Origin of the sequence: Stenotrophomonas sp. GD04024, assembly GCF_029837545.1 — a bacterium.
Classification (GTDB): domain Bacteria; phylum Pseudomonadota; class Gammaproteobacteria; order Xanthomonadales; family Xanthomonadaceae; genus Stenotrophomonas; species Stenotrophomonas forensis.
Genome location: NZ_JAOEDV010000037.1, coordinates 1 through 41,415 on the forward strand (window position 1 = coordinate 1; position 41,415 = coordinate 41,415).

The following is a 41,415-nucleotide window of genomic DNA, read 5'->3' on the forward strand; positions in this document are numbered from 1 at the left end:
GGTAGATCCACGCCATGCGTGGATGTTTTGTATCGGAAAACGGATCCGACCCCAACCCACAGCGCGCGGCTGTTGCTGTTGCTTTTGATCTTCTTCTTTCTCTTCCTGCGGTGGCGGCCCTAGGAAACTGTCAGAGGCCGGGCGGGTGGGCTGGGCGGGGGTGTCAGCCGCATGGATGCGGCTGCCAAGCCTCCAGGGACGGATTCACGGCGTCCCCCGACCAGCCCACCCACCCGGCCAAGCCCCGTATCACTGCCATCACCGCAGAGGGGGCTGCGCCCGGTGGCCGGGAAACCTCAATACCCCGCCGCCTGCCCATCCTTGCGGCTCTCCGACGCACCGTAGTAAACGCCGGTTTCGGGATCACGCATGATCGCCTGGTACCCGCCATACGGGCCGTCGGCGAATACAATGCGATGCCCCTTGCGCATCAGCGCACGCACCGTCTCGTACGGGAATCCGGTTTCCAGATTCACTTCGCCGCCATCGGTCATCGCCGTGGCCTGCCCGGTCGGTTCGGTCGAGCCCTCGTGCTGGATGCGCGGTGCATCACCGGCTTCCTGCAGGTTCATGCCGAAGTCCACCAGGTTCATCACGATCTGCGCGTGGCCCTGCGGCTGCATCGCCCCGCCCATGACGCCGAAACTGGCGTACGGCTTGCCACCCTTGGTGATGAAGGCCGGGATGATGGTCTGGAACGGCCGCTTGCCCGGCGCGTAGCCGTTGGGATGGTTCTTCTGCAGCACGAACATCTCGCCGCGATCCTGCAGGATGAAGCCCAGCCCCGGCGGCGCCATGCCGCTGCCCATGCCGCGGTAGTTGGACTGGATCAGCGACACCATCATGCCGTCGGCGTCGGCCACGGTCATGTAGATGGTGTCGCCCTCTTCCAGCTGCTTCGGTGTGCCGGGCTGCACTTCCTTCAGCGCCTTGTCCATCGAGATCAGCGCGCGGCGCTGCGCGGCGTATTCCTTGGAGATCAGCTTCTGCACCGGCGCCGGCTGGAACGCCATGTCGGCGTAGAAGCGCGCACGGTCGGCGAAGGCCAGCTTCTTCGCTTCCACGAACAGGTGCACGTGTTCCGGCGAGCCGAACGGAATCTTCGAGAAATCGTAGCCTTCCAGCACGTTGAGGATCTGCAGGGCGGCGATGCCCTGGCTGTTCGGCGGCAGTTCCCACACGTCGTAGCCGCGGTAGTTGCTGCTGACCGGCTCGACCCACTCACCGTGGTGGTCGGCCATGTCCTGGTAGCTCAGGTAACCACCATTGGCCTTGAAGTAATCGCCGATGGTGCGGGCGATATCACCCTTGTAGAAGGCGTCGCGCCCGCCATCGGCGATCTTCTGCAGGGTGCTGGCCAGGTTCGGGTTCTTCCACATCTCGCCCTTGCGCGGGGCGTGGCCGTTGATCGTGAACTGCTCCTTGAAGCCCGGGTACTGCGACAGCTTGGGCACCGAGCGATCCCAGTAGTAGGCGATCACTTCGGCCACCGGATGGCCCTCGCGGGCGTAGCGGATGGCCGGGGCCAGGTTGTCGGCCATCGGCGTGCGGCCGAAGCGCTCGTGCAGCGCGAACCAGCCGTCCACCGCGCCCGGTACCGACACCGGCAGCGGGCCGGTGGCCGGGATGTCCTTCAGGCCACGGCGCTGGAACTCGGCCAGGGTCAGCGACTTCGGCGAGCGGCCCGAACCGTTGTAGCCATACAGCTTCTGCGTCTTCGGGTCCCAGACGATGGCGAACAGGTCGCCGCCGATGCCGTTGCCCGTGGGCTCCATCAGGCCGAGTGCAGCGTTGGCGGCGATTGCCGCGTCCACCGCCGAACCGCCCTTCTTCATCACGTCCAGCGCGATCTGGGTGGCCAGCGGCTGCGAGGTCGCCGCCATGGCGTGGGGCGCGATCACTTCCGAGCGGGTGGCGAAGGTGTGGCCGGTGATGCGGTCGGCGGCAGAGGACAGTGCGGGCACGGCGGCCAGCACGGCGGCAGCCAGCAGGGAACGGGCAAGACGTCGGGACACGGTCAGGTTCCGATGGAAGGGTGGTCCCCGATCTTCGCCGCTGCGGCCTTCACGCGGTATCGGGCAGAGGTCATGGGCGAAGGCCGTTGGCGGGTTCGGACCAAGGTCCGCACCCAGCAAGGCGAATACAACCCGGAATCCGCGCAAAAACTGCCCTGAAAAGAGTGAATTCGGGTTCACCGAAACACTTTCAGCGGCAACCATCCTTGTGCCACAAGCGATTGCGCTGGATGCAGCGGAAACCGAAAAAAATTCTGTCGCGAGGGTTGACATCGCCAAAACGGCTGTGTTTCTCTCGATCACATGTTGCATCACAACACGCCACCGCGAACCCACATCGAAGCCGCCGACACCGGCGCCGCATCGCTGCGTTCGATTCTTGTGCTCGTACTTATTACCCAACCAACAGGTGCGGGACGAGCCAGCGTGTAAGCAACAAACACACCGGAACTCATCAAAAACCCGCACCCGCCCCGGTGCGGGTTTTTTCATTTCAGGACCTGGTTTCAGACGCAACCACCATGAACAACGCCACCTTCAAAACCAGGACCCACACCACCACGACGCCTCGTGGTGGCTGTGCCTGTGCGATGCGCGGCACCTCCTCCACCGCTTTCCCCTGACCGGCCGGCACGTCACCTCGACGACCGGCCGTTCTTTTTTCTTCCCACCGCAAGGAACCTCCCCCATGAGCACCAACGACCTGCCCCAGACCAAGATCGCCGTCATCGGCTACGGCAGCCAGGGCCGCGCCCACGCACTGAACCTGCGCGAATCCGGCTTCGACGTGGTGGTAGGCCTGCGTCCGGGCGGCCCGACCGAGGTCAAGGCGCAGGCCGACGGCTTCACCGTGAAAGCACCGGCCGAAGCGGTGAAGGACGCCGACCTGGTCGCCGTGCTGACCCCGGACATGGTGCAGAAGAAGCTCTACGACGACGTGCTGGCGCCGAACATGAAGCAGGGCGCGGTGCTGTTGTTCGCGCACGGCCTGAACGTGCACTTCGACATGATCAAGCCGCGCGAGGACCTAGACGTGGTGCTGGTCGCGCCGAAGGGCCCGGGCGCGCTGGTGCGCCGCGAGTATGAAATCGGCCGCGGCGTGCCGTGCATCTGGGCGGTCTACCAGGACAAGAGCGGCAAGGCCGCCGACTACGCCCTGGCCTATGCCGGTGGCCTGGGCGGCGCCCGCGCCAACCTGATCCAGACCACCTTCAAGGAAGAAACCGAGACCGATCTGTTCGGTGAACAGGCGGTGCTGTGCGGCGGCGCCTCGGCACTGGTGCAGGCCGGTTTCGAGACCCTGGTCGAAGCCGGCTACCAGCCGGAGATCGCCTACTACGAAGTGCTGCACGAACTGAAGCTGATCGTCGACCTGTTCTACGAAGGCGGCATCTCGCGCATGCTGGAATTCATTTCCGAGACTGCGCAGTACGGCGACTACGTCAGCGGCCCGCGCGTGATCGACGCCGGTACCAAGGCGCGCATGAAGGAAGTGCTGAAGGACATCCAGGACGGCACCTTCACCAAGAACTGGGTGGCCGAGTACGAAGCGGGCCTGCCGAACTACAACAAGTTCAAGCAGGCCGACCTGGAGCACCCGATCGAAAAGGTGGGCAAGGAACTGCGCGCCAAGATGGTCTGGTTGCAAGGACAGGCCGCGTAACCACGCGGCCCTCCCCCACCCGCTTTGCAAGGTTCCCCCATGAACTCTTCGACACACCGCAGCGCGCCGCCCAATGGCGCGCGCTGGCTGACCCAGGCGCTGGAAGCCGAAGGCGTCCGCACGCTGTTCGGCTATCCCGGCGGCACCATCATGCCGTTCTACGACGCGCTGGTGGATTCGTCGCTGAAGCACATCCTGGTGCGCCATGAGCAGGGCGCCGCACTGGCCGCCAACGGCTTCGCCCGCGCCAGCGGCCAGGTCGGCGTCTGCGTGGCCACTTCCGGGCCGGGCGCCTCGAACCTGGTCACCGGCATCGCCGATGCGATGCTGGATTCGGTGCCGATGGTCTGCATCACCGGCCAGGTCGCCACGCCGCTGCTGGGTACCGACGCCTTCCAGGAGCTGGATGTGTTCGGCCTGACCCTGCCGATCGTCAAGCACAGCTGGCTGGTGCGCAGTGTTGACGACCTGCCGCGCGTGGTCGCCGATGCGTTCCGTATCGCCCGCGAGGGCCGGCCCGGCCCGGTGCTGATCGACCTGCCCAAGGACGCGCAGCTGGCCGATGCCAGCCATCTGCCGGCGCACGTGCCGAGCAGCGTCGAGCCGCCGCCGGCCCCGGCCGAGGTCGCCATCGCCGAAGCCATTGCCGCGCTGGCAGCGGCCGAGAAGCCGGTGGTCTACGCCGGCGGCGGCATCGCGCTCGGCGATGCGGTGCAGGACCTGCGTGACTTCGTCGAGGCGAGCGCCATCCCCACCGTGATGACGCTGCGGGGTCTGGGCGCTCTGCCGGCCAGCCATCCGCAGTCGCTGGGCATGCTGGGCATGCACGGCACCCGCGCGGCCAACATGGCGGTGCAGGAAAGCGACCTGCTGCTGGTGCTGGGGGCACGTTTCGATGACCGTGCCACCGGCAAGCTGGCCGAGTTCGCGCCGTTCGCCCGTGTCGTCCACATCGATGCCGACGCCTACGAGATCTCCAAGCTGCGCAGTGCCGACGTCGCCGTGCCCGGCAATGTCGGCCATGCCATCCGCGCCCTGCGTGCGGCCTTCCCCTCCCCCAAGGCCCACCAGGACGCATGGCGCAAGCGCTGTGCGCAGCATCGTGATCGATTCGCCGCGCGCTACGACGCACCGGGCCAGCACATCTACGCCCCGGCCCTGCTGAAGCGCCTGAGCGAGCTGGCACCGGCCGATGCGGTGATCGCCTGCGACGTCGGCCAGCACCAGATGTGGGTGGCGCAGCACTGCCGCTTCAACCACCCGCGCAACCACCTGACCAGTGGCGCGCTGGGCACCATGGGCTTCGGCCTGCCGGCGGCGATGGGCGCGCAGTTCGCCTGCCCCGATCGCACGGTGGTACTGGTGTCCGGCGACGGCAGCTTCATGATGAACGTGCAGGAGCTGGCCACCATCGCGCGTTGCCGGCTGCCGGTGAAGATCGTGCTGCTGGACAACAGTTCGCTGGGCATGGTGCGGCAGTGGCAGGAGCTGTTCTTCGCCGAGCGCTACAGCGAGATCGACCTGTCCGACAACCCGGACTTCGTGGCGCTGGCGCAGGTGTTCGGCATCGCCGCGACCCGCATCGACGCACGCGATGACGTGGAAGGTGGCCTGGCTGCCTTGCTGGCCGAGCCGGGCCCGGCCCTGCTGCACGTGGCCATCGATGCACGCGCCAACGTGTGGCCGCTGGTGCCGCCGAACACCGCCAACAGCACGATGCTGGAAAGCAATCCCGCCCACGCCCGCCAGGAGACCCCCAATGCACTACCGGCTTGACCTGGTGCTGCACCCGGCCGAAGGCGCGCTGCTGCGCGTGATCGGCATGGCCGAACGCCGTGGCTTCGCGCCGCGTGCGATCAGCGGCGCGCCGGTGGCCGCCGACGATGGCCGCTGGCACCTGCAGCTGGTGGTGGATGGCCAGCGCCCGGCGGAAACGCTGTGCCGGCAGATCGAGAAGATCTACGACTGCGTGTCCGTGCAGGTCACCGCCGTGGAAGGAGCATCCGTATGAACACCCGTACCGTAGCGACCACGGTGCCGGTACGGAGGCGTCTTCTTCGCCGCCCGTGCCCGCATGCGGCGGTCGCCCGCACCCCGCTGGTGGCCCATGCCGGCCGCTGATGCCAGCCAGGAAAGCGATGTCGGCGACGTAAGCGTCGCCGACGTACTGGCCGCGCAGGCCCGACTGCGCCGCTTCCTGCCGCCCACGCCGCTGCACCATGCCGAGCGCTTCGGTACCTGGCTGAAGCTGGAAAACCTGCAGCGCACCGGTTCCTACAAGGTACGCGGCGCATTGAACGCGCTGCTGGCCGGCCGCGAGCGCGGCGACACCCGGCCGGTGATCTGCGCCTCGGCCGGCAACCACGCCCAGGGCGTGGCGTGGGCCGCCTACCGCCTGGACGTGCCCGCCATCACCGTGATGCCGCACGGCGCTCCGGCAACCAAGATCGCCGGCGTCGCCCACTGGGGCGCCACCGTGCGCCAGCATGGCAACAGCTACGACGAGGCCTATGCCTTCGCGGTGGAACTGGCGCAGCGCCACGGCTACCGCTTCCTGTCCGCGTTCGACGATGCCGACGTGATCGCCGGCCAGGGCACGGTCGGCATCGAACTGGCCGCACACGCACCGGATGTGGTGATCGTGCCGATCGGCGGTGGCGGCCTGGCCTCCGGCGTCGCGCTGGCACTGAAATCGCAGGGCGTTCGCGTGGTTGGTGCGCAGGTGGAAGGCGTCGATTCGATGGCGCGCGCGATCCGTGGCGACGTCCGCGAGATCGCCCCGGCCGCTTCGCTGGCAGATGGCGTACGGGTGAAGATCCCCGGCTTCCTGACCCGCCGGCTGTGCACCTCGCTGCTGGACGACGTGGTGATCGTGCGCGAGGCCGAGCTGCGCGAAACCCTGGTCCGGCTGGCACTGGAGGAACACATCATCGCCGAGGGCGCCGGTGCGCTGGCGCTGGCCGCCGGCCGCCGCGTCGCCGGCCGCCGCAAGTGCGCGGTGGTGTCGGGCGGGAACATCGATGCCGGCGTCCTGGCCGGCCTGCTCACCGACATCCGTCCGCGCCCGCCGCGCAAGCCACGGCGACGGCGCAGCGAAACGCCGCGCTCGCCCGGCAAGCCCAGCGCCCCCGCATCCCCTGCCTCTTCCCCTTCCCACCTGCAAGCCGTCGCACCCGCTGTCGAGGAGATTTCCCTGTGACCACCATTGAACGAATTACCACCCCGCGCATCCGCATCTTCGACACCACCCTGCGTGACGGCGAGCAGTCCCCCGGCTGCAGCATGAGCCCGCCGCAGAAGCTGGTGATGGCGCGTGCGCTGGACGAACTGGGCGTGGACATCATCGAGACCGGCTTCCCGGCCAGCTCGCAGTCCGACCGTGAGGCGATGGCCCTGATCGGCCGCGAACTGCGCCGCCCGAGCCTGAGCCTGGCGGTGCTGTCGCGCTGCCTGCAGGCCGACATCGAAACCTCGGCACGCGCACTGGAAGCGGCTGCCAACCCGCGCCTGCACGTGTTCCTGTCGACCAGCCCGCTGCACCGCGAGCACAAGCTGCGGATGACCCGCGAGCAGGTACTGGAGTCGGTACGCAAGCACGTATCACTGGCACGCTCGTACATCGACGATGTCGAATTCTCGGCCGAGGATGCCACCCGCACCGAGCTGGACTACCTGATTGAAGTTTCGCGCGTGGCCATTGCCGCCGGCGCCACCACCATCAACCTGCCCGACACCGTCGGCTTCACCACGCCGGAAGAGATCCGCGCGATGTTCCAGCAGGTCATCGCCGGCGTTTCCGACGTTCCCAATGCCACCAACGTGATCTTCAGTGCGCATTGCCACAACGACCTGGGCCTGGCCGTGGCCAACTCGCTGGCCGCCATCGAAGGCGGTGCGCGCCAGGTCGAATGCACCGTCAATGGCATCGGCGAGCGCGCCGGCAACTGCTCGCTGGAAGAGATCGCGATGGTGCTGAAGGTGCGCCAGGCCTTCTACGAGCAGGACAGCGCGATCAACACCCCGCGCATCGTCGGCACTTCTCAGCTGCTGCAGCGCCTGGTCGGCATGCCGGTGCAGCGCAACAAGGCCATCGTCGGTGCCAACGCCTTCGCCCACGAATCGGGCATCCATCAGCACGGCATGCTGCGCCATCGCGGCACCTACGAGATCATGCGCCCGGAAGATGTGGGCTGGGAAGACTCGCAGATGGTGCTGGGCCGCCACAGTGGCCGCGCCGCCGTCGAAGCGCGCCTGCGTGCGCTGGGCTTCTGGCTGGACGAAGACGAACTGAAGCTGGTGTTCGAGCAGTTCAAGGGCCTGTGCGAACAGCAGCGCGTGGTCACCGATGCCGACCTGCAGACGCTGATGCAGGGCGGCTCCAACGCGCAGGGCTACCGCCTGGCGTCGATGACCATCAGTGACGTCGGCAGCCGCGCCAACGCGCTGGTCGAACTGTCCGACCCCGATGGCAACCGCGTGGCCGAGACCGCGCAGGGCGACGGCCCGGTCGATGCGCTGTTCGGCGCGCTGTCGGCGGCCACCGGCGTGCAGCTGATGCTGGACAGCTACCACGTGCACAGCGTCGGCATCGGCGCCGATGCGCGCGGCGAAGCCAACCTGAGCGTGCGCCACGAGGGCGTGGAGTACGACGGCACCGGCACCAGCAAGGACATCATCGAAGCCTCCGCGCTGGCCTGGCTGGATGTTGCCAACCGCCTGCTGCGCCAGCGCCAGGCCGCCGCCCACAGCAGCACCGACATTCCCACCCCCGCCACCGCCTGAGGAACCCGCCATGAGCGCCTTCGACACCACTGCGCTGCCTGCAGGGCAGCACTGGAACGCCCAGGACTATGCGATCGACGCCGGCTTCGTGCCGCTGCTCGGCGGCGCGGTGGCGCGCCTGCTCGACCCGCGCGCCGGTGAACGCATCCTCGACCTGGGCTGTGGCGATGGCGTGCTCAGCACCGAACTGGCCCTCAGCGGCGCACGCATCCACGGCGTGGACGCGTCGCCGGAACTGGTGATTGCGGCCCGTGCGCGCGGTGTCGATGCGCAGGTGATGGACGGCCATGCACTGTCGTTCGACAGCGAGTTCGACGCAGTGTTCAGCAATGCCGCCCTGCATTGGATGGGCACGCCTGACCGCGTGCTGGAAGGCGTGCGCCGTGCCCTGCGCCCGGGTGGCCGCTTTGTTGCCGAGTTCGGTGGCCATGGCAATGTGGCCACGATCATCGCCGCGGTACAGGCCGCGCGCGTGGCGCATGGCCACGGTGCCAGCGCCTTCCAGTGGTATTTCCCCAGTGCCGACGCCTACGCCGACCGCCTGCGCCAGCATGGCTTCCAGGTGCAGCTGATCGAGTGCACGCCGCGCCCAACCCCGCTGCCGACCGGCGTGGCCGGATGGCTGCGGGTATTCGCTGCGCCGTTGCTGGACGATCTGCCCGCCGAGGTCCGCGCCACCGTGCGCGAGGCCGCCACCGCGTTGCTGGCCGATCTGCCGCGCAACGCCGCCGGCCAGCCGTTGGCCGACTACGTGCGGCTGCGGGTACTCGCCCGTCGCCGTTGACATGATTCGTTCGTTATCTTTCCCGATGTCCGCACCTTCGTACTTCTGCCAGGCACACGCATGACTTCCGCACCCCGCACCCTGTACGACAAACTGTGGGACGCCCACGTGGTGGTTCCCGAATCCGACAGCGCGCCCGCCGTGCTGTACATCGACCTGCACCTGATCCACGAGGTCACGTCCCCGCAGGCGTTCACCGAGCTGCGCGAGCGCGGCCTGTCGCCACGCCGGCCGGACCGCACCAAGGCGACGATGGACCACTCCACGCCGACCCTGCCGGCTGCCGCCGATGGCACGCTGCCCTACGCCAGTGCCGCCTCCGAGGCGCAGGTCGCCACGCTGGCGCGCAACTGCGCCGAGCACGGCATCGAGCTGTTCGACATGGCCTCGGACAACCGCGGCATCGTCCACGTGATCGCACCGGAACAGGGCTTCACCCAGCCCGGCATGACCATCGTCTGCGGTGACAGCCACACCTCCACCCATGGTGCGTTCGGTTCGCTGGCGTTCGGCATCGGCACCAGCGAAGTCGGCCACGTGCTGGCCACGCAATGCCTGCTGCAGCGCAAGGCCAAGACCCTTGCGATCACCGTGGACGGCCCGCTGGCACCTGGCGTCGGCGCCAAGGACGTGGTCCTGCACATCATCGGCGTGATCGGCGTCAACGGCGGTACCGGCCACGTGATCGAGTTTCGTGGCAGCACCATCACGGCGATGGACATGGAACAGCGCATGACCCTGTGCAACATGTCGATCGAGGCCGGCGCGCGTGCCGGCATGGTCGCCCCGGACCAGGTCACCTTCGACTTCGTCGCCAACACCCCGCGCGGCCCCAAGGGCGCCGACTTCGAGGCCGCCGTGGCGCGCTGGCAACAGCTGCGCAGCGATGACGGCGCACGCTTCGACAGCGAAGTGCACATCGACGCCGCCGGTATCCGCCCGACCCTGACCTGGGGCACCCATCCGGGTACTGCCATCGCGGTGGATGCGCCGATTCCGGCCGCCAACGATGCCGCCGCGCAGAAGGGCCTGGACTACATGCACTTCCAGGCCGGCAAGGCGCTGGCCGGCACGCCGGTGGATGTGGTGTTCGTTGGTTCGTGCACCAATGGTCGCCTGAGTGACATGCGCCAAGTGGCGCAGGTGCTGCGCGGACGCCGCGTCGCCGACGGCGTGCGCATGCTGGTGGTGCCGGGCTCGGAGATCGTCAAGCGCGAGGCCGAGGCCGAAGGCATCCATGAGATCGTGCGCGCGGCCGGTGCCGAATGGCGCGAGCCGGGCTGCTCGATGTGCATCGCCATGAACGGTGACCTGGTCGCCCCGGGCCAGCTGGCGGTGAGCACCAGCAACCGCAACTTCGAGGGCCGCCAGGGCCCCGGTTCACGCACTCTGCTGGCGTCGCCGATGAGCGCGGCATGGGCGGCGGTGAAGGGCCAGGTGGCCGATACCCGCGAACTGTTCGCACAGGAGGTGGCGTGATGGCCGGTTTCCGTACCCTGAGCTCGGCCAGCGTGGTGCTGCGCCAGACCAACATCGACACCGACCAGATCATTCCGGCGCGGTTCCTGTCCACCACCGAACGTGCCGGCCTGGGCCGCAATGCGTTCAATGACTGGCGCTGGCAGGCCGATGGTTCGCCGGTGGCCGACTTCGCGTTCAACCAGCCGCACAACGCCGGCCGCAGCATCCTGCTGGCGGGCCGCAACTTCGGCTGCGGTTCCTCGCGCGAGCACGCACCGTGGGCGCTGACCGACCTCGGCCTGCGCGCCATCGTCAGCAGCGAGATCGCCGACATCTTCCGCGGCAACTCGCTGAAGAACGGCCTGCTGCCGATCGTGCTGGACGAGGCCGACGTGCAGGCGCTGATGCAGCACCCGGACGATGAGCTGACCATCGACGTGGCCGCGCGCGAACTGCGCACCCCGGATGGCCGCGTCTATTCCTTCCCGCTGGATGGCTTCTCGCAGACCTGCCTGCTGGAAGGTGTCGACCAGTTGGGGTATCTGTTGGGCCGTGTCCCTGAAATCGAACGTTACGAGAGTGAGCATGCACGCTGAAATTGTTGTCCTGCCCGGTGATGGCATCGGCCCGGAAGTGGCCGCCGCGGCAGTTGCCGTCCTGAAGGCCGTCGCCGAACGCTTCAACCACACCTTTGCTTTCAGCGAACACGACATCGGTGGCATCGCCATCGATCGCCATGGCGAACCCTTGCCGGCCGCCACCCTGGCCGCCTGCCAGGCCGCCAACGCGGTGCTGCTGGGTGCGGTCGGTGGCCCGAAGTGGTCCGACCCGAACGCCAAGGTGCGCCCGGAACAGGGCCTGCTGGCAATCCGCAAGGCGCTGGGCCTGTATGCCAACCTGCGCCCGGTGCGCACCCACGAGGCGGCGCTGCATGCCTCGCCGATCAAGGCCGAGCTGCTGCAGGGCGTGGACTTCGTGGTGGTACGCGAACTGACCGGCGGCATCTACTTCGGCGACAAGACCCGCGACGCCGACAGCGCCAGCGACCTGTGCCGCTACACCGTGGCCGAGATCGAGCGCGTGCTGCGCAGTGCCTTCCGCCTCGCGCAGCAGCGCCGTGGCAAGGTCACCTCGGTGGACAAGGCGAACGTGCTGGAAACCTCGCGCCTGTGGCGTGACGTGGCCGCACGCATCGGCCGCGAGGAATTCCCGGACGTGGCACTGGAACACCAGCTGGTTGATTCGATGGCCATGCACCTGTTGGCCAAGCCGCGCGAGTACGACGTGATCGTCACCGAGAACATGTTCGGCGACATCCTCACCGATGAGGCCTCGATGCTGGCCGGCTCGCTGGGCCTGCTGCCGTCGGCGTCGCTGGGCGAACCGGGCGCAGTCGGCATCTACGAGCCGATCCATGGCTCGGCCCCGGACATCGCCGGCAAGGGTATCGCCAACCCGTACGCGACGATCTTCAGCGCTGCGATGCTGCTGCGCCATTCGCTGGGGCTGGACGCCGAAGCCGCGGCGGTGGAAGCCGCGGTGCATGCCGTGCTGGACGACGGCGTGTTCACCGCCGACCTGGCCGCCAAGGGCCAGGCGGTGAGCACCGCGGCGGCCACCGACGCGGTGCTGGCGAAGCTGGGCTGACCTGTCCTGCAACTCCTGTAGAGTCGAGCCATGCTCGACTCACGCAACAGCAGTCGAGCATGGCTCGACTCTACAGGTACCTCGCGGCCACGCCCTGCGTGGCTGCTTTACTTGGTAGTGTACCCACCGTTGACCAGGATGGTCTGCCCGGTCATCCACCAGCCATCAGTGACAAGGAAGCGGATCCACGGCACGATGTCGGCGATGTCGGTCAGGCCAGTGCGGGTGAATGCCGACAGCGCCGCCGCGGTCTTGTGGTACGCCTGCGCATCGGCACTCTCGGCCGGGTAGAAGAACGGCGTATCCATCGGACCGGGACCGATCGCGGTCACCGAGATGCCGCGCTCGCCGAATTCCTTCGACGCTGCGCGGGTGAAGTGTTCCACCGGCGCCTTGGTCCCGGCATAGCTGGAATAGAACGGTGTGAACGCACCCAGCAGCGACGTGACCAAAGTGCAGATGCGACCGCCATCATTGACGTGGCGACCAGCCTCCTTGAGGAAGAAGAACGCAGCCTTGGCATTGACCGCGCTCATCTCGTCGTACTCCGCTTCGCTGATCTCCAGCAACGGCTTTTTCAGCACCTTGCCGACCGTGTTGATGGCGATGTCGGGACGACCGACAGCCGCCACCGCATCGGCGAACAAGCGCTCCATCGCCGCGGCCGAGGTCAGGTCTCCCTGCAGGGCGACGGCCGTGCTGCCAGCGGCCTGCACGGCGGCAACGGTGGCTTCGGCATCGGCCTGGGTGGCGGCGCTGTTGTAATGGATGACGATGGCCCTGGCCCCTTGCGCAGCAAAGTCGCGGGCCAGCAGGCCGCCCAGGTTCTTGGCGCCACCGGCAATCAGCACGGTCTTGCCCTTGAGGGAATGGTCGGTCATGGCGTTGGTCTCGGGAGGGGGCTGCCCGGGGTGGCAACCCTGCCCTGACGACGATATCGTGCAGAAAACACGGATAAAGCCCGCTACATTGACTTAACTTTCCAGAGCCAGCGAACAATGGACCGGATCGATCGCTTCCGCATCTTCACCCGGGTGGTGGAGTGCGCCAGCTTCACGCGCGCCGCCGACCAGCTCGGCCTGCCCCGTTCGACGGTGTCAGCGGCCATCGCGGAACTTGAACAGCGGCTGGGCACCCGCCTGCTGCAGCGTTCGACCCGCAGGGTCTCCACCACCCACGATGGCGACGTGTTCCATGCCCGTTGCCTGCGCCTGATTGCCGAGGTCGAGGACGCCGAGTCATTGTTCCGCCAGGACGACGCGCAGCCGGTGGGACTGCTGAAGATCGACGTGCCCAGCCGCATCGGCCGCCGCATCCTCGCCCCGGCCCTGCCCGACTTCTTTGCACGCTACCCGCAGGTGGAGCTGGACCTGGGCATGACCGACCGTGCGGTGAACCTGATCGAAGATGGCTGCGATGCCGTACTGCGCGTCGGCCAGCTGAGCGACTCCAGTCTGGTGGCCCGCACCCTGGGCCAGCTCGATTTCGTCAACGTTGCCGCACCGGCCTATCTGCGCGAGCACGGCGTACCGCAGCATCCTGCCGATCTGCAGCAGCACCGCGCGGTGAACTACGCTTCGCCGACCACGGCGCGGGTGGAAGCGTGGGAGTGGCAGGACGGCAGCCAGCTGCACACGCTACCGATGCCAGGCTGGGTGCGGGTGAACAGCGCCGAGGCGTCGATTGCCTGCTGCGTGGCTGGGCTCGGGCTGCTGCAGATTCCGCGCTACGACGTGCAGGCCGAACTGCAATCAGGCGCATTGGTGGAAGTGCTGCCGCAGCACGTCGCGCAGCCGCTGCCGGTAACCCTGCTGCAGCCGCACCGGCAGCATCGCGCACACCGCGTGCGGGTGTTCATCGAGTGGTTGTTGCCATTGCTGCGCACCGGACTGCAGCTGCGGTAGATCCACGCCATGCGTGGATGCTTCTGTAGAGTCGAGCCATGCTCGACTCATCCCATCATCGCGCGAAGAGCAGCCGAGCATGGCTCGGCTCTACAGAAAGCAGATCCCGCGAGCAGATCCACCCACGCCATGCGTGGATGCATGTTTCAGTGCCAACCAAGGTTGGCGCCTGCCAGAGGCCGAGGCAGGGCAACCCGGGGCATCACGCCCCGGATTCGTCCGGCTTGACCCGGAACCACGCCGCATACAACGCCGGCAGGAACACCAGGGTCAGCACCGTTCCCACGATCAGGCCGCCCATGATCGAGATCGCCATCGAGCCATAGAACGCACTGCGCGACAGCGGAATCATCGCCAGCACAGCGGCCAGCGCGGTCAGCACGATCGGGCGGAAGCGGCGCACCGTGGCATCGATGATCGAATGCCAGCGGTCATGGCCGGCGTCGATGTCCTGCTGGATCTGGTCGATCAGGATCACCGAGTTGCGCATGATCATGCCGGCCAGTGCGATCGTGCCCAGCAGTGCCACGAAGCCGAACGGCGCGCGGAACAGCAGCAGGAACAGGGTCGCACCGATGATGCCCAGCGGCGCGGTCACCAGCACCATCGCTGCGCGCGAGAAGCTGCGCAGCTGCAGCATCAGCAGCGTCGCCACCACCACCAGGAACAGCGGCATGCCGGCCTTGATCGAGTTCTGGCCGCGGGCCGAATCCTCCACCGTACCGCCGGTTTCCAGCAGGTAGCCGCTGGGCAGTTCGGCGCGGATGCCGTCCAGCGTCGGCAGGATCTGGTGCACCACGTCCAGCGGCTGCATGCCATCGCTGATGTCGGCGCGCACGGTCACCGTCGGCAGTCGGTTGCGATGCCAGATGATGCCGTCCTCGAAGCCGTACTCCATCGTCGCCACCTGCGACAGCGTGATGCTGCCGCCGTTGGCGGTGGGCATCGACAGGCTCGACAGCAGTTCCAGCTGGTTGCGCTCATCGGCCGGACCACGCAGCAGCATCTCGATCTGGCGGTTGCCTTCGCGGTACACGCTCACCGATTGCCCGGCCAGCGAACTGGACAGGAACTGGCTGACCTGGGCACTGCTCACGCCCAGCGCGCGGGCACGCTCCTGGTCGATCACCAGCCGCACCACCTTGCTCGGCTCGCTCCAGTCCAGGTTGACGTTCATCACGTGCGGGTTCTCACGCACCTTGGCCTCGACCTGGCGCGCGATCGCCTGCACCCTCTCGATGTGCTCGCCGGAAATGCGCATCTGCACCGGGTAGCCGACCGGCGGGCCGTTCTCCAGGCGGGTCACGCGCATCTGCACATCCGGGAACTTCGGGATCACCTCGTGCAGCATCCAGTCGCGGGTGCTCTCGCGCGACTTGATGTCCTTGGCCAGCACCACGAACTGGGCGAAGTTGGTCGCCGGCAGCTGCTGGTCCAGCGGCAGGTAGAAGCGCGGCGAGCCGGTGCCGACATAGGACACGTAGTTGGTGATGCCGTCGCGGCTGGACAGCAGCTTTTCCAGCTTCTCGGCCTGGGCCTGGGTCGAGCGCAGCGACGCGCCCTCGGCCAGTTCGATGTCCACCATCAGCTCCGGCCGGGTCGAATCGGGGAAGAACTGCTGCGGCACGAAGCGGAACATCATCAGCGAGAACACGAACAGGGCGATGGTCGCGGCGATCACCCACCAGCGACGACGCAGGCAGGCGTCGAGGAAGCGACGGAAGCTGCGGTAGAACGGGCGCTGGTACGGGTCATGGTCGTGCCCGTGCTGCGGCGGCGCGATCAGGTTGGCCAGCGCCGGGTAGCGGTCGGCCCACTGCTGGCGCCTGGCATGCCAGCGCGCGGACAGGCTGCCCGGCTTGGGCGGCTGCGGATTGAACAGGTCCGGCAGCATCTTGTCGCCCAGGTACGGGATGAACAGCACCGCTGCGATCCACGACACCACCAGCGCGATGGTCACCACCTGGAACAGCGAGCGGGTGTACTCACCGGTGCTCGATGCCGCCGTGGCGATCGGCAGGAAGCCGGCCGCGGTGATCAGGGTACCGGTCAGCATCGGGAACGCGGTTGACTCCCAGGCGAAGCTGGCCGCGCGCAGGCGGTCGTAGCCCTGTTCCATCTTGGTGGCCATCATCTCCACCGCGATGATCGCATCGTCCACCAGCAGGCCCAGTGCCAGCACCAGCGCGCCCAGCGAGATCTTGTGCAGGCCGATGTCGAAGTAGTGCATGACGAAGAAGGTCATCGCCAGCACCAGCGGAATGGTCACGCCCACCACCAGGCCGGTACGCAGGCCCAGCGAGAAGAAGCTGACCAGCAGCACGATCACCACCGCCTCGGTCAGCACCTGCACGAACTCGCCGACCGACTCCTCCACCGATTGCGGCTGGTCGGACACCTTGCGCAGCTGCATGCCGGCCGGCAGGGTCTTCTGCAGGCGCTCGAATTCGGCATCGAGGTTCGCGCCGAGCTTGAGGATGTCACCGCCGTCCTTCATCGCCACTGCCAGGCCGATCGCTTCTTCGCCCATGAAGCGCATCTTCGGCGAGGCCGGGTCGGCAAAGCCTCGCTTCACCTCGGCGATGTCACCGAGGTGCACGGTGCGGTCGCCGGCCCGGATCGGGAACTGGCGGATCGCCTCGATATCGTTGAACTGGCCGGTCACGCGCAGCTGCACGCGATCGGTGGCGGTCTCGAAGAAGCTGGTGCCGGTGATCGCGTTCTGGTCGGCCAGCGCCTGCTGCACCTGCTGCATCGACACGCCCAGCGTCGCCAGGCGGGTATTGGACAGCTCGATCCACACCTTCTCGTCCTGCAGGCCGACCAGGTCGATCTTGCCGACGTCCGGCACGCGCTGCAGTTCCAGCTGGATGCGGTCGGCGTAATCGCGCATCACGGCGTAGTCGAAGCCCTTGCCGGTCAGCGCGTAGATGTTGCCGTAGGTGTCGCCGAACTCATCGTTGAAGAACGGGCCGACGATCTCGCGCGGCAGCGTCGCCCGGATGTCGCCCACGCGCTTGCGCACCTGGTACCACAGGTCCGGAATCTGCCGGGAACGCAGGCTGTCGCGGGCCATGAAGATCACCTGCGATTCGCCCGGGCGCGAGTACGAGCGGATGAACTCGTACTCGCCGGTGTTCATCAGCGCCTTCTCGATCGGCTCGGTCACCTGCCGCGAGACCTGCTCGGCGGTGGCGCCCGGCCACAGCGTGCGCACCACCATCGCCTTGAAGGTGAACGGCGGATCCTCGGACTGGCCCAGGTGCTTGTACGACCACGCGCCGATCAGCGCGAAGGCGAGCATCGCAAACAGCACCAGTGGACGGTTGGCCAACGCCCACTCGGAAAGATTGAAGCGGCGCACCGGCTTACTCCTTGGCCTTGGCGGCGGCGGCCGGCGCGGCCGGCTTCAGCACCGGGCGGTTCTGCCGGTCCACGGCGATCACCGGCTGGCCGGCACGCAGCAGATGGCCACCGGCGGCGACCACCCAGTCGCCTGCGCCGACGCCCGTGAGCACCGGCACCGTCTCGCTGCCGTAGGCACCGGTGGTGACCGCCGCAGCCTTCAGCGTGCTGTTGGCCGGATCGACCACCCACACGCTGGCGGCACCGTTGCCACCGCGCTGCAGCGCGCCCAGCGGCAGCTGCAGGCTGCCGTGGCGGCCGGCGCTGCTGTAGACACGTGCGCTCTGGCCCAGCTCCACATCAGCCATTGCATCGGCCGCCAGGCTGACCCGGGTCGCATAGGTCCGTGCCTGCGGATCGGCAGCGGCGGCAATCTCGCGGATCGTGCCTGGCAGGCGCTGGCCCGGACGGTTCCACAGTTCCACCTCGACCGGCTGGCCGACCGCGTAATCGCGGATGGTGGCTTCGGGCAGGTCGATCAGCACTTCGCGGCCACCGTCGGCGGCCAGGTTGAAAATGGTCTGGCCGGCGGACACCACCTGCCCGGCTTCGGCCTCGCGGCTGGCGATCACGCCGTCGGCCGGTGCACGCAGCTGCGCGTAATCGGCCTGGTTGCGCAGCACATCGAGGTTGGCACGCGCCGCATTGGCCTGGCCCTGCGCGGCCTTGAACGCGGCAGACTGCTGGTCCAGCTGCGAGCGGCTGACCAGCTGCTGGTCGGCCAGCACCTGATAGCGCTTGAGGTCGTCGCGGGCGCGCACCAGGTCGGCCTCGGCCGCGGCCAGCTGGGCCTGCGAAGCGCGGGCCTGCAGCGCGAAGTCGGCCACGTCCAGCTCGGCCAGCACGTCGCCCTTCTTCACCCGCTGGCCGGCATCGACGTGGCGCTTGACCAGGTTGCCGCCGACGCGGAACGACAGCGGGCTTTCCTGGCGTGCACGCACCGTGCCCGGGAACGCCGCAGGCGCCTGCCCGGCCTGCTCGCCAGGGTGAACCACCAGCACCGGCACGGCCGCCTGCGGCGCCTGTTCCTGTCCCGAACAGGCTGCCAGCGCAGCCACCCACACCATACCGCCCATCCAGCGCACGATCTTCATCGGTCAACGTCCTGAAAACGCAGGGTCCAACAAGGGGGGAGCCGCGACTGCCGGCCCAATTTAATAAACCGGTCGGTATAGTATAAATATCGAACCGCTTGGTCTAGTATTGTTGCGATGAGTTCTCCTACTTCCCGCAAGCCGTCGGCCAAGCCTGCTGCCAAGGCCGCCGGACCCGGGCGCCCCAAGGATCTCGGCAAGCGCGCGGCGATCCTTGAAGCAGCCAAGGCACTGTTCATCGAACAGGGCTATACCGGCGTGAGCATGGACGCCATCGCCGCTCAGGCCGGCGTCTCGAAGCTGACCGTGTACAGCCATTTCGGCGACAAGGAGACCCTGTTCTCCGAGGCCGTGCAGTCCAAATGCATTGAAATGCTGCCCGACGCCCTGTTCGTGGCCGACGCGGACGGCCCGCTGCGCGACCAGCTGATCGGCATCGGCCTGGCCTTCTTCGAGCTGATCACCTCCGATGCGGCGATCTCGATCCAGCGCATGATGATGGCCCCGGAAACCGATGAACGCCTGCGCGAGCTGTTCTGGCAGGCCGGCCCGGAACGTACCTGCGCGGCCCTGGCCGACTTCCTGCGCGCGCGCGGCGAACGCGGCGAGCTGGAGATTGCCGATTACTACCTCGCCGCCCAGCAGTTCCTGACCCTGGTGAAGGGCGAAGTGCACATGCATATGATGTGCGGCATGCCACTGTCACCGGTGGAGTGCGACCCTATCACCCACGTGACCGCCAGCATCGACTTCTTCCTGCGCGCCTATGCGCCGAGAGGGACCGGGACGGCCGGATAACCAAAACTGAACGAACCGGAGGTCGCGATGACTTCCGGCACTGCGACCCCGGCCACCCGGCAGCTGATGCTCTGGGCGCGCCGCCGGCCTCCGGCACCGGTAAAATGGCCGGCCCACTGCGCTGGATTTGAACCTCATGACGATTGATTACGCCCACGCCCGCGAACTGATGGTGGAACAGCAGATCCGTCCCTGGGACGTGCTGGACATCAAGGTGCTCGACGTCCTCGCCCGCCTGCCGCGCGAGGCCTTTGTCGCCGACGCGCACCGGGCGCTGGCCTACGCCGACGTCGAACTGCCGATCGGCCATGGCCAGAAGATGATGAAGCCGGTCATCGAGGGCCGTACCCTGCAGGCACTGGACCTGCAGCCGGGTGACGAAGTGCTGGAGATCGGCACCGGCAGCGGCTTCCTGGCTGCCTGCATCGGCGCGCTGGCGCGCGACGTGCTGAGCCTGGAGATCGACCCGGAACTGGCCGCCGCCGCACGCGCCCGTCTGGACGCCTCCGGCCTGGGCACCAATGTCCGTGTGGAAGTGGCCGACGCCATGTCCTGGCAGACCGAACGCCGTTTTGACGTGATCTGTGTCACTGGTGCGGTCGACGTGGTGCCGTCACAGTTCGCCTCGTGGCTGCGTCCGGGTGGCCGCCTGTTCGTGATCCAGGGCCGCTCGCCGGCGATGGAGGCCCTGCTGGTCAAGGCCGACGGCAGCACCGAATCGCTGTTCGAAACCGATATCGATTACCTGCGCGGTGCCGCCCCGGCACCCCAGTTCCACCTCTGAGTCCAAGGAAGCCGCAATGATCCGCCGATCCCTCGCTGTTGCGCTGGCCACTGCCCTGCTGCCGTTGTCCGCCCATGCCGCCGACCTGCTGCAGGTCTATGAGATGGCGCGCAACGGCGATCCGCAGCTGTCCGCCGCCGAATCGACCCGGCTGGTCGACAAGGAAGGCGCCGTGCAGGCGCGCGCTGCCCTGCTGCCGCAGATCAATGGCCAGGCCACGCTGAACCGCACACGCAGTGAGCCGAACGCCGATGTCAATTCGGGCTCGTTCACCAGCAAGCGCCGCAACTACACGATCGACGGCAGCCAGACGCTGTTCAACTGGACCCAGATCAACAACCTGCGTTCGCAGCGCGAACTGAGCAAGGCGGCGGACTTCACCCTCGACTCGGCCAACGACAGCCTGATCGTGCGCACCTCGGCGGCCTACTTCAACGTGCTGGTGGCGATCGAATCGCTGAACGCCGCACAGACCAATGAAGCGGCCGCGAAGAAGCAGTTCGACTTCGCCGACAAGCGCCTGGAAGTGGGCCTGGCGCCGATCACCGACGTGCACGAAGCACGCGCCCAGTACGACCAGGCGCGCGCCAACACCATCGTTGCGCAGAACACCCTGGCCGATAACTACCAGGCCCTGACCGAACTGACCGGCCAGCCGGTGGTCAACCTGCGTGGCCTGCCGGCGGACTTCCGCCCGGAAGTGCCGGCCAACCGCGGCAACATCGACGAACTGGTGCACCAGGCGACCAACCAGAATCCGGCGCTGAAGGCGCAGGAACTGAAGGTCAGTGCCGCCGAAGCCAGCGTGCAGGCCGCCCGCGGTGGCCATTACCCGACCCTGTCGCTGGGCGGCAGCTGGGGCAAGAGCGCGACCTGGGGTGACAGCACCGGTGCCGGCTCGCTGTCGCCGGACGCACGCACCAACAGCATCGGCCTGACCCTGAGCGTGCCGATCTTCTCCGGCGGTGCCACCCAGTCCGGCGTGCGCCAGGCGCTGGCCCAGCGTGACATCGCCCAGGACGGCTACGAACAGCAGAAGCGTGCCCTGGACCGCAACACCCGCAACGCCTACCAGACCCTGGTGCAGGGCATCAGCGAAGTGGAAGCCCGCCGCCTGGCGGTGGTCTCGGCGCAGAGCGCGTACGACGCCTCGCAGGTTGGCCTGGAAGTCGGTACCCGTACCGTGCTGGACGTGATCCAGAACCAGCGCATCCTGTTCTCGGCGCAGCTGGATTACGCCAACGCCCGCTACACCTTCCTGCAGAACCGCCTGCTGCTGAGCCAGTCGCTGGGCGCACTGGATGTGGCCGAGCTGCAGGACGTCAACCGCCTGCTGACCCAGGACGCAGGCAACCCGGCAACGACCACGCACTGAGTCGCCGCCCTGCCGGCAACGAAGAAGCCACCCGCGAGGGTGGCTTTTTTTTGTGCGCGACGCAGGCCGAAGCCTCCACGCATGGGAGGCTTGCCTGGTCGTCAGCCGGGCCACGCACGCATCCGTTCCGCGGCGGCCAACAGGCACAGCGCGGCGGCCAGGGGGGCCAGCACCGGCAGGGCGCGTGGTAGCGGAACCTGCGCGCGCAGGGCAGCCAGGCACAGCGCCGCCATCACCAGCAGGGTTGCCGGCCCAGGCAGCACCGGCAATGTGCCCATCGGCATCGCCAGCGCCAGCAGCGCCGCGGCCAGCACCACCGCGACCGGCATCGGCGGCGCAACACGCCCATGCGATGCATCGCGGGCCGCCGTCCACAACTGCGTTGCCAACCGCGCAGCCACCCGCAGCAGCACCAGCAGGAGTGCCGCCAACCCGCTCGCCCCCGCCAGTGGCAGCAGCGGCATCATCCACTGCAGTTGCGGGTGCTGCTGCAATGCCACCGACAACGGCCGCGTACTGGCCAAGGCCGGAAACTCGACCAGGCCGGACTGCAACGCGGCCAGCACGATCAGCAGCAGCATGGCCAGCAGCAGCGTGCTCGCCAGCAACGCTGCCTGTCGCGTCCGCACCTGGCCACACACGCCGGGAAATCCCAGCACCAGGCCGGCACAGGCAAACACGCCGAGCAGCGGCACGCTGGCTGCCAGCACTCCTCCTGGCCCAAAGCGATAGGGCGCCGTGGCCTCCGGCAGCCACGGTATCCAGAGCGCGTAGTGCACATGGCGGGCCGCCAGCACCAGCAGCAACAGGCCGGTGCCCAGCTTCACCGTCAGCAACGCACAGGCCACCAGCGCCCCACGCCTCGGTGGCAGCAATCCGATCAGCCCAAGCAGAAGCAGGCCAAGGGTGGCCATCAGCGCAACCGGCATCGCGTTACCGGCCTCGATGCCACAGCTGGCCAGCAGCGCATGCACGTGGCTGGCCATGGACTGCGCCACGCCGGCGCTGGTCGCCATCAGTTCCACCAGCAGCGCGGCGCCGAGCAGGCCGGCCGGGACCCTGCCCCAACGCGCCCGCAGCAGGCCGTGCAGGCCCTCGGCCACCGGCAGCTGCCGGCCCAGGATGTGCAGGCAATACAGCAGCGGCGCGGTGCCCAGCGCAGCCAGCAACAGGCTCAACACGATCGCAGGGCCTGCCTGTGCGGCGGTGTGCTGCCCCACCAGCGCGATCACGCTGCCACCCAGCATCAGGGTCAGGATCACCCCTGCAAGGTGGTCCCTGCCCGGCCCTGCATCGCCCATGTCGCCCGGGCCGCTGTCGCTATCCATCGCAAGGTTCCTTGATATCCGCCCAAGCAGGTTCGACAGCAGGCTGGCAGCCTGCGGCGAAGGGCGATATCAGAATCCGTGGCGTGCACGCCGCATTGTGATCGCAGGCACGTCGGCACACCGTTCCACGGTCCTGCAACGACAGGAATCTCGCCGTTAAGCAGAATTGATGCAGGCGATCACGTCATTCGATCCGCAGTACGTGGATCGAATCCCCTGCGGCCTCAGCTGCGCGGAGGAGGCAGGTGGGGGGCCACCAGCGCCAGCGTACGCTGCAATGCGCCGCGACCGTTGCTGACCAGGGTGCAGCCGGCACGCGCCATGTCCTCGCGTGCACGTTCGTCATCAAGCAGGTGCTGCAGCAGATCGCCAACCGCCTGCACGTCCTCGCCGATCAGCAGGGCACCGGCCTCGCGCATGCGTCGTGAGATCTCGGAGAAGTTGTGCAGGTGCGGGCCGGTCACCGCGGCGGTGCCCATCGCCGCCGGTTCCAGCAGGTTGTGGCCACCGATCGATTGCAGGCTGCCGCCGACGAACGCCACCTGCGCACAGGCATAGAACGGCATCAGTTCACCCAGGGTGTCGATGACGAACACATCGGTGCCGGCGTCCGGCCACTGCATCGCACGCCGGGTCGCCACATTCCAGCCCTGCTCGCGCGCCAGGGCCTCCACCTTCGGGAAGCGCTCGGGATGGCGCGGCGCCCACAGCAGCAGCAGGTCGGGATGCTGCTGGCGCAGGCGACGGTGCAGGTCGATCACCGCCTGCTCCTCACCGTCATGGGTGCTGGCGGCGATCCACACCGGGCGTCCGGCCGCTACCCGCGCATGGAACTGCGCGACGAAGTCCTGTACGTCCGGCGTGGCGATGTCGAACTTCAGGTTGCCCAGCGCCTGCACCTGCTCGGGAGCCGCGCCCAGCTGCACGAAACGCTCAGCATCATCCTGCGACTGTGCGGCGACGCAGGTGACCGTGCGCAGGGCGCGACGGATCAGCGCTGCCAGCAACCGATAGCCACGCAGCGAGCGGGCCGACAGGCGGGCATTGAGGATGTAGACCGGAATGCGGCGGTCGCGGCAACCGAACAGCATGTTCGGCCACAGCTCGGTCTCCAGGATCAGCGCCAGGCTGGGCCGGAAGTGGCCGAGGAAGCGGTTGACGCTGCCGGGCACGTCGTACGGCAGGTAGACATGGTCGAGCGCGTCGCCCCACAGCGCGCGCACGCGTTCGGACCCGGTCGGGGTGATGGTGGTGATGACCCAGCGGATATCCGGGCGTTGCTGGCGCAGGGCATTGACCAGCGGGGCGGCGGCATTGACCTCGCCCACCGACACCGCATGCAGCCAGACCCGCGGCTGGCCGGTCGGCTGTGGGTAGGAGGCGTAGCGCTCGTCCCAGCGCCGGAAGTATTCACGGACCCGGAAACCGCGCCAGACCAGGTGGTACACGGTGATCGGCAGCAGCAGGTAAAGCACGGCCGAATACAGGCCGCGCAGGATCCATTCGACAGGGTCTTTACGCATGCGGCAAGGATACGGGAGGCCCCCGGGAAAGACACGCGGCCGGGTTGGTAGAATGGAGCAATGTCCGATGCCTCCACTGCCATCCGCCCGTCGCTGCGCGATCCCCGCAACTGGCCGATGTTCGCCGTCATGTTCGGCGCCTTCGCCATCGCCCGCCTGCCGTGGATGCTGCAGCGCGCGCTGGGCCGTGGCGTCGGCTGGATCAGCTGGCGCCTGCTCGGCAGCCGCCGCCGCGCCGCCGAGGTCAACCTGCAGCTGTGCTTCCCGGAAAAGGACGAGGCCTGGCGCCAGCGCCTGGTACGCGACAGCTTCGATGCACTGGGCGTGGGCGTGTTCGAATGCATCCGCGCCTGGTGGGGCAGCATCGACAGCATCCGCCCGCAGGTACAGATCGAGGGCCTGGAACACCTGCGCCGGATGCAGGCCGAAGGACGCGGCGTGCTGCTGGTCTCCGGCCACTTCATGACCCTGGAGATGTGCGGCCGCCTGCTGTGTGACTACGTCGATCTGTCGGGCATGTACCGCAAGCACAAGAACCCGGTGTACGAGTGGGCGGTGAAGTTCGGTCGCCTGCGCTACGCCAAGGCGATGTATGCCAACGAAGACATCCGCGCCACTGTGCGGCACCTGAAGAAGGGCGGCTTCCTCTGGTACGCGCCGGACCAGGACATGCGCGGCAAGGACACCGTGTTCGTGCCGTTCTTCGGCCACACCGCGTCCACCATCACCGCCACCCACCAGCTGGCGCGGATGACCGGCTGCGCGGTGATCCCGTACTTCCACCGCCGCGAAGGCGGGAAGTACTTCCTGAAGATCGGCGCACCGCTGGAAAACTTCCCCAGCGAGGACGTGGAAGCAGACACCACCCGGGTCAACCAGGCCATCGAAGCGATGGTGCGCGAGGCCCCCGACCAGTACCTGTGGATCCATCGCCGTTTCAAGCGGCAGCCGGGCGGGCGGAGCGATTTCTACAAGTAGATCCACGCCATGCGTGGATGCTCTCCATTCGGGTAGCGGCACCTACAACGGCCAACGGCACCAGGCATGAGGGTACTCATCCAACGTGCTGGCCAGGCCCGCGCGGACCGGGTTGGCCAGGATATACATCGCCTTCTCATGAAGGGTTTCATCGCTGCGTACGGCGTGATCATGATAGCCGTGCTGCCACAGCCTGCCGTGTCGGCCCAGGTGCTGGTTCAACAGGCGGCCACTGCGTGATTTGAGCAGGGCCATGCAATCAGCCAGGGTGCCCCCGCGCAGTTTTATCAGCCAGTGCAGGTGATCCGGCATCACCACCCAGGCGAGGCTGTGGCTGAAGCCCCTGCGCTCTACGAAGCGCAGAGTGTCGATCAGGATCGCCACGTTCGCGGCATCGGCGAACAACGGTTCGCGGCCGAAGGTTGCCGTGGTCAATGAGTACACGTTGCCGGATCGGGAACAGCGACCGTAGCGGAGTCTGGGGCTGGCCATGCTTCCAGCATGCGCGGCGTGCCGTAACAGCGGTATTGGAGGTCCGGCCATGACCGGGTCGGGAAAGCCCATCCACGCATGGCGTGGATCTACTGATCGACTCCCTGGTTGTTTCCTGCCATGCGCGGATATGCGGTCACTTCACGGGCGGCGAATCCTCTGCCTCGCGCGCCAGCAGGCTGCCGGCGAACAGCGCGGCCAGCATCACCGTCAGGCCGCCCCAGAACGCCGAGGAGAACGCCAGGTGGGTGTTGAGCGGAAACACCGTGACCGCCAGCGCCAGCATCGCCGGGCGCGCGCGCTCACGCGCGCTGGCCGGCGCATAGCGCCATGCGCGCCAGGCCTGGGCCACCGCCGCCAACCACAGCAGCAGACCGAGCACGCCGGTTTCAGCGAGGATTTCCAGCACGATCTGATGGGCATGCAGCGCAGGCGCATTACCCCAGACCGCCGGCCCCTCATCGGCGACGCAGGCCGGATAGGCATCGCGGAAGCCGCGTGCGCCGACACCGTTGATCGGATGTTCTTCAATCATGCACACGGCGGCCTGCCAGATCCGTGCACGCCCGGACAGCGCCTGGTCGACACCGCGTTCGCCGCCCTCCCAGGCCATCGCCGTACGCGCGAAGCGTTCGCGCAGTTGCGGCACGCTGGCGGTCAACGCGCCGGCTGCCAGCACCGCAAGCAGCGCCAGCAACGCCAGCCGCTTCCAGCCGAACTGGCGCACGCCACTGTAGGCCAGCACCAGTGCGAACGTGATCCACGAGGCACGCGACCCTGCCAGCAGCAGCACGCCGCCAAGCGCGGCGGCCGCCAGCAACCAGCCCGCATTTCCGAAGCGCCGCGCGATCGGCAACAACAGGAACGGTGACAGGCTGGCCAGCACCTGGCCGAACTTGAGGTTGCAGGGCCCCAGGGCCCCACTGAGCCGGTCAGCCAGGGCGGCTTCGTCCGCCGGGCACAACGCGTGGCCGCTTACGGCCAGCTTCAGGTGTTCCAGCGACCAGAACCATGGGCTGGTACCGGCCACGGCCTGTACCAGTGCATCCAGCGTCCATGCACCCGTGATCAGTGCCAGGCCACCGAAGGTCAGCCTTCGCCGTTCGGGCGTGGCGACAGCGATTGCCACCAGCCACATGAAAGGCAGATAGCGCAGGCCGGCGGCCGCCTTGGTCCACGACGCTGCAGGATCGATGGCATCGATGGCCGAGAACGCCTGCGGCAGCCAGTAGCCAAGGAACAGGATCGAGGTCAGCGCCCAGGCCGCCGTGCTCAGCAGGTGCGGACGGCGCTGCAGGCGGCGCATGACCATGCGCGCGGCGGCGTACAGCGCGCCCAGTCCGAGCACGGTTTCGGCGATGCCCGGCAGCGGCCACATCGCCACGTACGCCAGCACCCACCAGGGTGCCCAGCGCCCGGCGCGGTCGTCGCGCAGGGGAACCGTGGCGTCAGCCGGCAAGGTCGGCATAGAGGCGAAGGGTGTCACGCTGCATGGCCTGCAGGGTAAACGGGATGCGCGCCGGCAGGGACGGCGGCTGCGCCAGCAGGGCCAGCGCGCGTTCACCCAGTGCCCGCGCATCACCCAACGGTACGGCGGCCGCGGGTTGCAGTTGCTGCAGCAGTTCACCCACGCCGCCATGGTCCCAGCCCAGCACCGGGCGGCCGACCGACAGCGCCTCGACCACGGTGCGGCCAAAGGCTTCCGGTTTGTCCGACAGCTGCAGCACCAGGTCACTGGCGGCATAGGCCTGGGCAATGCGTGCGGTGGGCGCACTGATCTGCACGGCCTCGGCCACGCCCAGCGCCGTCGCCTGCCGGCGCAGATCCGCCACATAGGCTTCGCGGCCCGGTTCATCGGTGCCCAGCATCCACAGCTGGGCCGGCACACCGGCGGCGCGCACGTCGGACAGCAGCTGCAGCGCATGGGCGTGGCCCTTCAGGCGGGTGCCCCGCCCCGGCAGCAGCAGCAGCGGGCCGTCCACCTGCCCCAGCCACGGAAAATCGGCAGCCAGTGCCAGCCGCGGCCGGCGGTCGGCGCGCGCCACGCGCGGGAACTGGGCGACGTCGACGCCGCGCGGGATGACCTGCAGCGTCGCTTCGGGGACCGTCGGGTAATGCCGGCGCACGTAGTCACGTACGCTGTTGGATACGCAGATCACGCGCTCACCGCTGGTCATCACTGCGCTGTAGCGGCTGGGTGAGTTCAGCCCGTGCACGGTGGTGACCCAGTGCGGGCGCTGTGCGGCGGGCATGGCGCGGATCGCGTACAGGCCCAGCCAGGCCGGCAGCCGCGAACGGGCATGCACGATGTCGGCGCCGACCTCGGCAAACAGGCGCCGCAGGGTCGGCAGATGCCGCAGGGTCAGCAGCGACTTGCGGCCGATGTCGAGGGTGAGGTGCTCGGCACCACTATCGAGCAACGGCTGCACCAGGCGGCCACCGGCGGAAACCACCAGCGCGCGATGGCCGGCGGCGACGAGCGCCGCAGCGATTTCCAGGGTCGAGCGCTCGACACCGCCGGAGTGCAGCGCCGGCAGCAACTGCACCACGGTCAATCGGCGCATCGAAGGGGCGGCCGCTTAGTCGGCCAGCACGAACACGGAACCGCAGTACGGGCACTGCGCTTCGCCGTTGGGCTCGTCTTCGATCGGCAGGTACACGCGCGGATGCGAGTTCCACAGCGCCATTTCCGGGGTCGGGCAGCTCAGCGGCAGATCGCTGCGGTGCACGGTGTAGCGCTTCTCGGCGTTGGCGGGCGCGGTGGCGGTATGGCTCATGGCGGATGTCGATGAACGGGTTGCGAGGGCTGTGATTCTAGCATCCGGGCCGCCCCGACATTGTGCCGCCCCTGCGCAGGCCGGATCGGCAGGGCGATTTCTTCAATCGATCCGGCGGGTTCGCGCCGGAAACCCGCCGACCGCACTATTTCCCGCATTTGGATCGAACTAAATGGCACTTGTCAGGTCGCGGCGGCTGTTGCAGGATCGGGCCAGGTCGCGACCCGACCTGCCCTCTTCGACCCGATCGCATGGCCCGCCCCCACCGGACCGGCATCGCCTCTCCCACTGCCATCCCGGCGGGCGGAGCGATGCTGTCCGTGGTGCCCGCCGATGCGGGTTCTGCCCGCCGCCAGCCCTTCCGGGAGATCCCTGCATGACCCTGTCCGATCCACGCCGCGCCCTGCTTCCGCTCGCCCTGGCCCTGGCCTGTGCGACTACCGCGATGCCGGTGTTGGCACAGGGGCTGCAGACTTCGTTCGAACCGGGTGAACCGGCCCCGACCCCGGCGGCGGGTGGGTTGCAGGTGTCGATCGGCGACGGTCCCGCCGCGCCCTACGCCGCCAAGCGCAATGCCGGCTACAGCGGCCTGCATGCACTGCGCTACAGCAGCAACGGCGGCAGCGCGCGGCGCGAGCTGTTCAGGACCGATGTGCCCATCGAAGCCGAAACCACCCTGTCATGGCTGGTGCTACCGGAAATCGTCGGCAAGGACACCGTGGCCTCGACCTATGTCTCGCTGGACCTGCTGCTGGACGATGGCAGCCGCGTGTCGTCCAGCGCTGCACGCGACCAGCATGGCGTGGCCATCGGCGCGCGCGCGCAGGGCGCGTCGAAGACGCTGTATCCGCAGCAGTGGGCGCGCAAGGCGATACGCCTGGGCGAGGTATCCGCACTGCAGGGGCGTCGCGTGGTGGCGATCGAACTGGAGGTGGCCAGTGCCGAAGGTGCACCGGTGTCCGGCTGGATCGATGACGTGCGCCTGGACGCACAGCCACATTCCCGGCCACAGCGGGTCTCCGACTGGGTGCTGACCACCCGCGGCACCCAGGCCAACGGCACCTTCTCGCGCGGCAACAATTTCCCGGCCACGGCAGTGCCGCACGGATTCAACTTCTGGACCCCGGTGACCGATGCCGGTGCGCTGAACTGGCTGTACCGCTGGAACGAGCAGAACGATGCGCAGAACCGCCCGCAGCTGCAGGCGCTTGCGCTGAGCCACCAGCCCAGCCCGTGGATGGGCGATCGCCAGACGTTCCAGGTGATGCCCTCGGCCAACCGCGGCGTGCCGTCCGCCGACCGCCGCAAGCGTGCGCTGTCGTTCGAGCGCAGCCATGAGAGTGCGCGCCCCTACCGTTACGACGTGCGCTTCGACAACGGCATCGCCGCCGCGATCGCGCCGACCGACCATGCGGCGCTGTTCCGCTTCGATTTCCCCGAAGACGGCGACGCCAACCTGCTGTTCGACAATGTCGATGCGCGTGGTGGGCTGACCCTGGATGCCGCCACGCAGACGCTGTACGGCTACACCGATACGCGCAGCGGCCTGTCCAACGGCGCCAGCCGCATGTACGTGGCGGCCCGTTTCGACAAGCCGTGGCGCAGCAGCGGCCGCATCGACACCGGCCGCCCCACCGGCTACATCAAGTTCGATGCCGGCAGCGAGCGGCGGGTGAACATGCGCATCGCCACCTCGCTGATCTCGGTGGAACAGGCCCGGCACAATCTGGCGCTGGAGATTGCTGCGGCCGATACGCTGGAGAGCGTGGCCAGCCGCGCGCAGGATGCCTGGGATGCACGCCTGGCCCGCTTCGACATCGGCGATGCCAGCGACGACCAGAAGACCACGCTGTATTCCAGCCTGTACCGGCTCTTCCTGTATCCCAATTCCGGCCACGAGAATGTGGGCAGCGCGGCCGCACCGGACTGGCGCTACGCCAACCAGGCCAGTGCCAGCGAGGACAACACCGGCGGCAGCGCGACCCGGACCTTCGCCGCCGTGCGCGATGGCAAGGTGTTCGTCAACAACGGTTTCTGGGACACCTTCCGCACCACGTGGCCAGCCTATGCGCTGTTCACGCCCGATGATGCCGGGCAGCTGGTGCAGGGCTTCATCGAGCAGTATCGCGCCGGTGGCTGGATCGCACGCTGGTCGTCGCCGGGCTATGCCGACCTGATGGTCGGTACCAGCTCCGACGTGGCCTTCGCCGACGCGTGGCTGAAGGGCATCGGCGGCTTCGATCCGGCCGAGGCCTATGCCGCCGCGTTGAAGAACGCGACCGTGGTACCGCCGGACCGTCACGTCGGCCGCAAGGGCATGGACCGTTCGACCTTCCGCGGCTATGCCAGTGCCGACGTGCACGAGGGCATGTCGTGGACGATGGAAGGCGCGCTCAATGACTTCGGCGTCGCCAACATGGCCGATGCCCTGGCCAAGCGCGCAACCACGCCTGCCGCACGCGAGCGCTACAGCACCGAGGCCGACTACTTCCGCTACCGCGCGGCCAGCTACGCAACGATGTTCGATCCGGCCGCCGGCTTCTTCCAGGGCCGCACTGCCGACGGCCGCTGGCGAGTGGATTCCGAGCGCTACGACCCGCGCGTGTGGGGCCACGACTACACCGAGTCCAACGGCTGGACCTTCGCCTTCACCGCCGCCCACGATGGCGAAGGCCTGGCCGCGCTGTACGGTGGCCGCGACAGGCTGGCGGCGAAGCTGGATACCTTCTTCGCCACCCCGGAGACCGCAGACCCGGCCCTGGCCGGCTCCTACGGCGGCACCATCCATGAAATGACCGAAGCACGCGATGTGCGCATGGGCATGTACGCGCACAGCAACCAGCCGGCGCACCACATCCCGTGGATGTACCTGTATGCCGGGCAGCCGTGGAAGACCCAGCAGCACGTGCGCGAGATCCTGTCGCGGCTGTACGTCGGCAGCGAGATCGGCCAAGGCTATCCGGGGGACGAGGACAATGGCGAGACCTCGGCGTGGTACGTGCTGGCCTCGCTGGGCCTGTACCCGTTGCGCATGGGCGCCCCCGAGTACGTGATCGGTTCGCCGGCATTCCGCCACGCATGCGTGGAACTGCAGGGCGGCGCCGTGCTGACCGTGAACGCGGCCAACAACACGCGCGAGAACGTCTACGTGCAGTCGCTGAAGATCAACGGCAAACCCTGGACCAAGACCTGGGTACCGCACGAACTGATCGCCAAGGGCGCAACGCTGGACTTCGTGATGGGCCCAAGGCCGTCGCGTTGGGGCAGTGGCGTGGACGACGCGCCGCCCTCGCTGACCGCGCGTGGCCAGCGTCCGCAGCTGCTGCACGACCTGCTTGGCAGCGGCGCGAAAGCCACATCAGGCGATGGCCGCGCGCTGCCTGCACTGGTGGATGACGATGCCGGTACCACGGTCGGCCTGGGCGGTGGCGCGATCATCGCGCTGACCGGGCTGGCCGAGGGCGCCCCGACGATGTACACGCTGACCAGCGGCGACGGCAGCATCCGCGGTGGCGAATGGGCGCTGGAGGCCCGCAGCGGCGACGGCAGCTGGACGCTGCTGGACCAGCGCAGCGGCGAAGACTTCGAATCCGCTCGCCAGACCCGGCCGTTCCGCATCGCCAGGCCCGGTCGCTACAGCGAGTACCGCCTGCGCCTGGTGGCACCGAGCCGGATGCCGCTGGCGGAGATTGAACTGCTGGCACCCGGCGCGGCGCAGTAAGCCGCATGCACGGTGGGCACGGATGCCCGCCGCGCCGCGGCAGCTGGCGGCCTCAGCGCGACCGCACGAATCCTGCGTACAGCGCGAACAACTGCTGGAAGTACCGCCGGGTCACTCGATTGCGCATGACACTTTCGCCGATGGGGAGGTGGTCGGGCCCAGGGTGGGAAGGCCGGTCCGGTCCCTTCCCACGGCCGGGCCGCGTGGGCGTATTGGGCCCCAGCGGGGTTGCAGGCAAATGACCGGGTTGCGAAGCGCGTGTGGCACAGACCAGCGGTAGAGCCGGCCGCTGGCCGGCTGCGGTGGTGGTGGACATGATTGCGGTTGCCGGCCAGCGGCCGGCAGGACCCGTTTCCGCCTTGCGGAAACAGAAACGCGCCCCGTGGGGCGCGCTTCTGCAGCTGGAATCGGGAAGAAGGCTTATGCCTTCTTTTCCGCTTCCAGCTGCTTGCGGATCTGCGCATCCACCGCGGCGATCGCGGTCATGTTCAGGATCCGGCGCGAGGTCGCGCTGGTGGTCAGGATGTGCACCGGCTTGTTCACGCCCATCAGGATCGGGCCGATCGCCACACCGTCGGTGAACACACGCACCAGGTTGTAGGCGATGTTGGCCGCTTCCAGGTTCGGCAGCACGAACAGGTTGGCGCGGCCCTGCAGGGTCGAGCCCGGCAGCAGCTTCTGGCGCAGCGCTTCATCCCACGCGGTGTCGCCCTGCATTTCGCCGTCCACGTTCAGACGCGGGTTGCGCTTGAGCAGCAGCTCGCGCACCTGGCGCATCTTCAGCGCGTCCTTCGAATCATGGCTGCCGAAGTTGGAGTGCGACAGCAGCGCCACCTTCGGCTCGATGCCGAACAGCTTCATGCGGTAGGCCGCCTGCAGCGTGGCTTCGCACAGCTGCTCGGCGGTCGGGTCTTCCTGCACGTGGGTATCGACGAAGAAGAACACGCCCTGCTGGTTGATCACGCCGGTCATCGCCGAGGTCGAGGTGACCTTCGGCTCCAGCGGCAGCACGCTGCGCACGTAGCCCAGCTTCTTGTGGAAGCGGCCGACGATGCCGGTCAGCATCGCATCGGCTTCGCCACGCGCCACCATCACCGCGGCGATCAGGGTCGGGCGCGAACGCATCAGGTTCTTCGCCGCGGCCACGGTCACGCCACGACGGCCGGTCAGGCCGTGGTAGTACTGCCAGTACTCGTTGAAGCGCGGGTCGTCGTTGATGTTGGTGACTTCAACGTTCTCACCGATCTTCAGGCGCAGGCCGAGGCGCTCGATGCGCGACTCGATCACTTCCGGGCGGCCGATCAGGATCGGGTGCGCCAGGCCGTCATCGACCACGTTCTGCACCGCCTGCAGCACCACTTCCTCTTCGCCTTCGGCATACACCACGCGCTGCTTGTCGCTGCGCGCGCGGTCGTAGACCGGCTTCATCATCAGGCTGGTGCGGTAGACGAACTGGGCCAGCTTGTCGCGGTAGGCGCCCATGTCGTCGATCGGGCGCGAGGCCACGCCCGAGTCCATCGCGGCCTGGGCCACGGCAGCCGACAGCTCCACCAGCAGGCGGCGGTCGAACGGACGCGGAATCAGGTATTCACGGCCGAAGCTCGGGGTATCGCCGCCGTAGGCCGAGCCCATGTCGGTGGCGGCACGGCGCGCCAGCGCGGCGATGGCGCGCACGCAGGCGATCTTCATTTCCTCGTTGATCGCGGTGGCACCCACGTCCAGCGCACCGCGGAACAGGTACGGGAAGCACAGCACGTTGTTGACCTGGTTCGGGTAGTCCGAACGGCCGGTGCCGATGATCGCGTCCGGACGGGCGGCACGCGCCAGTTCCGGCATGATTTCCGGGGTCGGGTTGGCCAGGGCGAAGATCACCGGGTCCGGCGCCATGGTCTTGACCATCTCGGCGGTCAGAATGCCCGGCGCGGACAGGCCCAGGAAGATATCCGCGCCATCGACGATCTCGGCCAGGGTGCGCTTGTCGGTGTCGCGCGCATAGCGCTGCTTTTCCGGGTCCAGGTCGGTACGGCCGGTGTGGATCACCCCCTCGCGGTCGAAGGCCAGGATGTTCTCCGGCTTCAGGCCCAGCTGCACCAGCATGTTCACGCAGGAAATGCCGGCCGCGCCCATGCCCGTGGTCGCCAGCTTCACGTCCTCGATCTTCTTGCCGGTGATCGCCATCGCGTTGAGCACGGCCGCGCCGACGATGATCGCCGTGCCGTGCTGGTCGTCATGGAACACCGGGATCTTCATGCGTTCGCGCAGCTTGCGCTCGACCACGAAGCATTCCGGCGCCTTGATGTCTTCCAGGTTGATGCCGCCGAAGGTCGGCTCCAGCGAGGCGATGATGTCGACCAGCTTGTCCGGGTCGGTTTCATCCACTTCGATGTCGAACACATCGATGCCGGCGAACTTCTGGAACAGCACGCCCTTGCCTTCCATCACCGGCTTGCCGGCCAGCGCGCCGATGTTGCCCAGGCCCAGCACCGCGGTGCCGTTGGAGATCACCGCCACCAGGTTGCCGCGCGCGGTCAGCTCGCTGGCCTGCTGCGGGTCGGCCTTGATCGCTTCACAGGCGTACGCCACGCCCGGCGAATACGCCAGCGACAGGTCGCGCTGGGTCAGCATGGGCTTGGTAGCGGAAACCTTGATCTTGCCGGGCGGAGACATCCGGTGGTAATCGAGGGCGGCCTGTTTGAAATCTTCGTTGGACATCGATGTGGGTTACATGAATGGGCAGAAGGGACAGGGGATGATACCCCCGTTGGAGCGTCTGGACCTGTCGCTATCCTGTCGCAGGCATGCTGCGACCGCACAATTCCGTGCCGTATGCGACCAGACCGTGATACCAGCTTCGGCGCCTCGCGTGACAGCCGTGGGACGCCTTGAAACGCCGCGGGGCCGTACCACTGTCGTGATCGGCCCCGCGGTACCACACACCTGGATCAGCCCTTGGCCGGCAGCGCCTCGGGCAGCGCATCCACCGGCGGCGGCAGCTCGCTTTCGCGGCCATCCAGCGCCAGCTGCAGGCGGTTGCGGTCCAGTGCGCCTTCCCAGCGCGAGACCACCACGGTGGCCACCGCATTACCGATGAAGTTGGTCAGCGAGCGGCATTCGCTCATGAAGCGGTCCACGCCCAGGATCAGCGCCATGCCGGCCACCGGCACTTCCGGCACCACCGCCAGGGTGGCGGCCAGGGTGATGAAGCCGGCACCGGTGACGCCGGCCGCGCCCTTGGAGCTGAGCATGGCGACCAGCAGCAGGGCGATCTGGTGGCCCAGGGTCAGTTCGGTGTTGGTGGCCTGGGCGATGAACAGCGCGGCCAGGGTCATGTAGATGTTGGTGCCGTCCAGGTTGAACGAGTAGCCCGTCGGGACCACCAGGCCCACCACCGACTTGCTGCAGCCGGCCCGTTCCATCTTCTCCATCAGCGACGGCAGCGCCGACTCCGACGAGGAGGTGCCCAGCACCAGCAGCAGTTCGGCCTTCAGGTAGCGCGCCAGCTTGAACACCGAGAAGCCGCACAGGCGGCAGACCAGGCCCAGGATGACCGCCACGAACAGGAACGCGGTGAGGTAGAACGAGCCCACCAGCCAGGCCAGGTTGATCAGCGAACCGACGCCGTACTTGCCGATGGTGAAGGCGATCGCACCGAAGGCACCGATCGGGGCGGCCTTCATCAGGATGTGCACCAGCTTGAACACCGGGGCGACCAGCGCCTCCAGGAAGTTCAGCACCGGCTTGCCCTTCTCGCCCACCATCGCCAGCGCGATGCCGAACAGCACGGCCACGAACAGCACCTGCAGGATGTTGCCGTCGACGAAGGCGCTGAGCAGCGTCTTCGGGATGATGTCCATCAGGAAGCCGACCAGGGTCAGGTCATGCGACTTCTCGACGTAGCTGTGCACCGCGGTCTGGTCCAGCTCGGCCGGGTTGATGTTCATGCCGGCGCCGGGCTGCACCACGTGCGCCACGATCATGCCGACGATCAGCGCCAGCGTAGAGAAGAACAGGAAGTACGCCATCGCCTTGGCGAACACCCGGCCCACGGTGCGCAGGTGGGTCATGCTGGCGATGCCGGTGACGATGGTCAGGAAGATCACCGGCGCGATGATCATCTTCACCAGGTTGATGAAGGCGTCGCCGAGCGGCTTCATCTTCTCACCGATCAGCGGTTCGTAGTGGCCGAGGATGGCGCCCAGGACGATCGCCACGATCACCTGGAAGTACAGCTGGCGATAGATCGGCAACGGCTTTGCAGGCGCCGGGGCTGCGGTCGGGATGTGCATGGCGTACTCCGGAAGGGGCGTTTTCAGGCACGTACGGCCCCGGGACAGCACGGGAACCGTTACCGTGGAAACTGATCGCGGGCCCCGTGCTGCATGCACGAGGGGTGCGACCAATGGACGCCTTTGTACGCGCCAGGCACGCCGGCGCAGATAACCTATTGGTACTAGCCCCCCGGTTCAGGCGGCCACGGTGCCTACACTGGCGCCGCACCGCCCGATCCCGGGGAGGCCGGTGGCCCAGGCTGAACGGCCGGGCGCGTCCTTGCGAAAGTTCCGGCCCTTGCGGCCGTTGATGTCCTGTCCACACGCAATCCGAGAGAGCCGCACCCAACATGCGCCCGATTCCCACCTTGCTGGCCCTGTCGCTGGCCGCCCTTCCCGCCTTCGCTTCGGCAGCGGATTTCGACAACTGGCCGACCAAGTACACCTTCGGCGATGGCACCGAGCTGGCCGCCACCGCCAACATCGCCTACGACTACAACGACTTCTCCTCGGCCAGCGGCCTTGAGGACGATGATGCCGTGCGCCGCAAGGAGTTCGGCGCAACGTTGAAGAAGAAGGGCGTCTACGACGCGATGGTCTATTACGACTTCCAGGCCGACACCTGGCTGGACGTGTTCGTGCGTTTCGAGAGCAAGGCGTTCTTCGGCCGCGACGTCGGCCGTTTCCGCTTCGGCTACATGAAGACCCCGGTCGGCCTGGATGCGAACACCTCCTCGCGTGCCGGCAGCTTCCTGGAAACCGCGCTGCCGGTGCAGGCGTTCTACGCCGGCCGCCGTACCGGCGTGGAATGGGTGCTGGAGCGCCCGCAGTACCTGCTGCAGGCCGGCGCCTATGGCGGCAAGGACCTGCAGGGCGACAACCCCGGCACCACCCAGGCGGTACGCGCGGTGTGGACGCCGGTGAAGGCGCCGGGTGACGTGATCCACCTGGGCGTGGCCTATTCGCAGGAAAATCCGCGTGGCTACAGCGATGGCCGCGATGTGCACCACGAAGCCAGCGCACGCCTGCGCGCACGTCCGGAAGCCGGCCTGACCGACATCCGTTACGTCGATTCCGGCGCGCTGGTCACCGCCGACCAGATCCGCCGCACCGGCCTGGAAGGCATCTGGATCCGCGGCCCGTTCTCGCTGCAGGCCGAAGCCCTGCAGGCCACCGTCACCCGCAAGGGCCTGCCCGACTACACCGGCAGTGGCCAGTACGCGATGGCCAGCTGGGTGCTGACCGGCGAATCGCGCCCGTACAACGCCGGCGCCGTGGCCAACATCAAGCCCGCGCACAACTACGGCGCGGTGGAACTGGTGGCACGCTACAGCCGCCTGGACCTCGACGACGGCAGCATCCTCGGTGGCCGCCAGCACGACCTGACCCTGGGTGCGAACTGGTACCTCACCAGCCACTTCAAGTTCCAGGCCAACTACGTGAAGGTCGATGCCAGCCGTCGTGGCGTGCACAGCACGCCGGAAATCTTCGAGCTGCGCGCGCAGATGCACTTCTGACCCCTTCCACGTCAGACCCCGGCGGGCGTGCACGCCACGCCCGCCGGCCCTGCGTAGACTGCCGCCATGTACTGGCTCAGCCGCCACCGGATGCTGTTGCTGACGATCCTGGTGATGGTCGGCGGTACCGTGCTGTGCGCGGTCGCCGCCGGCCACTACGCCTGGCGGCGCGCACTGGGCGAAGAAAGCAGCCAGGTGCAACGCCAGCTGCAGCTGTATGGCCAGGGCCTGCAGCAGCGCATCGACCGCTTCGGCACGCTGCCGCAGGTGCTGGCGCTTGATCCGGATCTGCTGCATGCCCTGCGTGTTGCGCCCTCGCCTGCCGAACGGCAGCGGCTGAACCTCAAGCTGCAGCGTGCCAACGAGGTCACCCGCGCCTCCACGCTGACCCTGGTCGGCCACGACGGCGTGGCCGTGGCCGCCAGCAACTGGGACCAGCCAACCACCAACGTCGGCGAGAACTACAGCTATCGGCCCTATTACCGCCAGGCGCTGGCCCAGGGCCGTGGCCGTTTCTACGGCATCGGCATGACCACCGGCGTGCCCGGCTACTACCTGTCGCAGGCCATCGAGGAAGACGGCAAGCGACTGGGCGTGGTCGTGATCAAGGTCGAGCTGTCGGCGCTGGAGCAGGAATGGCTGAGCAGCCCGGACGTGGTGCTGGCCAGCGATGACCACGACGTGGTGTTCCTGGCCAACCGGGACAACTGGCGCTACCGCCTGCTGCGCCCCTTGGGCGCTGATGAACGCCGCGAAATGCTCGACGCCCGGCAGTACGCCGACCGTGCCCTGCAGCCGCTGCGCGCACGCACCGAGGACGTGCTGGCCGACGGTGGGCGCATGGTGCGCCTGCTCGACCCTGCGCTGGTACAACCGATGCTGTGGCAGAGCCATGCACTGCCCGCCGAAGGCTGGAACCTGCACCTGCTGCACGACGCCAGCGCTGCCACCGCCGCCGGCCGTGCGGCGGCGCTGACTGGTGGTGCCGCGTGGCTCGCACTGGGCTTCCTGGTGCTGTTCGTGCAGCAGCGCCGGCGCCTGGCGAAGCACCGCCTGCGCAGCCGCCGTGAACTGGAAACCCTGCTCAAGCAGCACGCGCAGGAGCTGCGCACCGCGCAGGATGGCCTGCTGCAGGCAGCTACCGACGCCGACAGTGGCCTCAGCCGCAGCCTGGAACACCTGCCACAGGGCGTGGTGGTGATCGACCGCGAGCTGCGCCTGGTCGCGTGGAATTCGCGCTACCTCGAGCTGTTCCGTTTTCCGCTGGAACTGGTACGCGTGGGCCGGCCCATCGAGGAGCTGTTCCGCTTCAACGCGCGTCGCGGCCTGCTGGGCCCGGGCCCGGTCGATGAGGCGATCGAGCGCCGCCTCAATCACCTGCGCAGTGGCCGCCCGCACATGCGCGAAAGCGAGAAGGACGACGGCACGGTGCTGGAGATTCGCGGCAATCCGCTGCCCGACGGCGGCTTTGTCACCAGCTATGCCGACATCACCAGCTACAAGAACGCCGCGCGCGAACTGCGCTCGCTGGCCGACGCACTCGAGCACCGCATCGCCGAGCGTACCCACGACCTGGACGAAGCACGCCGCGAAGCCGAGCAGGCCAACCGCTACAAGACCCGCTTCGTCGCCTCGGCGGTGCACGACCTGCTGCAGCCGCTCAATGCCGCGCGCATGTTCGTCTCGGTACTGCGCGGCAAGCTGAGCGATCCGGCACAGCAGCAGACCAGCGACCACATCGACGCCGCACTCGCGGCGCAGGACGCAATCCTCAACAGCCTGCTGGATATCGCGCGGCTGGAATCGGGCAGCCTGCCAACCCGCGTGCAGGCATTCCGGCTGGGCCCGCTACTGCAGACACTGGCGCGTGAGTTCGGCATCGCCGCACAGTCGCGCGGGCTGGTGGTGGACTGGGTCGATACCGATGCGGTGGTGGTCAGCGATGAAGCGCTGCTGCGGCGCATCCTGCAGAACTTCCTGTCCAATGCGCTGCGCTACAGCGAACGTGGGCGCGTGCTGCTCGGTTGCCGGCGCCGCGACGGGCTGCTGTGGATCGAAGTGCACGACCAGGGACCCGGTATTCCCGATGCGCTGCAGGGCGAGATCTTCGAGGAATTCCGCCGCCTGCACGACGGCCAGCAGCGCGGTGCCGGCCTCGGCCTGGCGATCGTCGACCGCATCGGCCGCCTGCTCGGCCACCCGATCCGGCTGCGCTCGCACGTGGGCCAGGGCAGCGTGTTCGCGGTGAGTGTGCCGTTCGGCGACGCCAGCGCGATTCCCACCACGGCACCGGCGCCGGTGCTGGTGCAGGAACCGGCCGCGGACAATCCGCTGCGCGGGCGTCGGGTCTGGGTGATCGATGACGATCCTCACGTCTGCGCAGCCAGCCGCGCGTTGCTGGAACGCTGGGGCTGCGAGGTGGTGCTGGCCGACGGCCCGCAGGCGGCGCTGCAGTTGGCCAGTGCCACAACCGTGCCGGAACTGGTGTTGCTGGATGTGCGCATGGGCGATCACCACGGCCCGGTGCTGTACGAGACGCTGGCGGAACTGTGGCTGGCACGCCCGCCGGTGGTGCTGGTGACCGCCGAGCGCGATGCGGGGTTGCGCGAGATGGCCGCCGAGCGCGGCTGGGGAATGATGGCCAAGCCGGTGAAGCCGCCGGCGCTGCGGGCGCTGATGAGCCAGCTGCTGATCCGCCATCGCGGGTAGTTTCCAGCCAACGGCGCAGCCCCTCGTGGGTGGGTTTGGGTTGGTCGCGGAAAGCCGGATTGCTGAGGGCTGGCCGGGTGGGTGGGTAGTGCGGGGACGCCGTGAACCCGTCCATGGGGGCTTGGCCGCGGCATCCATGCCGCGGACACCCCGCACTACCCACCCACCCGGCCGCTGACAGATTCCGGATGTTTGCCACCCACGGAAAAGAAAAAGAAGATCAAAATCAAAAGCAGCCTGGCAGGCCGCCTTTTGTAGAGCTGAGCCTACGTTCGGCTTTACACGAGCAAGCGCAGCGCGCGACCCGCTTTTGATCTTCTTTTTCTTTTCCGTGGGTGCAGGCCACCGAAATCTGTCAGAGGCCGGTCGGGTTGGGTGCGCGGGGGTGTC

At 67.8% G+C, this 41,415-nt stretch carries 29 protein-coding genes; 17 read left to right on the forward strand and 12 right to left on the reverse strand.

Features of this window, described 5'->3' with window-relative positions:
* Window positions 1-296: 296 nt before the first annotated feature.
* On the reverse strand, window positions 297-2,015 hold the full coding sequence (gene ggt, locus N7590_RS13045) for a gamma-glutamyltransferase (protein WP_164242307.1): 1,719 nt from the start codon (window positions 2,013-2,015) through the stop codon (window positions 297-299).
* 688 nt (window positions 2,016-2,703) lie between these two features.
* Here ggt and ilvC point away from each other — a divergent pair.
* The 9 genes from ilvC (at window position 2,704) to leuB (ending at window position 12,352) form a co-directional block, all read left to right on the forward strand.
* The gene (gene ilvC, locus N7590_RS13050) at window positions 2,704-3,678 is read left to right on the forward strand and encodes a ketol-acid reductoisomerase (protein WP_008265163.1); all 975 of its coding nucleotides are present in this window, start codon (window positions 2,704-2,706) and stop codon (window positions 3,676-3,678) included.
* Window positions 3,679-3,717: 39 nt separating this feature from the next.
* The gene (gene ilvG, locus N7590_RS13055; RefSeq protein WP_164242306.1) at window positions 3,718-5,454 is read left to right on the forward strand and encodes an acetolactate synthase 2 catalytic subunit; all 1,737 of its coding nucleotides are present in this window, start codon (window positions 3,718-3,720) and stop codon (window positions 5,452-5,454) included.
* Window positions 5,438-5,689 carry an ACT domain-containing protein gene (locus N7590_RS13060; RefSeq protein ID WP_005419108.1) on the forward strand — a complete coding sequence of 84 codons (252 nt, stop codon included), beginning with the start codon at window positions 5,438-5,440 and terminating at the stop codon, window positions 5,687-5,689. The genes ilvG and N7590_RS13060 overlap by 17 nt, the downstream gene beginning before the upstream one ends.
* Window positions 5,690-5,785: 96 nt before the next feature.
* A complete protein-coding gene (locus N7590_RS13065; protein WP_164242304.1) occupies window positions 5,786-6,877 on the forward strand; it encodes a threonine dehydratase in 1,092 nt (363 codons plus the stop codon).
* Window positions 6,874-8,460, forward strand: a complete 1,587-nt coding sequence (locus N7590_RS13070; RefSeq protein ID WP_164242302.1) for a 2-isopropylmalate synthase — start codon at window positions 6,874-6,876, stop codon at window positions 8,458-8,460. The genes N7590_RS13065 and N7590_RS13070 overlap by 4 nt, the downstream gene beginning before the upstream one ends.
* 10 nt (window positions 8,461-8,470) lie before the next feature.
* Entirely contained in the window at window positions 8,471-9,244 is a 774-nt protein-coding gene (locus tag N7590_RS13075; protein WP_053450731.1) for a class I SAM-dependent methyltransferase, read from the forward strand.
* Between the two features lie 60 nt (window positions 9,245-9,304).
* Complete coding sequence (gene leuC, locus N7590_RS13080) at window positions 9,305-10,723, forward strand: 3-isopropylmalate dehydratase large subunit (RefSeq protein WP_164242300.1); 1,419 nt, start codon at window positions 9,305-9,307, stop codon at window positions 10,721-10,723.
* Complete coding sequence (gene leuD / locus N7590_RS13085; RefSeq protein WP_053510801.1) at window positions 10,723-11,301, forward strand: 3-isopropylmalate dehydratase small subunit; 579 nt, start codon at window positions 10,723-10,725, stop codon at window positions 11,299-11,301. Before leuC ends, leuD begins: the two co-directional genes overlap by 1 nt.
* Entirely contained in the window at window positions 11,291-12,352 is a 1,062-nt protein-coding gene (leuB, locus tag N7590_RS13090; protein ID WP_164242298.1) for a 3-isopropylmalate dehydrogenase, read from the forward strand. The genes leuD and leuB overlap by 11 nt, the downstream gene beginning before the upstream one ends.
* Before the next feature lie 107 nt (window positions 12,353-12,459).
* On the opposite strand, the gene N7590_RS13095 is transcribed toward leuB, so the two are convergent.
* Window positions 12,460-13,233 (reverse strand): SDR family oxidoreductase, encoded by a 774-nt coding sequence (locus N7590_RS13095; RefSeq protein WP_053450736.1) that lies wholly within the window; start codon window positions 13,231-13,233, stop codon window positions 12,460-12,462.
* A gap of 117 nt (window positions 13,234-13,350) precedes the next feature.
* Here N7590_RS13095 and N7590_RS13100 point away from each other — a divergent pair, with 117 nt between their 5' ends.
* On the forward strand, window positions 13,351-14,256 hold the full coding sequence (locus N7590_RS13100; RefSeq protein ID WP_164242296.1) for a LysR family transcriptional regulator: 906 nt from the start codon (window positions 13,351-13,353) through the stop codon (window positions 14,254-14,256).
* A 202-nt stretch (window positions 14,257-14,458) separates the two neighbouring features.
* Here N7590_RS13100 and N7590_RS13105 read toward each other — a convergent pair whose 3' ends face one another.
* Together N7590_RS13105 and N7590_RS13110 are read right to left on the reverse strand one after the other, a co-directional pair.
* Entirely contained in the window at window positions 14,459-17,620 is a 3,162-nt protein-coding gene (locus N7590_RS13105; RefSeq protein ID WP_164242294.1) for an efflux RND transporter permease subunit, read from the reverse strand.
* A gap of 4 nt (window positions 17,621-17,624) precedes the next feature.
* Entirely contained in the window at window positions 17,625-18,755 is a 1,131-nt protein-coding gene (locus N7590_RS13110; RefSeq protein WP_164242292.1) for an efflux RND transporter periplasmic adaptor subunit, read from the reverse strand.
* Window positions 18,756-18,872: 117 nt separating this feature from the next.
* Here N7590_RS13110 and N7590_RS13115 point away from each other — a divergent pair, with 117 nt between their 5' ends.
* The 3 genes from N7590_RS13115 (at window position 18,873) to N7590_RS13125 (ending at window position 21,712) form a co-directional block, all read left to right on the forward strand.
* Entirely contained in the window at window positions 18,873-19,553 is a 681-nt protein-coding gene (locus N7590_RS13115) for a TetR/AcrR family transcriptional regulator (RefSeq protein ID WP_164242290.1), read from the forward strand.
* 136 nt (window positions 19,554-19,689) lie between these two features.
* Window positions 19,690-20,337: a protein-L-isoaspartate O-methyltransferase gene (locus N7590_RS13120; RefSeq protein WP_164242288.1), complete on the forward strand. Its 648-nt coding sequence runs from the start codon at window positions 19,690-19,692 to the stop codon at window positions 20,335-20,337.
* Window positions 20,338-20,353: 16 nt separating this feature from the next.
* Window positions 20,354-21,712 (forward strand): TolC family outer membrane protein, encoded by a 1,359-nt coding sequence (locus N7590_RS13125; protein ID WP_053510808.1) that lies wholly within the window; start codon window positions 20,354-20,356, stop codon window positions 21,710-21,712.
* Between the two features lie 101 nt (window positions 21,713-21,813).
* On the opposite strand, the gene N7590_RS13130 is transcribed toward N7590_RS13125, so the two are convergent.
* Entirely contained in the window at window positions 21,814-23,040 is a 1,227-nt protein-coding gene (locus N7590_RS13130) for an amino acid transporter (RefSeq protein WP_164242286.1), read from the reverse strand.
* Window positions 23,041-23,264: 224 nt separating this feature from the next.
* A complete protein-coding gene (gene waaA / locus N7590_RS13135; RefSeq protein WP_053510810.1) occupies window positions 23,265-24,563 on the reverse strand; it encodes a lipid IV(A) 3-deoxy-D-manno-octulosonic acid transferase in 1,299 nt (432 codons plus the stop codon).
* Between the two features lie 60 nt (window positions 24,564-24,623).
* On the opposite strand from waaA, the gene N7590_RS13140 reads away from it, so the two are divergent.
* Window positions 24,624-25,541, forward strand: a complete 918-nt coding sequence (locus N7590_RS13140; protein ID WP_164242284.1) for an LpxL/LpxP family Kdo(2)-lipid IV(A) lauroyl/palmitoleoyl acyltransferase — start codon at window positions 24,624-24,626, stop codon at window positions 25,539-25,541.
* 42 nt (window positions 25,542-25,583) lie between these two features.
* On the opposite strand, the gene N7590_RS13145 is transcribed toward N7590_RS13140, so the two are convergent.
* From N7590_RS13145 to N7590_RS13160, 4 genes are all read right to left on the reverse strand, one after another.
* A complete protein-coding gene (locus N7590_RS13145) occupies window positions 25,584-26,033 on the reverse strand; it encodes a transposase (protein WP_164242282.1) in 450 nt (149 codons plus the stop codon).
* A 136-nt stretch (window positions 26,034-26,169) separates the two neighbouring features.
* On the reverse strand, window positions 26,170-27,501 hold the full coding sequence (locus tag N7590_RS13150) for an O-antigen ligase family protein (RefSeq protein ID WP_279935593.1): 1,332 nt from the start codon (window positions 27,499-27,501) through the stop codon (window positions 26,170-26,172).
* Window positions 27,482-28,597 (reverse strand): glycosyltransferase, encoded by a 1,116-nt coding sequence (locus tag N7590_RS13155; protein ID WP_164242280.1) that lies wholly within the window; start codon window positions 28,595-28,597, stop codon window positions 27,482-27,484. The genes N7590_RS13150 and N7590_RS13155 overlap by 20 nt, the downstream gene beginning before the upstream one ends.
* Before the next feature lie 15 nt (window positions 28,598-28,612).
* On the reverse strand, window positions 28,613-28,810 hold the full coding sequence (locus tag N7590_RS13160; protein WP_005410967.1) for a zinc-finger domain-containing protein: 198 nt from the start codon (window positions 28,808-28,810) through the stop codon (window positions 28,613-28,615).
* A 376-nt stretch (window positions 28,811-29,186) separates the two neighbouring features.
* On the opposite strand from N7590_RS13160, the gene N7590_RS13165 reads away from it, so the two are divergent.
* Complete coding sequence (locus N7590_RS13165; RefSeq protein WP_164242278.1) at window positions 29,187-32,531, forward strand: GH92 family glycosyl hydrolase; 3,345 nt, start codon at window positions 29,187-29,189, stop codon at window positions 32,529-32,531.
* Between the two features lie 420 nt (window positions 32,532-32,951).
* On the opposite strand, the gene N7590_RS13170 is transcribed toward N7590_RS13165, so the two are convergent.
* Complete coding sequence (locus N7590_RS13170) at window positions 32,952-35,243, reverse strand: NADP-dependent malic enzyme (protein ID WP_053450747.1); 2,292 nt, start codon at window positions 35,241-35,243, stop codon at window positions 32,952-32,954.
* 230 nt (window positions 35,244-35,473) lie between these two features.
* Window positions 35,474-36,817 carry a dicarboxylate/amino acid:cation symporter gene (locus N7590_RS13175; RefSeq protein WP_006468434.1) on the reverse strand — a complete coding sequence of 448 codons (1,344 nt, stop codon included), beginning with the start codon at window positions 36,815-36,817 and terminating at the stop codon, window positions 35,474-35,476.
* A gap of 332 nt (window positions 36,818-37,149) precedes the next feature.
* Here N7590_RS13175 and N7590_RS13180 point away from each other — a divergent pair, with 332 nt between their 5' ends.
* Window positions 37,150-38,316 carry a porin gene (locus N7590_RS13180; RefSeq protein WP_008268245.1) on the forward strand — a complete coding sequence of 389 codons (1,167 nt, stop codon included), beginning with the start codon at window positions 37,150-37,152 and terminating at the stop codon, window positions 38,314-38,316.
* A 66-nt stretch (window positions 38,317-38,382) separates the two neighbouring features.
* The gene (locus N7590_RS13185) at window positions 38,383-41,025 is read left to right on the forward strand and encodes a PAS-domain containing protein (protein WP_279935591.1); all 2,643 of its coding nucleotides are present in this window, start codon (window positions 38,383-38,385) and stop codon (window positions 41,023-41,025) included.
* Window positions 41,026-41,415 lie beyond the last annotated feature (390 nt).

Coding starts and splice junctions, on each gene's coding strand:
- N7590_RS13120 (WP_164242288.1), top strand. CDS start 19,690: ATGACGATTGATTACGCCCACGCCCGCGAACTGATGGTGGAACAGCAG.
- N7590_RS13170 (WP_053450747.1), bottom strand. CDS start 35,243: ATGTCCAACGAAGATTTCAAACAGGCCGCCCTCGATTACCACCGGATG.
- N7590_RS13165 (WP_164242278.1), top strand. CDS start 29,187: ATGACCCTGTCCGATCCACGCCGCGCCCTGCTTCCGCTCGCCCTGGCC.
- N7590_RS13175 (WP_006468434.1), bottom strand. CDS start 36,817: ATGCACATCCCGACCGCAGCCCCGGCGCCTGCAAAGCCGTTGCCGATC.
- N7590_RS13115 (WP_164242290.1), top strand. CDS start 18,873: ATGAGTTCTCCTACTTCCCGCAAGCCGTCGGCCAAGCCTGCTGCCAAG.
- N7590_RS13185 (WP_279935591.1), top strand. CDS start 38,383: ATGTACTGGCTCAGCCGCCACCGGATGCTGTTGCTGACGATCCTGGTG.
- N7590_RS13110 (WP_164242292.1), bottom strand. CDS start 18,755: ATGAAGATCGTGCGCTGGATGGGCGGTATGGTGTGGGTGGCTGCGCTG.
- N7590_RS13075 (WP_053450731.1), top strand. CDS start 8,471: ATGAGCGCCTTCGACACCACTGCGCTGCCTGCAGGGCAGCACTGGAAC.
- N7590_RS13145 (WP_164242282.1), bottom strand. CDS start 26,033: ATGGCCAGCCCCAGACTCCGCTACGGTCGCTGTTCCCGATCCGGCAAC.
- N7590_RS13160 (WP_005410967.1), bottom strand. CDS start 28,810: ATGAGCCATACCGCCACCGCGCCCGCCAACGCCGAGAAGCGCTACACC.
- N7590_RS13095 (WP_053450736.1), bottom strand. CDS start 13,233: ATGACCGACCATTCCCTCAAGGGCAAGACCGTGCTGATTGCCGGTGGC.
- leuD (WP_053510801.1), top strand. CDS start 10,723: ATGGCCGGTTTCCGTACCCTGAGCTCGGCCAGCGTGGTGCTGCGCCAG.
- N7590_RS13155 (WP_164242280.1), bottom strand. CDS start 28,597: ATGCGCCGATTGACCGTGGTGCAGTTGCTGCCGGCGCTGCACTCCGGC.
- leuC (WP_164242300.1), top strand. CDS start 9,305: ATGACTTCCGCACCCCGCACCCTGTACGACAAACTGTGGGACGCCCAC.
- N7590_RS13140 (WP_164242284.1), top strand. CDS start 24,624: ATGTCCGATGCCTCCACTGCCATCCGCCCGTCGCTGCGCGATCCCCGC.
- ilvC (WP_008265163.1), top strand. CDS start 2,704: ATGAGCACCAACGACCTGCCCCAGACCAAGATCGCCGTCATCGGCTAC.
- N7590_RS13180 (WP_008268245.1), top strand. CDS start 37,150: ATGCGCCCGATTCCCACCTTGCTGGCCCTGTCGCTGGCCGCCCTTCCC.
- N7590_RS13100 (WP_164242296.1), top strand. CDS start 13,351: ATGGACCGGATCGATCGCTTCCGCATCTTCACCCGGGTGGTGGAGTGC.
- N7590_RS13125 (WP_053510808.1), top strand. CDS start 20,354: ATGATCCGCCGATCCCTCGCTGTTGCGCTGGCCACTGCCCTGCTGCCG.
- leuB (WP_164242298.1), top strand. CDS start 11,291: ATGCACGCTGAAATTGTTGTCCTGCCCGGTGATGGCATCGGCCCGGAA.
- N7590_RS13150 (WP_279935593.1), bottom strand. CDS start 27,501: ATGCCGACCTTGCCGGCTGACGCCACGGTTCCCCTGCGCGACGACCGC.
- waaA (WP_053510810.1), bottom strand. CDS start 24,563: ATGCGTAAAGACCCTGTCGAATGGATCCTGCGCGGCCTGTATTCGGCC.
- N7590_RS13130 (WP_164242286.1), bottom strand. CDS start 23,040: ATGGATAGCGACAGCGGCCCGGGCGACATGGGCGATGCAGGGCCGGGC.
- ilvG (WP_164242306.1), top strand. CDS start 3,718: ATGAACTCTTCGACACACCGCAGCGCGCCGCCCAATGGCGCGCGCTGG.
- N7590_RS13060 (WP_005419108.1), top strand. CDS start 5,438: ATGCACTACCGGCTTGACCTGGTGCTGCACCCGGCCGAAGGCGCGCTG.
- N7590_RS13065 (WP_164242304.1), top strand. CDS start 5,786: ATGCCGGCCGCTGATGCCAGCCAGGAAAGCGATGTCGGCGACGTAAGC.